At 39.3% G+C, this 57,671-nt stretch carries 59 protein-coding genes, 1 other RNA gene and 3 other annotated features (2 of these 63 only partly in view); of the genes, 6 read left to right on the top strand and 54 right to left on the bottom strand.

The window, feature by feature from the left end; all coding sequences use genetic code 11:
* Positions 1-91 carry the 5' portion of a cysteine metabolism transcriptional regulator CymR gene (gene cymR, locus FC748_RS01925; RefSeq protein WP_024363129.1) on the bottom strand. It extends 329 nt beyond the left edge of the window, so only the first 91 of its 420 coding nucleotides appear in the window; its start codon is at positions 89-91; its stop codon lies off the left edge, out of view.
* A gap of 135 nt (positions 92-226) precedes the next feature.
* On the opposite strand from cymR, the gene FC748_RS01920 reads away from it, so the two are divergent.
* Positions 227-1,507 (top strand): replication-associated recombination protein A, encoded by a 1,281-nt coding sequence (locus FC748_RS01920; RefSeq protein WP_108029837.1) that lies wholly within the window; start codon positions 227-229, stop codon positions 1,505-1,507.
* A 221-nt stretch (positions 1,508-1,728) separates the two neighbouring features.
* On the opposite strand, the gene FC748_RS01915 is transcribed toward FC748_RS01920, so the two are convergent.
* The 17 genes from FC748_RS01915 to hisS form a co-directional block, all read right to left on the bottom strand.
* Positions 1,729-2,286 (bottom strand): hypothetical protein, encoded by a 558-nt coding sequence (locus FC748_RS01915; RefSeq protein ID WP_227665366.1) that lies wholly within the window; start codon positions 2,284-2,286, stop codon positions 1,729-1,731.
* Positions 2,287-2,464: 178 nt separating this feature from the next.
* Positions 2,465-2,851, bottom strand: a complete 387-nt coding sequence (locus FC748_RS01910) for a hypothetical protein (RefSeq protein ID WP_024363132.1) — start codon at positions 2,849-2,851, stop codon at positions 2,465-2,467.
* Positions 2,852-3,147: 296 nt separating this feature from the next.
* Positions 3,148-3,909, bottom strand: coding sequence for a tRNA threonylcarbamoyladenosine dehydratase (locus FC748_RS01905; protein ID WP_024363133.1), 762 nt, complete (start codon positions 3,907-3,909; stop codon positions 3,148-3,150).
* A gap of 178 nt (positions 3,910-4,087) precedes the next feature.
* Positions 4,088-5,071 (bottom strand): N-acetylglucosamine kinase, encoded by a 984-nt coding sequence (locus FC748_RS01900; RefSeq protein ID WP_108029838.1) that lies wholly within the window; start codon positions 5,069-5,071, stop codon positions 4,088-4,090.
* A 72-nt stretch (positions 5,072-5,143) separates the two neighbouring features.
* Positions 5,144-6,226, bottom strand: a complete 1,083-nt coding sequence (locus tag FC748_RS01895) for a DUF871 domain-containing protein (RefSeq protein ID WP_108029839.1) — start codon at positions 6,224-6,226, stop codon at positions 5,144-5,146.
* Between the two features lie 26 nt (positions 6,227-6,252).
* On the bottom strand, positions 6,253-7,581 hold the full coding sequence (locus tag FC748_RS01890) for a PTS sugar transporter subunit IIC (RefSeq protein WP_024363136.1): 1,329 nt from the start codon (positions 7,579-7,581) through the stop codon (positions 6,253-6,255).
* A gap of 46 nt (positions 7,582-7,627) precedes the next feature.
* A complete protein-coding gene (locus FC748_RS01885) occupies positions 7,628-7,948 on the bottom strand; it encodes a PTS lactose/cellobiose transporter subunit IIA (protein ID WP_024363137.1) in 321 nt (106 codons plus the stop codon).
* A 13-nt stretch (positions 7,949-7,961) separates the two neighbouring features.
* The gene (locus FC748_RS01880) at positions 7,962-8,273 is read right to left on the bottom strand and encodes a PTS sugar transporter subunit IIB (RefSeq protein WP_038509826.1); all 312 of its coding nucleotides are present in this window, start codon (positions 8,271-8,273) and stop codon (positions 7,962-7,964) included.
* Positions 8,274-8,573: 300 nt separating this feature from the next.
* The gene (locus FC748_RS01875; RefSeq protein WP_108029840.1) at positions 8,574-9,749 is read right to left on the bottom strand and encodes a GNAT family N-acetyltransferase; all 1,176 of its coding nucleotides are present in this window, start codon (positions 9,747-9,749) and stop codon (positions 8,574-8,576) included.
* 40 nt (positions 9,750-9,789) lie between these two features.
* A complete protein-coding gene (gene ptsP / locus FC748_RS01870; RefSeq protein WP_108029841.1) occupies positions 9,790-11,502 on the bottom strand; it encodes a phosphoenolpyruvate--protein phosphotransferase in 1,713 nt (570 codons plus the stop codon).
* Entirely contained in the window at positions 11,496-11,765 is a 270-nt protein-coding gene (locus FC748_RS01865) for an HPr family phosphocarrier protein (RefSeq protein WP_108029842.1), read from the bottom strand. The genes ptsP and FC748_RS01865 overlap by 7 nt, the downstream gene beginning before the upstream one ends.
* A 17-nt stretch (positions 11,766-11,782) precedes the next feature.
* Complete coding sequence (locus tag FC748_RS01860; protein WP_024363142.1) at positions 11,783-12,502, bottom strand: sugar isomerase domain-containing protein; 720 nt, start codon at positions 12,500-12,502, stop codon at positions 11,783-11,785.
* A 4-nt stretch (positions 12,503-12,506) separates the two neighbouring features.
* Positions 12,507-13,229 carry a GntR family transcriptional regulator gene (locus tag FC748_RS01855; protein ID WP_024363143.1) on the bottom strand — a complete coding sequence of 241 codons (723 nt, stop codon included), beginning with the start codon at positions 13,227-13,229 and terminating at the stop codon, positions 12,507-12,509.
* Between the two features lie 26 nt (positions 13,230-13,255).
* Positions 13,256-14,416, bottom strand: a complete 1,161-nt coding sequence (nagA, locus tag FC748_RS01850) for an N-acetylglucosamine-6-phosphate deacetylase (protein WP_024363144.1) — start codon at positions 14,414-14,416, stop codon at positions 13,256-13,258.
* Positions 14,417-14,763: 347 nt separating this feature from the next.
* Positions 14,764-14,966, bottom strand: a non-coding RNA gene (gene ssrS, locus FC748_RS01845) — 6S RNA.
* A gap of 137 nt (positions 14,967-15,103) precedes the next feature.
* Positions 15,104-16,873: an aspartate--tRNA ligase gene (gene aspS, locus FC748_RS01840; protein ID WP_024363145.1), complete on the bottom strand. Its 1,770-nt coding sequence runs from the start codon at positions 16,871-16,873 to the stop codon at positions 15,104-15,106.
* Between the two features lie 28 nt (positions 16,874-16,901).
* Positions 16,902-18,164 carry a histidine--tRNA ligase gene (gene hisS / locus FC748_RS01835; protein WP_024363146.1) on the bottom strand — a complete coding sequence of 421 codons (1,263 nt, stop codon included), beginning with the start codon at positions 18,162-18,164 and terminating at the stop codon, positions 16,902-16,904.
* Between the two features lie 125 nt (positions 18,165-18,289).
* Positions 18,290-18,532, bottom strand: a binding site (T-box leader).
* Between the two features lie 163 nt (positions 18,533-18,695).
* Between hisS and FC748_RS01830 the strand changes: the two genes are divergently transcribed.
* Entirely contained in the window at positions 18,696-20,276 is a 1,581-nt protein-coding gene (locus FC748_RS01830; protein ID WP_025220096.1) for an N-acetylmuramoyl-L-alanine amidase family protein, read from the top strand.
* Between the two features lie 54 nt (positions 20,277-20,330).
* On the opposite strand, the gene FC748_RS01825 is transcribed toward FC748_RS01830, so the two are convergent.
* The 6 genes from FC748_RS01825 to FC748_RS01800 form a co-directional block, all read right to left on the bottom strand.
* Entirely contained in the window at positions 20,331-20,540 is a 210-nt protein-coding gene (locus FC748_RS01825; protein WP_108029843.1) for a DUF2642 domain-containing protein, read from the bottom strand.
* A gap of 70 nt (positions 20,541-20,610) precedes the next feature.
* Complete coding sequence (gene dtd / locus FC748_RS01820; RefSeq protein ID WP_108029844.1) at positions 20,611-21,051, bottom strand: D-aminoacyl-tRNA deacylase; 441 nt, start codon at positions 21,049-21,051, stop codon at positions 20,611-20,613.
* 52 nt (positions 21,052-21,103) lie between these two features.
* Complete coding sequence (locus FC748_RS01815; protein ID WP_024363150.1) at positions 21,104-23,299, bottom strand: RelA/SpoT family protein; 2,196 nt, start codon at positions 23,297-23,299, stop codon at positions 21,104-21,106.
* A gap of 206 nt (positions 23,300-23,505) precedes the next feature.
* Positions 23,506-24,420 (bottom strand): pseudouridine-5'-phosphate glycosidase, encoded by a 915-nt coding sequence (locus FC748_RS01810; RefSeq protein ID WP_108029845.1) that lies wholly within the window; start codon positions 24,418-24,420, stop codon positions 23,506-23,508.
* A 4-nt stretch (positions 24,421-24,424) separates the two neighbouring features.
* Complete coding sequence (locus FC748_RS01805; protein WP_036205294.1) at positions 24,425-25,516, bottom strand: carbohydrate kinase; 1,092 nt, start codon at positions 25,514-25,516, stop codon at positions 24,425-24,427.
* A gap of 195 nt (positions 25,517-25,711) precedes the next feature.
* Complete coding sequence (locus tag FC748_RS01800; protein ID WP_108029846.1) at positions 25,712-26,980, bottom strand: MFS transporter; 1,269 nt, start codon at positions 26,978-26,980, stop codon at positions 25,712-25,714.
* Positions 26,981-27,153: 173 nt separating this feature from the next.
* On the opposite strand from FC748_RS01800, the gene FC748_RS01795 reads away from it, so the two are divergent.
* Complete coding sequence (locus tag FC748_RS01795) at positions 27,154-27,612, top strand: MarR family winged helix-turn-helix transcriptional regulator (protein ID WP_024363154.1); 459 nt, start codon at positions 27,154-27,156, stop codon at positions 27,610-27,612.
* 76 nt (positions 27,613-27,688) lie between these two features.
* On the opposite strand, the gene FC748_RS01790 is transcribed toward FC748_RS01795, so the two are convergent.
* From FC748_RS01790 to FC748_RS01750, 9 genes are all read right to left on the bottom strand, one after another.
* Positions 27,689-28,201 (bottom strand): adenine phosphoribosyltransferase, encoded by a 513-nt coding sequence (locus tag FC748_RS01790; protein ID WP_024363155.1) that lies wholly within the window; start codon positions 28,199-28,201, stop codon positions 27,689-27,691.
* A 14-nt stretch (positions 28,202-28,215) separates the two neighbouring features.
* Positions 28,216-30,555: a single-stranded-DNA-specific exonuclease RecJ gene (gene recJ / locus FC748_RS01785; RefSeq protein WP_029747278.1), complete on the bottom strand. Its 2,340-nt coding sequence runs from the start codon at positions 30,553-30,555 to the stop codon at positions 28,216-28,218.
* 186 nt (positions 30,556-30,741) lie between these two features.
* The gene (trpA, locus tag FC748_RS01780; protein ID WP_108029847.1) at positions 30,742-31,536 is read right to left on the bottom strand and encodes a tryptophan synthase subunit alpha; all 795 of its coding nucleotides are present in this window, start codon (positions 31,534-31,536) and stop codon (positions 30,742-30,744) included.
* Entirely contained in the window at positions 31,533-32,741 is a 1,209-nt protein-coding gene (gene trpB / locus FC748_RS01775) for a tryptophan synthase subunit beta (protein ID WP_108029848.1), read from the bottom strand. Before trpB ends, trpA begins: the two co-directional genes overlap by 4 nt.
* Positions 32,741-33,355: a phosphoribosylanthranilate isomerase gene (locus FC748_RS01770; RefSeq protein WP_108029849.1), complete on the bottom strand. Its 615-nt coding sequence runs from the start codon at positions 33,353-33,355 to the stop codon at positions 32,741-32,743. Before FC748_RS01770 ends, trpB begins: the two co-directional genes overlap by 1 nt.
* Positions 33,352-34,143 carry an indole-3-glycerol phosphate synthase TrpC gene (trpC, locus tag FC748_RS01765; protein WP_024363159.1) on the bottom strand — a complete coding sequence of 264 codons (792 nt, stop codon included), beginning with the start codon at positions 34,141-34,143 and terminating at the stop codon, positions 33,352-33,354. The genes FC748_RS01770 and trpC overlap by 4 nt, the downstream gene beginning before the upstream one ends.
* Positions 34,140-35,171 (bottom strand): anthranilate phosphoribosyltransferase, encoded by a 1,032-nt coding sequence (trpD, locus tag FC748_RS01760; protein WP_108030023.1) that lies wholly within the window; start codon positions 35,169-35,171, stop codon positions 34,140-34,142. Before trpD ends, trpC begins: the two co-directional genes overlap by 4 nt.
* Entirely contained in the window at positions 35,171-36,535 is a 1,365-nt protein-coding gene (locus FC748_RS01755) for a chorismate-binding protein (protein ID WP_108029850.1), read from the bottom strand. Before FC748_RS01755 ends, trpD begins: the two co-directional genes overlap by 1 nt.
* A 101-nt stretch (positions 36,536-36,636) precedes the next feature.
* Positions 36,637-36,951, bottom strand: a binding site (T-box leader).
* A 149-nt stretch (positions 36,952-37,100) separates the two neighbouring features.
* Entirely contained in the window at positions 37,101-37,289 is a 189-nt protein-coding gene (locus FC748_RS01750) for a hypothetical protein (RefSeq protein ID WP_108029851.1), read from the bottom strand.
* A gap of 107 nt (positions 37,290-37,396) precedes the next feature.
* Here FC748_RS01750 and FC748_RS01745 point away from each other — a divergent pair, with 107 nt between their 5' ends.
* Positions 37,397-38,098, top strand: coding sequence for a hypothetical protein (locus tag FC748_RS01745; RefSeq protein WP_108029852.1), 702 nt, complete (start codon positions 37,397-37,399; stop codon positions 38,096-38,098).
* Between the two features lie 130 nt (positions 38,099-38,228).
* Here FC748_RS01745 and secDF read toward each other — a convergent pair whose 3' ends face one another.
* Together secDF and FC748_RS01735 are read right to left on the bottom strand one after the other, a co-directional pair.
* Positions 38,229-40,496 (bottom strand): protein translocase subunit SecDF, encoded by a 2,268-nt coding sequence (gene secDF / locus FC748_RS01740; protein ID WP_108029853.1) that lies wholly within the window; start codon positions 40,494-40,496, stop codon positions 38,229-38,231.
* 356 nt (positions 40,497-40,852) lie between these two features.
* The gene (locus FC748_RS01735) at positions 40,853-41,191 is read right to left on the bottom strand and encodes a post-transcriptional regulator (protein ID WP_024363165.1); all 339 of its coding nucleotides are present in this window, start codon (positions 41,189-41,191) and stop codon (positions 40,853-40,855) included.
* Between the two features lie 93 nt (positions 41,192-41,284).
* On the opposite strand from FC748_RS01735, the gene FC748_RS01730 reads away from it, so the two are divergent.
* Complete coding sequence (locus tag FC748_RS01730; protein WP_024363166.1) at positions 41,285-42,802, top strand: putative polysaccharide biosynthesis protein; 1,518 nt, start codon at positions 41,285-41,287, stop codon at positions 42,800-42,802.
* Here FC748_RS01730 and FC748_RS01725 read toward each other — a convergent pair.
* The 8 genes from FC748_RS01725 to FC748_RS01690 form a co-directional block, all read right to left on the bottom strand.
* Complete coding sequence (locus FC748_RS01725; protein WP_024363167.1) at positions 42,799-43,434, bottom strand: DUF421 domain-containing protein; 636 nt, start codon at positions 43,432-43,434, stop codon at positions 42,799-42,801. The two genes, FC748_RS01730 and FC748_RS01725, sit on opposite strands and share 4 nt — an antisense overlap.
* A 142-nt stretch (positions 43,435-43,576) precedes the next feature.
* A complete protein-coding gene (gene yajC / locus FC748_RS01720; protein WP_024363168.1) occupies positions 43,577-43,843 on the bottom strand; it encodes a preprotein translocase subunit YajC in 267 nt (88 codons plus the stop codon).
* A gap of 147 nt (positions 43,844-43,990) precedes the next feature.
* Positions 43,991-45,136: a tRNA guanosine(34) transglycosylase Tgt gene (gene tgt / locus FC748_RS01715; RefSeq protein ID WP_024363169.1), complete on the bottom strand. Its 1,146-nt coding sequence runs from the start codon at positions 45,134-45,136 to the stop codon at positions 43,991-43,993.
* A gap of 118 nt (positions 45,137-45,254) precedes the next feature.
* Positions 45,255-46,298 carry a tRNA preQ1(34) S-adenosylmethionine ribosyltransferase-isomerase QueA gene (gene queA, locus FC748_RS01710; protein ID WP_024363170.1) on the bottom strand — a complete coding sequence of 348 codons (1,044 nt, stop codon included), beginning with the start codon at positions 46,296-46,298 and terminating at the stop codon, positions 45,255-45,257.
* An 18-nt stretch (positions 46,299-46,316) separates the two neighbouring features.
* Positions 46,317-47,321: a Holliday junction branch migration DNA helicase RuvB gene (gene ruvB / locus FC748_RS01705; RefSeq protein WP_024363171.1), complete on the bottom strand. Its 1,005-nt coding sequence runs from the start codon at positions 47,319-47,321 to the stop codon at positions 46,317-46,319.
* An 18-nt stretch (positions 47,322-47,339) separates the two neighbouring features.
* Positions 47,340-47,960, bottom strand: coding sequence for a Holliday junction branch migration protein RuvA (gene ruvA, locus FC748_RS01700; protein ID WP_108029854.1), 621 nt, complete (start codon positions 47,958-47,960; stop codon positions 47,340-47,342).
* 113 nt (positions 47,961-48,073) lie between these two features.
* On the bottom strand, positions 48,074-48,907 hold the full coding sequence (locus FC748_RS01695; RefSeq protein WP_051147745.1) for a phosphotransferase: 834 nt from the start codon (positions 48,905-48,907) through the stop codon (positions 48,074-48,076).
* Positions 48,908-48,941: 34 nt separating this feature from the next.
* On the bottom strand, positions 48,942-49,985 hold the full coding sequence (locus tag FC748_RS01690; RefSeq protein WP_024363174.1) for a LysM peptidoglycan-binding domain-containing protein: 1,044 nt from the start codon (positions 49,983-49,985) through the stop codon (positions 48,942-48,944).
* A 143-nt stretch (positions 49,986-50,128) separates the two neighbouring features.
* Between FC748_RS01690 and FC748_RS01685 the strand changes: the two genes are divergently transcribed.
* Positions 50,129-50,662, top strand: coding sequence for a transcription repressor NadR (locus tag FC748_RS01685; RefSeq protein ID WP_024363175.1), 534 nt, complete (start codon positions 50,129-50,131; stop codon positions 50,660-50,662).
* Between the two features lie 148 nt (positions 50,663-50,810).
* Here the strand turns inward: FC748_RS01685 and FC748_RS01680 are convergent, their stop codons facing one another.
* The 11 genes from FC748_RS01680 to minD form a co-directional block, all read right to left on the bottom strand.
* On the bottom strand, positions 50,811-51,209 hold the full coding sequence (locus FC748_RS01680) for a thiol-disulfide oxidoreductase DCC family protein (RefSeq protein ID WP_024363176.1): 399 nt from the start codon (positions 51,207-51,209) through the stop codon (positions 50,811-50,813).
* Positions 51,210-51,231: 22 nt separating this feature from the next.
* The gene (pheA, locus tag FC748_RS01675; protein ID WP_108029855.1) at positions 51,232-52,113 is read right to left on the bottom strand and encodes a prephenate dehydratase; all 882 of its coding nucleotides are present in this window, start codon (positions 52,111-52,113) and stop codon (positions 51,232-51,234) included.
* Between the two features lie 341 nt (positions 52,114-52,454).
* Positions 52,455-52,910, bottom strand: coding sequence for a transcriptional regulator ThrR (locus FC748_RS01670; RefSeq protein WP_024363178.1), 456 nt, complete (start codon positions 52,908-52,910; stop codon positions 52,455-52,457).
* Between the two features lie 24 nt (positions 52,911-52,934).
* Positions 52,935-54,224, bottom strand: coding sequence for a GTPase ObgE (gene obgE, locus FC748_RS01665; RefSeq protein ID WP_024363179.1), 1,290 nt, complete (start codon positions 54,222-54,224; stop codon positions 52,935-52,937).
* A 5-nt stretch (positions 54,225-54,229) separates the two neighbouring features.
* Entirely contained in the window at positions 54,230-54,757 is a 528-nt protein-coding gene (locus FC748_RS01660; RefSeq protein WP_025220117.1) for a Spo0B domain-containing protein, read from the bottom strand.
* Positions 54,758-54,894: 137 nt separating this feature from the next.
* Complete coding sequence (rpmA, locus tag FC748_RS01655; protein WP_024363181.1) at positions 54,895-55,194, bottom strand: 50S ribosomal protein L27; 300 nt, start codon at positions 55,192-55,194, stop codon at positions 54,895-54,897.
* The gene (locus tag FC748_RS01650; protein ID WP_024363182.1) at positions 55,191-55,547 is read right to left on the bottom strand and encodes a ribosomal-processing cysteine protease Prp; all 357 of its coding nucleotides are present in this window, start codon (positions 55,545-55,547) and stop codon (positions 55,191-55,193) included. The genes rpmA and FC748_RS01650 overlap by 4 nt, the downstream gene beginning before the upstream one ends.
* Positions 55,548-55,561: 14 nt before the next feature.
* Positions 55,562-55,870 carry a 50S ribosomal protein L21 gene (gene rplU / locus FC748_RS01645; RefSeq protein ID WP_010860053.1) on the bottom strand — a complete coding sequence of 103 codons (309 nt, stop codon included), beginning with the start codon at positions 55,868-55,870 and terminating at the stop codon, positions 55,562-55,564.
* Positions 55,871-55,884: 14 nt separating this feature from the next.
* Positions 55,885-55,960: a sequence feature (ribosomal protein L21 leader region), on the bottom strand.
* Positions 55,961-56,005: 45 nt separating this feature from the next.
* On the bottom strand, positions 56,006-56,617 hold the full coding sequence (locus FC748_RS01640) for a site-2 protease family protein (protein WP_024363183.1): 612 nt from the start codon (positions 56,615-56,617) through the stop codon (positions 56,006-56,008).
* Positions 56,607-57,161, bottom strand: coding sequence for a M23 family metallopeptidase (locus tag FC748_RS01635; protein WP_024363184.1), 555 nt, complete (start codon positions 57,159-57,161; stop codon positions 56,607-56,609). Before FC748_RS01635 ends, FC748_RS01640 begins: the two co-directional genes overlap by 11 nt.
* Before the next feature lie 127 nt (positions 57,162-57,288).
* A protein-coding gene (minD, locus tag FC748_RS01630; RefSeq protein ID WP_024363185.1) for a septum site-determining protein MinD crosses the window boundary here: on the bottom strand, positions 57,289-57,671 show its 3' portion. The gene runs 415 nt beyond the window's last position; only the last 383 of its 798 coding nucleotides appear in the window; the start codon falls outside the window, past its right edge — the gene reads right to left on this strand; it ends in the stop codon at positions 57,289-57,291.

The raw sequence follows: 57,671 nt of genomic DNA, 5'->3' as shown, positions 1-57,671 counted from the left end.
TTTTACGAAGCGGAATTGGACCTTCTCCATAATGTTTTGCCAATTCAATCATAATCGTGAGACCATAACGGCCTTTTGTAGAAATTTTCATTTTATCACCCTCAATTAGTCTAGTCAAAATACTACCAACAGTATATCATAATCTCCTCTTGAAGAACTCGGAAATACTCTTGGAAGGTTATGATATACTATAATTTAGAACAAACGTACGAAAGGGGATAATGTTTTGCATAATGAACCACTCGCTTATCGGATGCGTCCATTAACGCTTGATGAAATCGTTGGTCAACAAGATTTTGTCGGTCCTGATACGGCTTTATATAAAATGATTCAAAATGGACATGTTCCTTCTATGCTACTGTACGGTGAGCCAGGTATAGGGAAGACATCGATAGCCAATGCCATCGCAGGTAGCTCAAAACTCCCTTTTTTTGCACTAAATGCAACACGTGCTGGCAAAAAGGATGTTGAAGATATTGTACAAGAAGCGAGAATTTCAGGAAAAGTCTTATTGTTTTTGGATGAGATTCATCGCTTCAATAAATTACAGCAGGATACTTTATTACCACATGTAGAAAATGGCTCTATCGTTTTAATCGGGGCTACAACAGAAAACCCCTATCATGATGTTAACCCAGCCATTCGTTCGCGTTGCGGTGAAATTCATCAGTTAAAAAAATTAACTACAGCTAACTTAGTAGAACTTATTCAAAAAGCACTTGCTGATGACAAACGGGGACTAGGGAAATATCATTTTGTACTAACAGCAACTCAAATCGAGCAAATCGCCACTGCAGCTCACGGAGATGCACGCAAGGCATTAACTTTGCTAGAGTCGCTTTATTATGCAAGTGATGAAGTGAACGGACAAACGATTGCTTCTGACCATATTTTAGAACATTTGATTGGTCGAATTGGTGTCTACGGAGATAAGAATGGTTCACATTTCTATAACTTGCTTTCGGCTTTGCAAAAATCCGTCCGTGGCAGTGATACGAATGCAGCGTTGTATTATTTAGCACATTTACTTGAAACAGGTGATTTAGTTGCCGTAAGTCGCCGACTCCTTGTTATGGCGTACGAAGATATTGGTCTTGCTAACCCTCAAGTTGGTGCACATATGCTTGCAGCTGTTCAGGCAGCAGAGCGTCTAGGGTTACCTGAAGCACGGATTCCACTTGCTAGCGCTGTTATTGAAATGTGCCTTGCATCAAAATCAAATTCAGCCATTTCCGCAATAGATGCTGCAATTGCAAGCATCCATGCAGGTAAAACAGGAGAGATTCCGCTACATTTACGCGATACACATTATGAAGGTGCCAAAGATTTAGGGCATGTGGGCTACCAATATCCTCATAACAACCCTATTGGGACATTTGGTGGCTGGGTAGACCAACAATATTTACCAGATGAACTTGTAGGGACAGAGTTTTATAAGCCCGTTATTGCAGGAGAGGAAAAACGGATGGCAAGTATATACAACAAGCTTAAATCATTCCATAATTAGTGCCAGGCACTGAAACAATTATGATAATTTGTTGAAGCCATGCCTGCAAGGCTTCAAAGCAGTCATCGGCTTCTCTCAAAAGAAAAACTGTAGACAACAGGACATTCTTTGTTTGTCTACAGTTTGCCTGTCAGGCTTCTTCCTAAACATCTCCACAATATTAAAAACCATTGTCGTTTTAAAGTTCGACAATGGTAGATAGTTATTTCTTAATATATTTTTTAAGCTATTTCTTTCTCTACAAACAATTTAAAGCGTTGTAAACACTGTTTAGCGTCACCTTGTTGAGCAAGCACTTCATCTCTTAAAGCAGATACTTTCTCATGATTTTCTACGACATCCCCGTACAACGCAAAAATGGCCGTTAAAAATTCCTCATTCTCTTCCTGTTCAATACTCGGTAAAGAATAGGCCGCAATCGTTAATAAACTTTCTACTTTTTCTGGTGTTTTTTGTAGCTCATTGGACGCATAAAAAATGGATGCAGCTAAGAAATAACATAACTTTGCACTGCAATCTATAAACAAATGCCAATATGTATTGGCTTTCGGAAGTTCTCCTGCTCTTGCCCCTAAGTATTCCTTATAAAACGTAGTAACCTGTGTATATAAAGGCGTTAAAGATCGCATAGCCTTTGTGTAATTATTAGACGTATCCAAATAGTCAAATACAATACTATTCATTTTTTCTTGAAGCTTTACTATATCTAAGTGATCACGAATTACTTGTATTTCCATTTTCCACTCTCCCATGTTCTCATTTGTTTTGGCAAACGCCATTTCTACTCCCCTTAAGCAGATTTGAACATTCCAAACAAAGCGACCTTTTGTATATATATATTGGAATTATTCAAATTATAGCAATAAACCAAAAGAAGAAGTGAGCTCATGAAAAAAATAAGGCAATTTCGTGAATTGTTAGCATTTTGTGTACGTAAGATTAATTATTTTGGTAAAATTAAACTCTTTGTAAATAGTAGTCAAACAAAAATTGTTCTTTGTCTCGATCAATTATTTCAATAATGCAACCGTTGGCATATTTTTTTATTCTTTGTTTCGGACTATAAAAATACACATTATTTGTAATTAACCATTGGCTTAACGTCAGCTCCGTTGCTGGTTGCTGTTCTGTTAAAATCCTTTTGTGGCGAAGTATATCCGCCATTTTGTAAAAACCATCTGATAATTCATAAGCAGATACATCAAAATTAAAAACAGGTGTCACAACCTGTCCAACATCATAAATATGTATCGTCTTGTTCGCCTCATCAATCGCTAATTCCACTGTGCTAATTTCATCGAATAGATTTAAGCCTCTATATTCCATTTGATAAATTTGCTCCATTATTAATGAATGCCCCCTCTTTTTTAACAGCCCTATTGTATCATAGAAAAAGTGAGCATCAGCCGCATAAATAACATAAGGGAGCATTTTACGTCATTTCTCCTACTGATAGTCATGCCGTAAAAGAAAAGAATCTGCAAGCCATTTTAGGAAAAAGCCAGCCAAACTCGTATTCACAGACACGCTGTGCCCATGTAAGCTCACTGTTCCTAATGGAAAACTTTACAGATTCCTCTTCTAATTAGCATTTTTAAATTGCTAAATTATAGATAAACTACATGTTGCTTGAACGGGGTTTATCCTTGCACGCGGGTAATTTTCACGTCTTCCACAATTTTATTGACTACCCAACTTGCCGCTATTAAACCTGCAACAGAGGGTACAAACGCGTTAGAAGATGGTGGCATTTTCGCTTTGCGGATAGCTGCATCTGGTTTTCCCACATGCTCTACGACATCTGGACGTACAACAATTGGGCTTTCATCCGAGAATACAACGGTTACGCCTTTATGAATACCATCTTTTCGTAATTTTGTACGAATCACTTTTGCTAATGGGTCTGTATGTGTTTTGGAAATATCAGCAATTTTAAAGCGTGTAGGGTCCATTTTATTGGCGGCGCCCATACTTGAAATAATAGGAATGTTACGCTTTAAGCATTCTTTCATAATGTGAATTTTATAAATTACCGTATCGCTCGCGTCGATAACATAATCGATTCCTTGTGCAAAAAATTGCTCATACGTTTCTTCTGTGTAAAACATATGCATATCAATCACTTCACATTCTGGATTAATATCTGCAATTCGCTCTTTCATCACACCAGATTTGGATTTTCCTACTGTTGAAAGATACGCTACTAATTGACGGTTAACATTTGTAATATCTACATTATCCTTATCAACTAAAATAATGCGTCCAATACCACTTCTAGCACATGCCTCGGCAGCAAATGAGCCGACGCCACCTACACCTAAAATGGCTACGGTTGTATTTTTTAATTTTTCGAGTCCTTCAGTACCTATCGCGAGCTCGTTACGAGAAAATTGATGTAACATCCTTACACTCTCCATCTATCGAATTTTTATTAGTAAACCTAGTTATATACTAAGATAAAATCAAACCTATATTACATTTTATCATGATATTGTTCAAGTGGAAATTCTCAAAAGTATTATGCTACCGTATAAGTAAAAATTCGCATAGACATCTAAAGAGCATCGTAAAATCGTTGATTTAGTCAACACCCCATGTTGCATAGTTAGCCTGAAACGATTCAATAAATGATCTATCCAATGGAACGCGGGCCATTTTAAACGCTCCTATACCAGCTCCTCCAATCGGCTCTAAAACAGGTAAAATAAAGTGCAGTGGCATCTGCTCGTCTAACGCTAATTGTTCAAGCTGTAACACGAGCATCGGGTTATTTGCAAATACGCCACCCGCTAAAACTACCGGTACATGCTCTTGCCTCCATGCCATATTCACATAGCAAGTTTTGATTGCCTTGTAATACTTCACACAAGCCTCTCGCATAATGTGATTGGCTACAGTATCTCCTTTTGCTGCCACTTGAAAGACATATTTGCTAAGTGGAGCAATCACTGTTCTTGGATGTGCCACTCCATAAATACACTCTATTAATTGTGGAACATGGTCAACAGTGAAATGTTGTAACACGACATCCGTTAAGGCTGTTGGTGTGGCTCGCTGATCATAGCTTTGAAAAACGGCCTTTAGCGTTTCAACCCCTAAATCATAACCGCTACCCTCATCATCAAAAAGATATCCCCAACCACCGACACGATTGCTCGTGCCCTGATAGTTAAACCCCATCGTAATTGCACCTGTCCCAGCAATTTGCACAATGCCTTCTTGTCCTAACGTCCCAGCATAGAGCGCAATTAAGGCATCGTTTTCAATGATAACTGTCGTATTCTTATGAACATATTGCCGAATAATTCGTTCTACTACGCCTTCTACTTGCTGTTCCTTCACTCCAGCCATACCAACAAAGCAACTATGTATTGCTGAAAATATTTGTGGCGCTTGTTGTTGCAGTTGCTGCAATAGTCCATGCAGCGTCGACTCAAAATGTTGCCTATCCAACGCAGTCGGATTACTACGTGACGTCACTACTTTGCCATACAAATTGCCATGCTCATCACAAATAACGGCACAGGTTTTTGTACCGCCTCCATCTATCGCTAGTACGTACATTCTATTTACTCCTTTCAATATAAAAAAGGATTAAGCACAGTCTACTGTCGGCTTAATCCCCTCCTGTTTCAATTATTTTGTAAAGCCGAACGACGCCCAAGGTTGAATTTGAGATAATAAGAAGCGTTCTTCTTCCACGACCTTTGCCACTATATTTGTAGAGCCTGCATTGGGCATTGCTTTTAACACTACTTGTAGTTCACCTTTATAGCGCACATCTAAATTATTATCGATTGTCACATCACCTAACTGTAATGGGTGTGTATCATGAGCTGGAAAATCACCATTTTTATATTTCACGCGCGATTGGGTACTTCGAATAACATAGTCCGATACATCACCCCGATTAAAATGGGGCTCTTTAAATAACACCGCTTGTTCTAAAATAGTTGTTTCGGAAGATGGGACAATCTTTAGCTCTAGCTTATTGCGATTTAATTGGCCTAATGCGCTAAGTTCTTCCTTTGAAGCATACATATTACCAATAATACAATCATCAATTAAGCCTGTATGCCATAAATCTTTCGCCTGCACAGTTATTGGTAGATCGCGATGCTCTTCTAATGTTGGTAAACCATGCTCTGTTTTTTCCCAAGGACCATACACTGCATGTTGAGAAGAAATCATCGCCGCTGTTCGTATATGGTTTGCTTTAAAATTTTTGGATGTTGCTAAAAAATGTTGTCGTGATAGTCCCGTATAGCGTCGTGGATAAAAGTTATGACAGCCTATAATATGATTACGGTTCGGTTGATAGGATAAAATATTATCCACATATTTCGTACCATTACTAATATTGAGCTCAATGTTTAACTCACTATTATCCCATGACATCAATGCTTCCTCATGACCTGAAAATCCCATATCTAGGCGCAATGTCGCTAGATGGTAGTGTTCTTTAAAATAAGCAATATTTTTATACGTTAAGCCTAAATCTTCAAAAACTGCTGGTGCAATATCCGCTGAAATAGCAAAGCCTAGCTGTTTTGCAAAATAATTGATTTGCTGTAACTTACGTTTCTCTTTGTCATCCTTTAAAGACAAAAGACATGTAAATATACGGTCAAAACCATTATCATGCGCTAGCTGCACATACTGTTGCATTTCTTCTAGCGTGCTATGCTGTGGGTATAGTGAAATTCCTAACCTTCTCAAATGACAATACCTCCAATATTAAGCTATTACACTTCAACTTTCGGAATCTCTGTTGCTTTTTCAGGCTGTAGTGCTTGTGTTTCTTCCTTTAGTTCATGCTTTTGTTCTTGTCTAGCAATACGGTTAGCCATCGCTATAAATGGTAGGTAAATACAAACTGACACGATTATGAGCACAAGACTTAAAACAGCTCCAGTCCACGATTGCGTTACTAAAAGTCCGTTAATAATCGGCGGTGTTGTCCAAGGTGCTACAACCGTTGCCGCTGGAACCCAACCCCATTTTGTTACAAAAAATGCAATGGTTACGTTAACCATTGGCGTTAAAATAAACGGGATAAACAAAATAGGATTCAACACAATTGGAAGACCAAATAGTAATGGCTCATTAATATTGAATAGGCCTGGTGCGGCTGATAATTTGCCTACGGTATTATATTGCTTATTCTTTCTTGCAAAAATAAAGATGGCGATAATCAGTGCAATGGTCGTACCCGATCCTCCCATATTGACAAACGCATCAAAGAATGGCTTATTAACGATATAAGGTGCAACATTTCCAGCCGAAATGGCATTGACATTTTCCTGAATCGCAGCTGAATTAATCGTTTGCATAAATGGCTCGATAATATTAGCACCATGGACACCTAACGTCCATAAGAATGCTGGGATAAAGGCTAAAATTAATGCCGCTCCCCATGTATTTGTTAAGCCCATAAATGGCTCCTGAATTGTTGAATAAAACGACCCCACAATATCCGGAATACCAAAACCTGCCGTAATAATGGTACGCACAAATGCGAAAATCCCAATCGTTATAATGGCTGGCAGCAATGCTGCAAATGATTTCGAAACAGCTGGTGGTACTCCATCAGGCATTTTAATTAGCAGCTTACGATTGCCTGCTAATCTACAAAATAGTTCGGTAGATAACAAGGCCACAAGAATGGCGATAAATATTCCGCCCGTACCTGTTGTTAATCCTGTTAAACCACCTTCACCAAACGTTCCAAATGTTAAATAACTAGATAGACTAATTACGCCAGCTGAAAGACCATCCTTGTTATAACCCTTCGCCAAGTTGTAAGCAATTGTAAAGGCAAGTAACAGCGACAAAATATTAAATGTAGCATTCCAAATGTTACCACCAAATTGTGTCCATGTTTCATGCTTCCAAATAGAATCAAGTGCATTTTGATAAAAATCAATTGGTAAGTTATTAATTAGTACAGCCAACGAACCTACAATTGTCAATGGCATAATCGTAATAAAACCGTCACGAATGGCAACTAAATGACGCTGGCTCCCAACTCTAGCAGCTACCGGCACAAATTTTTCTTCTAAAAATCGGAACATTCCACACACTCCCTTTGCTTTTTATTGTGACATCAAATACATGATGCTACTCCCCTTTGAGTTGTTCATACAGTTCAATCATTTCTTGCGCTAAATCTCGAAATGTTATAGCATTCATTAAGTGATCTTGCGCATGAATTAATAGCATCGATACTTCAACTTTCTCTCCCCTTGCTTCCTGGGTTAACAATGCTGTTTGCGCATGATGAGCCTCGATTAACGCCTCATTTGCCAGCTTTATTTTGTCCTTTGCTTGATTGATTTGCCCCTTTTTTGCTAACTGAAGCGCTTCCATACATTCACTTTTCGTATTTCCACTATGGACGATTAACCCCATAATGGACTGCATCATCGCTGTTTCTTCCATCGGGCTTGCCTCCTCATCCAATTAGTTTCAATGCCTGTTTCAATACATTGTCACCATTCATCATGCCGTAATCAGCCATATTAATAACATCAATTGGAAAATTTAATTCCTTGAATTTTGCTTCAAAAGTCGATTTTAAGTAGCGAACTTGCGGACCAAGTAAAAGGACATCCGCCTTTTTATTTGTTAACACTTTATCTACCTCACTTTCAGCTATGGCAAAAATATCAGCCTCAATATTTTGTTCCTGCGCAGCTTTCTGCATTTTGGAAACTAATAAACTCGTACTCATTCCCGCTACACACACTAACATAATATTTTTCATTGTCAGCACTCTCCTTTTTGTCTTTTTCGTTCTTCATATCCTTGTGACGACTTTCATGAAATCGCTTACTTATACTGAGAATAGCATCTATTGGTATATACCACAATATAGATTTTTCTCCATTTTATACCTCTGTTGCATACTGAAATAATTGGGCTATCGCCTCATTACTTGCGAATAAATGCATTTGCGCAACTGGTATAGTCCAGAAAAAACTTCAAAAATTTTTGCGTTTACCTTTAAACGCCTCTCGTATTACGTTTAGTTATTTTCCTTTTCTCATCTGCAACAGAAATCAAGTTAAAAGTATTCGTAAAATGCAGGCTTATTTGACGGAATCGCCTGCTGCCAATGTTGTATTTCTTCCTCTGCTAGTTCTTTTTGGCTAAAAACAACTGCATCTTTAACACGAAGATAGCCGACCATCATTGCTGAAAATAAGTTGATTGGTAATGTTAACATATGCTGTTCAGACACTGAATTTGCCTCCAATATCGAAACATGACCATCTTTATTTATCCTGTATATTTGTTCATTCCAAGGACAAAATGGATCCTTAAGACGCACGTATAACGTGTGCTGTAAATTATTCCAAGGGTAACGTTTCATAAAAGCGAAAGCATCCACTATTCGAACCATGACATCTTGTGTTACTTTTTTTTCAATTTGTGGATCTTGAAAATTAAAGCCAAAATAGCGATCATTTGCTGTTATTCCCTCAATCGTGTGTACACTTGCAGCATGGGATGAGACAAAACGCCATAGTGCTTGTTCAGCCAGATGATGTGGCGCAATAAAATCATGGATAGTAAAAATACCATCTTGAATCGTATAACGCATATAGCCAGCTATGCTACTTGCAAAAAAACACGCGGCAAAGTGACTGTCCGGCGATCTTCTTGCAATCCGTTTCCACCAAGCAGCGTCTCGAAGCATGCTACCATTCGTCAGGTGTGCCTGTGCATTATGAAACTGCTGAATTGCTTCAAATAATGTTGTATCTGGCCATTCAAAGCTCATACGTTTCACATCATCGTATTGTTTACCGAAATCAGGAAACTTCGACTGTGAAATGGTATATTGAAGCTTATCAAAAAATAGTTCCCAGCCAAAGTAGCGATAAAAAGAGACAGAAAATGGTGCCAGTACTGAAATGGTTTGCCCGTTTTGTCGCATTTCCTTCAGCGAAGCTATTATCAACTTCTTCATAATCCCTTGCTGACGATACTCTGGATAGGTTGCCACAAATCCAATTCCCCCCATTTCATAATTTTCACCATGTATCGTCATATTCAGTGGCAGTATTAAGAGCTGACCCACGACTTTATCCCCATCATAAGCTCCCAGTGTTGTACTATGTTCAATCCAATAATGAAAATCGTCACGACGTGCACCAGTATATTTATTTGGAAAGCAATAGTCCCTTAGTCGATGAATTTGTAGGTAATCCGTTGATGGAACGCATTTAATATCCATGACACCCTCCTTTTTTCACAAAATATTCTGAATTAAATAATTACATTATTAGCTGTTGTTTTATATATGCTTCAACATCAGAAGCGGTTGCTAACATTAAAATAGCCTCAATATGTTGGCCTAATTGCTCTTTTGAAAGCTTTGCAATCTGTGCCCTTGCTTTGAGAATAGAAGCAGCATTCATAGAAAATTCATCTAAACCGAGAGCCAGTAAAATTGGTATCGCCATTTCATCCGCTGCCATTTCACCGCACATTCCTACCCATTTCCCGTGTTGATGTGCCGCATCAATAATATGTTTAATAAGTCTTAGTACAGCCGGATGATATGGTTGATATAAATAAGAAACCTTTTCATTCATACGATCTGTAGCTAACATATATTGTATTAAATCATTTGTCCCTATGGAGAAAAAATCGACTTCTTGTGCAAATAAATCAGCAATCATCGCGGCTGCAGGTATTTCCACCATTATGCCCACTTCTATTGCATCGGCTATTACAACCCCTTGTGCTTGCAATTGAGCTTTTTCTTCTACTAACATTTGCTTCGCTATGCGCCATTCCTCTAACGTTGCAATCATTGGAAACATAATTTTCAAATTACCATAGGCACTTGCTCTTAGTAAGGCACGCAGTTGTGTACGAAACATGGTTTGTTGATTTATGCAAATTCGAATCGCTCGGTAGCCTAAAAACGGATTGATTTCAGATGGTAGCTTTAAGTAAGGAAGGTGCTTATCACCACCAATATCTAGTGTACGAACAACTGTAGGCTTCCCTTGCATTTTTTCAAGAACGGTACGATAGGCTTGAAACTGTTCTTCTTCATTCGGGAGTTCCTGCCGCTCCATATACAAAAACTCCGTTCGAAATAGCCCGATACCGTCCCCCGCTGCAAGCAGTACCTTCTCTACATCTTCCAGCTTGCCAATGTTCCCAGCAATCTCTACACTGTGCCCGTCAGCACTTATGCTCGACAACGTACGATATTGTGAGAGCTCACTTCGTTGTTGCTGTTGCAGTTGTTGCTGTTGCATATAAAAAGTAGTCACTTCTGGTGTTACATTCATAAGTATGTTGCCATTTGTGCCATCCATAATAAGGGGCGTGCCGTGTTTAATTTCCTTTGTAGCCGTTTTTGTTCCCACGATGGCTGGAATATCTAGAGAACGTGCGAGAATAGCAGAATGCGATGTTTTCCCACCAATATCTGTAATAAAACCTTTGACATATTTGGTATCTAATTGTGCTGTCATCGATGGAGTTAAATCTTCAGCAACAATTATGACATCTGATGCTAAACGACGAATATCAGGTAATTCCACATGCAATAAATGTGCTAATAATCGCTTCGTTACATCACGAATATCCGCTGCTCGCTCCTGCATATAAGCATTGTCCATTCCTTCAAACATCGATATAAACATTTTTGAAACTTCATGTAGTGCATACTCTGCATTACTGCCTAGTTTCATTTTTTCTTCAATAGCAGCTAACATTTCAGGGTCTTCTAATAAGAGTAAATGGGCAACAAATATCGCCGCTTTTTCTTCACCAAATTTGTCCTGCGCGCTTGTTACGATTTCTTGTAATTCCACTTTCGATTGCGCTAGCGCTTGTTTAAAACGTTCTATTTCAGCCTGAACATCGGTAATCGTCTCTTTTTCAAATGATAAATCTGGTTCCACTAAACAATAAGCATCAGCAAAGGCAATGCCTTCAGAAACGGCAATACCTTTTATCTCTAACATTCTTCACCAATTCCTTTCGTTACGATCACCTCTGTCACCGTTTGCATCAGCTGATCTGCATCTGTCCCCTGTGCCGAAATCGTCACAATACTTCCTGTTACGATTCCTTGTGCCATAACACCCATAATTGATTTTAAATTGACAGACTTGTCATTGTGAGTTAACTGAACATCACAAGCAAATGGTGTTACAGCAGTTACTAATAATGCTGTTGGTCGAGCATGTAAGCCTTCTGGTGTTGTAATCTTAAATGTTTTTTTCATCGATACCCCTCCAAATTTCATTCAAAATTAATCCGAGTTTGATAGTTCGCAATCATAACATCATTATGATGCAAATTCGACTCTACATTGTTACTCTCAAAAACAGGTACTATGTCCTGACAATCCGCCATTATTTCAATAACTTGGCTAAATAACGCATGAAGAATAGCAGAACCAATAACCGTTGACGCTGGAGCATATTGCATCTGCTGTAATTGTAATAAGCCATCTCCTACAGGGATATGTGTATCAATAACAACATCAACGACATCCTCTAATCGCTTACCACTATGATGACGAGTTGGTTGTTGGCGATACGCAAGTGATTGCATAGACATAACGAGGACACCCGATTGTTTGGCTAACAATGCGGCATCGATTGGGGCATCATTGCGTCCAGATGTTGAAATAACAATACATACATCGTGCTCATGAAAATGAAAATGCTCTTTATGGCGCGCTATAATTGTTGGGTCTTTTTCATTTTTCGAAGATGTCAAAGCACCTGCATGTAAAGTTAATGGCTCTATTGTTATAGGACGTACAGGCACAAGCCCCCCGGCACGATAAAAAGCATCTTGTGCTAATAGATGTGAATGCCCACACCCAAACAATTGCACGACCCCTCCACTTTGGAGACGCAAAACAATCTGTTGTGCCGCTTCAGCTATCAGTGCATTTTCCTGCTCTAGCACAATATCTAATAGTTTTTGAAGTTCATGAAAATAAGCACGCATCGCATCACCTTTTAATTTCGCTTATAAATTTGTATCGATCTGCACGATAAGTACTTCGTACAAGTTCGAATGGCACACCGTCTGCTAAATAACTTGTTCGTTTAATAATTAACACTGGTGCTGTACTATTAATTTGCAAATATTTACTGTCCTCCTTCGCCACAATAGCTGCTTCCATTTGTTGTATAGCATTGCCAATCTTCTGATGAAATTTCGCTTCAATCAGTGCATACAATGAGCCCATAATTTTTTTCTCATCTAATTCAGGATAAACTTTCACTGGAATATACGTTCTTTCTATTGCCATCGGTTTAGAATCGGCATTTCGTATCCGTGCAACAAAAAATACTTCCTCCCCAGGTTCTAACAATAAGTCACCGGCTATGTCTAGAGGTGGCACAATTTTTTCAAAGCGCAAAACTTTACTGCTCGGTTCCATTCCTCTTGCACGCATATCTTCTGTAAAACTTGTTAATCCCATTAATGGTTGTTCCAATTTCGGATTGGCTACATACGTTCCTCTTCCTTTTTCACGATAGAGCAACCCACTGTTTACTAAATTGGTAATAGATTGGCGTACCGTCATTCTACTCACATCAAATTGCACTGATAGCTCACGCTCTGATGGAATATTTTCTCCTATTTTGTATTCCTCTAAATAAATTCTTTGCTTTAATATTTCCTCTATTTGTATATAGATTGGTATATGAGAATTTTTATCTAACAAGTTTGACACCTTCCTAACGCGTTCTACTATGATTTCTCAAATACAACTTTTCCCCGACAAATAGTTTTTTCTACATTTAGCTGTTGATCTAATAAAATCACATCCGCATCAAAGCCTTTTGCGATACGACCTTTTGTACATAGCTGTAATTGCTGTGCTGCATTTGCAGAAGACATGGCAACAAGTTCTGACAATGAACAGTTTGTGACCGCTTTCATATTTTTCACTGCTTGTTCCATCGTTAAAATGCTACCAGCTAATGCTCCATTGGGTAAATGCGCTCCGCTTGCTGTAACATGGACCGTTTGACCAGCTAAATCATAATTGCCATATTGCAATCCTTTCGCACGCATTGCATCCGTAATTAAGATAATTCCCGCTGCCCCCTTTAGTCGGTAAGCAAGTTGTATTGACATAGGATGACAATGAACAAAATCCGCGATAATTTCAACTTTCACCGTATTTTCAAGAAGTACGCCACCGACTACCCCTGGATTGCGATGATGGAATGGTCTCATTTGATTGTATAAATGCGTTGCCTGTCTCACACCAACCGCCACTGCTCTATCGACCTCTTCAAACGTTGCATCTGAATGACCAATTGAAACAATTACGCCTTGCTTATGTAGCGCTTCGATAAACGCTATGCCACCTTCCAGCTCTGGAGCGACAGTTATTTGTTTAATACGGTTGTGACTTAATTTCTGCCAATAAGCAAATTGCTCGATTGATGGTAAAATCATATAGTCTACTGGTTGGGCACCAGCTCGCTTCGGTGACACATATGGACCTTCAACGTGCACGCCTAACAACGTGGCTTCATCTTCATCATTTTCAAATTGTGCTATCGTCTTTAATGCTTGCTCAATGCTTGCTTGTGCCTGTGTCATGGTCGTAGCAAGATAGCCTGTGACACCTTCTTGTACTAAGGAACGGGATATTTGATGCAGCGCTTGCTCTGTGGCATCCATCGCATCACTTCCGGCAGAACCATGAATATGCATATCAATATAACCAGGGAATAGCAACCAGTCTTTTCCCTTACCATCAATATATTGTTCTGCCTGTTCGATTAATTCATTGCCTACTTTCATAATTCGACCATTCGCGATGAAAACATCACCTTTGAACGGCAAATCGGTATCGTTGACGATCGTGACATTGGAAATTAATAATCTGTTGCTCAATTCAACACCTCCACTGCCTTTGCTTTTAACAACTTTGCTGTTCAAGAAAAAGACATCTATTTGCATAATGGTCTAGTTGTCTATACCAATTATAGTATGTTCATTTGAAAATAAAAAGTAATTTTTACAATTTTTCTTATTTTTCTTTCAATTTAACAAAAAAGTCCTGACTTAAAATAAGCTAATCCCAATAGAAAAAGTGTTAGATTGACCTAATGTCGACCTAACACTTTTTAAATGTCGCTATTCGCTTCTATCAACGAATGCACTCTTGTAAATTGGGTAAATGTAAATAATACAAGCACAATACTACTTTGCTCTAGCATCCTCTAGCACTCTATGTATGGACGAATCCCGATAGTGCCGTAATGCCAATGAAACATTCGTTTTGAACCCGCAATTTGCAGGTGGGTGCCCGCTTCATAGCTTTAAACGTCCCTCTCCATATGGGGCTTGTTTGCCACTACAAAATTAGATGGCTCCCGACGATATAGTGTTCGGTCAAAACTGTTAAATAGAGTTAGCAGTTAGACAAACACATCAGGATTCGTATTACAGATATCATAACACCATATTTCAGATAATTCAAACGATTTATAGCAAAAAAACAAATTCTTTCGAAATAAACAAAAAATACCTAGATTCCCAACATTTTTTGTTAGAGAATCTAGGTATTCCGCATTATTTTTATCTTTTAAAAGATTTAATCGCGAGGCTTAATTCGCTTAATTGCTCAGGAGATACTTCGCTTGGCGCATCCGTTAATAAGCAGCTTGCACTTGCCGTTTTCGGGAATGCAATTGTATCACGTAAATTCGTACGTCCTGCAAGTAGCATAACGAAACGGTCAAGACCAAATGCAAGACCTGCATGTGGAGGAACGCCGTATTCAAACGCTTCTAACAGGAAGCCGAATTGCGCTTGTGCTTCTTCTTCCGTGAAACCAAGTAGTTTAAACATTTTTTCTTGTAAATCACGCTCATAAATACGTAGTGAACCACCGCCAAGCTCATAACCGTTTAACACGATATCGTAAGCTTGTGCACGTACTGCAGCAGGATTTGTATCCATTAACTCGATATCTTCGTCAAATGGACGTGTGAATGGATGGTGGGCTGCTTTGAAGCGACCATCTTCTTCTGAGTACTCGAATAACGGCCAGTCTGTAATCCATAAGAAGGCAAATTGTGATTCATCGATTAAGCCTAAATCTTGACCTAATTTTGTACGAAGAGCACCTAGAGATGCCGCCACTATAGGAGCTTTGTCAGCTACGAATACTAAAATATCACCAATTTCAGCACCCATGCGCTCAATTAAAGCAGCTGCTAACGCTTCATCGAAGAATTTAGCGATAGGTCCATTTAAACCTTCTTCTGTTACTTTCAACCAAGCAAGACCTTTTGCCCCGTAAATACCAACGAATTTTGTCAGCTCGTCCATATCTTTACGTGAATATTTATCAGCCGCACCTTTGATGTTAATACTTTTCACTTGCTTGCCTTGCGCTACTGTATCAGCAAACACCTTGAAATCACAGCCATCAAAAATATCATTTAATGCTACTAGCTCTAAACCGAAGCGAACATCTGGTTTATCTGAGCCATAGCGATCCATCGCTTCTTGGTATTTCATACGTTGGAACGGTGCAGGAATGTCGATGCCTTTTACATCTTTCATAACAGCTTGAATTAAACGTTCATTCATTTCCAAAATTTCTTCTTGTGTTAAGAAGCTTGTTTCAATGTCCACTTGAGTAAATTCAGGTTGACGGTCAGCACGTAGATCTTCGTCACGGAAACAACGAGCAATTTGGAAATACTTCTCAAAACCTGCTACCATTAATAATTGTTTAAATAGTTGTGGAGATTGCGGTAATGCATAAAACTCTCCCTCATGTACACGTGATGGTACTAGATAGTCACGAGCACCTTCTGGCGTTGATTTTGTTAAAATTGGCGTTTCTACTTCTAAGAAACCTTCATTTTGTAAAAAGTTACGAATTGTACGTGTTACGTCTGAGCGCATTTTGAACGTATCAAACATCACTGGACGACGTAAATCTAGATAACGATATTTTAATCGTAAATCTTCTGAAACGTCAGTGCGATCTTCAATTTGGAAAGGCGGCGTCTTTGCTGTATTAATAACGATTAGGCTTGTTGCTTCAACCTCGATTTTTCCGTTTGGCACATTTGGGTTGATTTGATCTTCTGCACGAAGAATAACTTTCCCTTCAACTTCGATTACGTATTCGCTACGCACTTTATCAGCTAAAGCATGTGCTTCTGCTACATCTGGGCTAAATACTACTTGTGTAATACCTGTACGGTCACGTAGGTCGATAAAAATTAGACCACCTAAATCGCGACGGCGTTGCACCCAACCTTTTAATACAACGTGTTCGCCTTGTAACGTTTCAGAAAGTTCGTTACTAGCATGAGTTCTTTTTGCCATTTTGTATTTCCTCCAACATCTATTTCATTTATTTAAGTAAGTAGTTCACTAATTCTGAGAAAGCGACTTTTTGTTGCTCCCCAGTTGCCATATGTTTGACTGTCGCTGCTTGTTCTTCCATTTCTGTTTCACCTAAGACGATTGTATATTGAGCACCTAATCGGTCTGCAGATTTCATTTGGGCTTTCATTTTGCGATCTAGGTAATCCATGTCGGTTGCAATGCCTTTTGCACGGAATGAACTTGTTAGCTCTACTGCCTTTAGCTTCGCTTCAGCACCCATGGCAATCATGTAAACATCTAGAGCAGATTCTGTATCTAACTCCACTGCTTCAGCTTCAAGCGCTAATAGTAAACGCTCAATACTTAACGCAAAGCCTATACCTGGTACATTAGGACCGCCTATTTCCTCTACTAACCCATTGTAACGACCGCCACCACAAAGTGTTGTGATAGCACCAAAGCCATCAGCAGTAGACATAATTTCAAATGTTGTATGGTTATAGTAGTCAAGGCCACGTACTAAGTTTGGATCTACTTCATACGTAATTCCAAGTGTATCTAAATACGATTTAACTTGAGCAAAATATGCCGCTGAATCGTCTGTTAAAAAATCAGTTAATGCCGGTGCAGAAGCCATTAATGGATGCTCGCGGTCTACTTTACAATCTAAAATACGTAACGGATTTTTTTGCAAACGATTTTGGCAATCTGCACAAAACTCGTGAATATGTGGCTCGAAATGATTAATCAACGCTGTACGATGGGCATCACGTGTTTCTTTATCCCCAAGAGAGTTGATTACTAATTTTAAATCCTTTAAGCCTGTTGATTCATAGATGTCCATAGCTAGCGCAATGACTTCAGCATCAATTGCAGGATCCGCTGAGCCAATTGCTTCAACACCGAATTGCACAAATTGACGGTAACGACCAGCCTGTTGGCGTTCATATCGGAACATTGGTCCAATATAAGATAGCTTGACAGGCTGATCAGGTGCACCAAACATTTTATGTTCTACATAGGCACGTACAACGCCGGCTGTATTTTCAGGGCGCAATGTTAATGAACGACCCCCGCGGTCTTCAAATGTATACATTTCCTTTTGGACAACATCCGTTGTTTCACCAACACCGCGTGCAAATAAATCTGTTTGTTCAAAAATCGGTGTACGAATTTCGTTATATCGATAGACACGACATATATCACGAATAATCGATTCGACCTTTTGCCATTTTTCTGATTGACCTGGCAATATGTCTTGTGTTCCTCGTGGCACTTTAAAAGTCATGAAAATACCTCCTTTTCAATTGCTTATGAGCTAGCCTTCGTATGTAAAATACGAACATACTGTAGATAGACCGACCTTGTACAGAAGAAATCCAACAAAAAAAGCCCTCGTCACCTTGCATAATTGCAAGGGACGAGAGCTGTATATGCTTCCGCGGTTCCACCCTAGTTGACGCATAACGTATATTGCGTCCTCCTCATAATCGGGTAACGGCCGATTCCGTTTTTTCCTACTAAGTATTCCTTTTCAGAAAAAAGCCTCTCAAGTGTTATTCGCCTTATACATTTTTGTAGGAAAGATTGCAGCCTAAGTCTTTCCCTCTCTTTTCCAATAGAGGTATACGCTACTTGCTTGGTCATAAGCGGTTAATCATTTTTTGATTACCCTTTATGTTAGTCACAACATAAGGTAATGTCAACTGTTTTCTTGTTTTTCATCATACAGTTGTTAAAAAAACGATTTCTGTTACCTTTTTCCCTCGAATTTTAGCATAAAAACATGGTAAAATAGCACAAGAAAAGGAGGGGTTCGATGACGACAAAACTTATACATAAAACCATTATCTTTGTCTTATTATTAGCATTTATGATACCACATATCAGCGACAAAGAACTAGCGCTTGCCGATACAAGTGATTTAAAAGTAACTGGAACCATACTTCATTTACGCGAAGGACCTGGGCTCTCTTACCCCATTATTACCACATTAGAAGAAGGCGATTCATTAACATCTATCGGTCGCGAGGGAGACTGGATTCAAGTAAAAACAGGCGATTACGAAGGATGGGTAGCTTCATGGCTAACAGCATCCATAAATGAGCAACAAACAATAGATAAAACTGTTATTTCCCAAGTTGATCGTCTAAACATTCGTACGGAACCAGATATTGCGTCCCCTGTTCTTGGACAACTGTCAACAGGTAATCAAGCCACATTAATAACAGAACATGGTGAATGGGCGAAGATTAATTGGAATGGACTAATTGGTTGGGTATCTTCAGACTATGTGACGATTAATGAAAAAACGGAAAAAACAACAACTGAACCAGTAGTTGAAGTGTCTACAACAACCGAATCAAAAGGGACTACTTTTACGATTTTAGTCGATACGTTAAATGTCCGAAAAAAAGCTGATTTAACATCCAAAATTTTAGGGACTGTTTCCAAAGGACAATCTTTTAAGGTGCTTGCTCAAGAGCACAATTGGGTGCAAATTCAGTATAGTAATAAAAAAGCCGGTTGGGTTTATAGTTTCTATGGGACATTTTCAAATGCGGTAAAAACGACTTCGAAAACAACAACATCATCTTCTTCATCAACGCTTGAATCTGTCACAATTATTTATAATGGCACCAACTTACGCACAGATGCGACAACCACTGCGGAGGTTGTGCAACGTGTAGATGCAGGTGAAACTTTTCCCATTGTAGGTGCTAAAGATGATTTTTATGAAATTCAATTAGGCGATAAAACCGCTTTCGTTGCCAATTGGGTTGTGACCACTTCACAAAATAATGCAGCGACAAAAACAACTAACAAAACAAAGTCTGAGCCTCGAAAAAACGGGACTTTAAATGGACTAACAATTGTTGTAGACCCTGGGCATGGTGGTAATGACCATGGGACGACTGGACAGCGCGGTACTGATGAAAAAGACATTACTTTGAAAACGGCATCCCTGCTTGCTTCCAAGTTAAGTGCAGCAGGTGCAAATGTTGTCATGACACGTGAATCAGATGAATATGTTGCACTTCGCAAACGTGTGTCTATTGCTCACCAGCATGATGCAGACGCTTTTATCAGTATTCACTATGATGCGACTGACAATAGCTCAATTTCTGGCTTTACCTCCTATTATTTAAACAACAATCAAAAAGGGCTTGCTGAAGCCATACACAATGGGCTAGCTAGCAAAATCAACTTAAAAGATCGTGGTACACAACAAGGAAATTATTTAGTACTACGTGAAAATCGACAAAAAGCAGTGCTGATCGAACTCGGTTTTTTAAGTAATGCCAATGAAGAAAGAGTTATTACAACAGCTAAATTCCGAGAACAAGCCTCACTTGGCATTTATCAAGGCATTTTAGATTATTTTGATGCAAACGAATAAAAAAAACCTTCATTTTCTAATTAAAGAAAATGAAGGTTTTTATATGTGATTTACTTATGTTATCGCTAATGTGACCCATACAATTTCCTCCATGCGAATAAAGAAGGGTGTGCGATTAATTTCGATAACGATATGGTCTGGTAATATGGAGGTCAACTTACCTTGCTGAATATTCTTCTTCGTTTGAACAACGATCATTTGGCCAATCATCAGTTTCAGTGTTTCATATAAATAAGGATTCGACATCCTTCCTATTTGCGTCATCGAAATTACACTTCCTTCCCACATTTAGCCATTCTTTTTAGTATATGAAGGAATGCTAGACAATGTACCTCTATTTTGACTCAAGTAGAATTGTAACAGGTCCATCATTTGTCAATGCCACATCCATCATAGCACCAAAAATTCCTGTCTCCACCTGTAGACCATAGCCTCGTAATGCATCATTAAATGCCTCCCACAAAGGGGCCGCCATTTCTGGTCTTGCCGCACTTATAAAGCTTGGACGATTGCCCTTTTTCGTATCTCCATACAATGTAAATTGAGACACTGATAGGATTGCCCCACCATGCTCCAAAATAGAGTGATTCATTTTCCCTTCACTATCTTCCCACAAGCGTAGATTAGCGACTTTTTTTGCTAGATAGGCCACGTCTTCGGTTGTATCGTCATGTGTAATGCCTACAAGAAGCACATAGCCGCTATCAATAGCACCTGTTACTTCTCCTTGTACCGTAACAGATGCAGCCTTACTCCGCTGTAAAACTACTTTCATAATGTTAAACCCCTCAATCTATAAAAAATCTACACTATTCTTTTCTCAGCCTTTAGTTAATTACACGCTGCACAGAATATATATCAGGTGTTTGTTTTATACGTTCAACAACCTTATGCAAATGAGAAATATTTGAAATTGAAATCGTTAGGTGAATAGTGGCGATTTTATCACGATCAGCACGGCCGCTCACAGCTAAAATGTTCGTTTTCGTCTCGCTGACGATTTGCATAATTTCATTTAAAATACCAGGTCTATCAAAGGCAGATACCTCAATATCGACAGGATACTCTTTTTTCTCAGGTGTAAGCCCATTCTCCCATTCAACTTCAATAATACGTTCCTGCTCATCCTCAATTTGGATGTTTGGACAATCTGCACGGTGTACAGAAACACCTCGTCCTTTCGTAATAAAACCGACAATGTCATCACCCGGCACTGGTGTACAGCAACGAGACAATCGAATGAGCATATTGTCAATTCCTTTTACAATAACGCCAGACTCTGTGCGCTTTTGCGGAATTGGATTTTTCATTTTTTGCTCAATTTTTTCAAGTGCTTCTTCTTGTTCACGCTCTTTACGACGTTTTTCAGCTAAACGATTAACAACTTGTTGCGCTGTAATACCATTTACACCAACTGCGGCATATAAATCTTCTTCATTCGTGTAATTAAATTTATCGCAGACACGTTTTAAGTTTTCCGCTGACATTGTTTCTTTCATGTCGAAATCTTGCGCGCGTATTTCTTTTTCAATCATCTCTTTGCCTTTGATGATATTTTCTTCACGAAGATGACGCTTGAAAAATTGCTTAATTTTGTTTTTTGCTTGGGATGATTGAGCAATTTTTAGCCAGTCACGACTCGGGCCGAAAGATTGTTTTGATGTTAATATTTCAATAATATCACCCGTTTTTAATGGTGTATCGAGCGGCACCATCTTGCCATTAATTTTTGCACCGATTGTACGATTACCGACTTCTGAATGCACACGGTATGCGAAATCGATAGGTACAGAACCAGCTGGCAATTCTATTACATCCCCTTCTGGTGTAAACACGTACACCATATCAGAGAATAAATCGAATTTTAAAGATTCCATGAACTCCTCGGCATTTGAAGACTCGTTTTGGAATTCTAATATTTCCCTAAACCAAGTTAATTTTTGATCGACATTTTGTTTTTCAATATCAATCTTTTTACCTTCTTTATAAGCCCAGTGAGCTGCAATCCCGTATTCGGCAATTTTATGCATTTCTTTTGTACGGATTTGTACTTCTAGTGGATCACCGTATGGACCAATGACCGTTGTATGCAATGATTGATATAAGTTTTGCTTTGGCATTGCAATATAATCTTTAAAACGCCCAGGCATCGGCTTCCATAATGTATGCACAATACCTAACACTGCATAGCAATCTTTTATGCTATCAACTAAAACGCGAATGGCTAACAAATCATAAATTTCGTTAAATTGCTTTTTTTGAAGCACCATTTTACGATAGATACTGTATATATGTTTCGGACGACCATAAATATCCGCATCGATTTCCACTTCAGAAAGTTGGGATTTCATTTCTCCCATAACATTGTCTAAATAAGCCTCACGTTCATCTCGCTTCTTCTTCATTAGACTGACAATACGGTAATATTGCTGTGGATTTAAATAACGTAGTGCAGTATCCTCCAGCTCCCATTTTACTGTCGAAATTCCTAGACGATGTGCAAGGGGAGCAAAAATTTCAAGCGTTTCTTTTGAAATACGGCGTTGTTTTTCAGCAGGTAAATGCTTTAAGGTACGCATATTATGCAAACGATCCGCAAGCTTAATTAAGATAACACGAATATCCTGTGCCATAGCGACAAACATTTTACGGTGATTTTCCGCCTGCTGTGCTTCTTTCGATAAATATTTTATTTTCCCCAGCTTCGTCACACCATCAACGAGCATTGCTACTTCCTCGCCAAATTCACGGACTAGGTCATCACGTGTAAATTCCGTATCTTCGACAACATCGTGTAAAAAGCCTGCTGCCACAGTTTCTGGATCCATTTGTAATTCAGCTAAAATACCGGCAACTTGCACTGGGTGAATAATATACGGTTCACCAGAGCTACGGAATTGCTCAATATGCGCATCTCTTGCCAATTCATATGCTTTTTTCACGAATGCGACATTTTCCTCATTCATGTAGGATTTGACTAACTCAAAAACGTCCTCAGGAGTCAAAATTTGCTCTTTCGCCATAACATGTCCACCTTGCTCGTCAAATTTTTCAGATTAGATATAAACTTAATTGTATAAAAAATAGAGGGCGATTGTAAAGGGACTGTGTCATATAGTTTAGATAATATCGTGAACAAGTTTTATAAATGGAAAAAATATTCATTATTATAAATAAAAAGACCCTTTGCTAGGCTGATTTGCTTCGCAAAGAGTCTTTCATTTACTTGTTAGTTTGCTTTGTTGTAAGCCACTGCAATTTTCGCACCAACTACTGCATTGTTTTTCACTAATGCGATATTGGCATCAAGGCTCTTACCTGCTGTTAACTCTTTTACTTTACCAAGTAAGAATGGTGTTACGTTTTTACCTTGGATACCATTTTCTTCAGCTTCTTGTAAAGCCTTTTCAATAATGCTTGTGATAAATTTATGCTCTAGTGCATCCGCTTCAGGGATAGGGTTTGCAATAACTGCGCCACCTTGTAAGCCTAAATCCCACTTAGCACGCAACATTGCTGCAACTTCTTCTGGTGTATCTAGTTTAAAGTTGACATCAAATCCGCTTTGGCGAGTGTAGAATGCTGGAAGCTCAGACGTGCCATATCCGACTACTGGTACACCTTTTGTTTCAAGATATTCTAATGTTAAACCGATATCTAAAATAGATTTCGCACCTGCACAAATAACAGCTACATTTGTTTGTGCTAATTCTTCTAAGTCTGCTGAAATATCCATTGTTGTTTCAGCACCACGGTGTACGCCTCCGATACCACCTGTAACGAAAATGTCAATACCTGCAAGCTCAGCGCAAATCATTGTTGCAGCAACTGTTGTCGCACCTAATTTTTTCGTAGCCAATAAATAGCCTAAATCGCGACGAGAAGTTTTTGCAACACCTTGTGCATTCCCAAACATTTCAAGTTCTTCGTCAGATAAACCGATTTTAATTTTCCCATCAATCAGCGCGATTGTTGCAGGCACCGCACCGTTATCACGAATAATTTGCTCTACTTCACGTGCCGTTTGTACGTTTTGAGGATATGGCATACCATGTGAAATGATTGTTGACTCTAATGCAACAATTGGTAGTCCTTGTGCTTGTCCAGCTTTTACTTCTTCTGATAATACGATGAATTCTTTCATGATGTTATTCCTCCATTTCACTTTTCAACAATTCTTCTGATAGTTCAGGTCTTACTGTATATGGGGATGCCAGTGTATTTTTGGCATTCGTTAAGCCTGCGTCTATGCAAACTTCAAACGATTGCCCCCTTAACCAACTATGAATGACAGCACTTACAAAAGCGTCACCCGCGCCCGTTACATCTTCAATTTTCTTTATTGCTTTCGCAGTAAAATGACGTGGTGGACTAGTGGTAGAGGCAGCATAGACTCCTTTGCTACCTGCCGTAATAATGACATGCTCTGCTCCTAATTGTAGAAGCTTTTGAATCGCTTTGTCATAGTTTGCCTCGGTATTGATTGTATGACCTACAATCGTCTCTGCTTCGTCCGTATTACATATAAACCACGTCACACCTTGCAATGTATCCGGTAATCGATTCATTTTGGGAGAAGATACAGGAACGATAACAAATGGAATAGCGCGCGCAATCGCGACTTGTTGGATATACACTACCGTTTCTTTCGGGCAATTTAAATCCATAATAAAGCAGCCAGCATTCATAAGCATTGCCTCGTATTTCTTTAACAAACTCGGCAACAATAAATCATAAACTTCCATATTTGCCACAGCTAATGCAAGCTCACCTTGCTCGTCCATAATCGCCGTATAAGAACCAGTTGAAGCATCTGGTAACTGCTCGACATAGCGCAAATTCATAAATGATTCTGATGCTTCTTGGATTACTTGCCAATCCGCATCTTTCCCTGCTGTCGTTAATAACGTCACCTGATGATTAAGTCGGCCTAAATTTTCCGCAATATTGCGTCCAACTCCACCTACACTGAATGAGGAACTAGCAGGATTCGAAGTACCTAATTGAACAGTCCCTTTTACATGAAATTTGCGATCGAGATTGGCGCCACCGATACAAATAATTTCATTTTCCTCAGGTAAAATATAAGCACGGCCAACAATTTTCCCTTGCTTCGTTAAGCTCGACACTAAGTTCGCAAGTACTGGACGGGACAGATTCATCTTATCTGCCATCTCTTGCTGAGACATAAACGGATTTTTGCGAATTAAAGCCAGTACCGCTTGTTCTCTTTCATTCATAGCATCACCTTTTATTATATTTGTTTGTATTATAAACTTTTGTTTGAGCGAAGTCAAAACATTTCATACGATTTGTTTAAAGCTTCCCACTTCTATATTTTCCCTTCAAATAAAATGCAAATATTTTCAATAAAAAATAGCACACTAGATTAATTTTCTAGCGTACTATTTGTCCGTTCCATATTGTTTATACTATTATGCTGTATCAGCATTATGCATGACATTCGGTACTTGTTTTTTTACAATGATGACAAACAAACCAGCGAAAACACAAAAAACGCCAGCCAAGAAAAATGCCCAAGTATAAGAATTGAAAAGTTTATAGATAAGACCTCCCCCATATGCTGCTACTGCTGCACCTGCCTGATGGGAAGCGAATATCCAGCCATAAATAACTCCGCTTTTTTGGGTACCAAAAATTTGCCTTGAGATACTAACAGTTGGCGGTACAGTTGCAATCCAATCTAGTCCATAAAAGACAGTAAACATGATGAGCAATGGTAAAGAGCCTTGCACTAATGCATACGGCAGTAAAACTAAGGAAGCCCCCCGTAAAAGATAATACCAAAATAGTAACCAACGATTATCGAAGCGATCCGATAACCAGCCTGATAATGTTGTTCCTACTAGATTAAAAATTCCCATGAAGGATAGAAAAGATGCTGCTGTTACTAACGGAATACCGAAACTAATACAATACGATACAAAATGTGTACCTATTAAGCCACTAGTCGATAATCCACAAATAAAGAAACTACCAGCCAAAAGCCAAAATGCTTTCACTTTCACAGCCTCAAATAAACCATTAAAGGCAATAACGATTGGATTTTTCTTATTTTCTACTACATCTACCAATCGTTCTTCGTCAAGACCATATGCAAGAAGCCCCACATCCATCGGTTTATTTTTCATAAACAATGCAATAATCATTAACATGATCGAACTTAACACAATGATTAATGCAATTGCCCAACGCCATGAGTAATTTTCAATCATCATCGCTAAAATTGGTAGCAGTACTAATTGGCCTGTTGCAGTACTAGCTGTTAGTATTCCTAATGCAAGCCCTCTTCTTTTCTCAAACCAATGATTCGCCACAAAAGGACTTAATACTGTTAAAAAGAGACTAGCTCCTAAACCAATAATAAAGCCCCAAATTATCATTAATTGCCATGCTTGTTGCATCAACAATGTGAGCGAGATCCCTATGACTAATATTATCATCGCAGCTAACATCATTTTCTTTAATCCAATCACTTCAAGTAGTGCTGCCATAAATGGGCCTGAAATGCCATATAAAAAAAGGCTGATGGCAAAAGCCATTGCAATGATTGAACGATCCCAGCCAAACTCCTGTTCAAACGGACCAATAAAAACACCGGATGAAGATAAAGTAATACCCGCTACAATAATGGAGAAAAAAGTAATCGCTAAAACAAACCAGCTGTAATGAATACGTTTCATAAAGCCACCTACATTCTCAGATAATGTAACACTTTAAGGATATTTTCATATAAAATAAAAATACATGTATATACATATATAATAATAACTTGTTATTTTTTATGTCAAGAAATATTTTCCATTTAAGTGCTATAATATAAACAATTAAAAAACATAAAAGGAGAGCTTATTTGATGGAGAAAGTATACACAGACATTGACTATACTCAAATTTGCGTATGTACAAATCTTAGAAAGAAGACTAGAGTTGTAACGCAGTTATACGATAAAATTCTTGAACCTACTAATTTAAAAGTTACGCAATACGCTCTGTTAGCCAATATAGCAAAGCATCAAGCCGTTTCAGTTAGTCAACTAGGCATTATTCTTTCACTTGACCAGACGACAATAACCCGCAATGTCAATCTTTTGAAAAAAAATGGCTATGTGGCTATTACCCAAGATTCCCAAGATGGCCGAACAAAAATTATCTCCCTAACTACTACCGGCCTGGAAAAACTAAATGAAGCAACACCTATTTGGAAAGACTTACAGGAAAAAATCATCCATGATATTGGATTCGAACAATATATAAATTTTTATAACACGCTCCAAAAAATACAAAAAGTAGTGAAATCCTATGAAAAAAGGTAGACTCGAATTGTGTTCAAATTGTTTGCGTGCCTGACACCAAAAAAGGCTGCCCACTTTGGGACAGCCTTTTTGGTTATTAATATTGAATTAAAGTTTTTACACTTAAATCGCCAAGTTTTGCACGGCCATTTAGTTCTTTTAGCTCGATTAGGAATGCACAGCCAACAACTTCTCCACCTAATTGTTGAATTAAGCGTACTGTTGCCTCGACTGTACCACCAGTAGCTAGTAAATCATCACAGATAAGTACTTTCTGACCTGGTTTGATGGCATCTTTATGCATTGTTAAAGTATCTTTACCATACTCTAAACCGTAATCTGCACTAATGACTTCACGTGGCAATTTTCCTGGTTTACGAACTGGCGCAAAGCCAATTTCAAGCGCATAGGCAACTGGGCAACCGATAATGAAACCACGTGCTTCAGGACCTACAATAATTTCTGCGCCTACTTCCTTAGCATAAGCTACGATTTGATCTGTTGCATATTTGTAAGCTGGACCGTTATCCATAATTGTTGTAATATCCTTGAAGCTGATGCCTTCTTTTGGCCAGTTCTCAACTGTTGTCACGTATTGCTTTAAATCCATAGTTCTTGCTCCTCCTACGAAACTGTATTCGCATATAAATTTAATCGTTCATCAAACCATTGCTTTAACTCTATATATGGCGCATAGACAAGTTTTTGCTCTATTTCAATCTGTTCAGAACGTTGTTTGTAAGACGGTGCCTCAGTTAATGCCGTTTTTGGCGCATTCACGTTGACAGTCGTCAGTCCACTCTCCATTCTAACAAAATTAAGCTCAAAAAACACCTGTGTCATAAATTTTAATGCTTCTAATGGCCAACCAGTATGTTTGGCTAAATCCGGTAAATGCATGTCTAGTGGGAATGCAGGACGTTGCTTTAAAAATTTATAGTACCACGCAAACTGCTCACGTGTAGGTATGCCATTAAAGTACTGGGAATCTGGCATGTAGAAATGGGCATAAATACGTGTAGGTGCTGTTTTGCTTAACACATTTTCTAATAATTGAACATTGTGCGGTAAATCTAGCAACACAATATAATCTGTTTGCTCTACATTGGACAGCTCAGCATCTACTAACTGAATTGACACACCAAGCAATGAATGATAATAGCTGATTGTCTCAGGACGAAACGCCAAAAAGACCGCTTCCTCTTTTGGTACCGTGTGTAACCATCGAGATGTTTGGCGTATGCCACGAATATCGAATAATTGCCACTCTGTCGTTTGAACATCTTCAATCATAAACTGTGGCTTTTTACGTCCTTGCCATTCATTAATTTGAAGATCGCCAGTAAACGACACTTTAATACCGTAAGTCAGCTCATGGTATAAATGACCTTTGTTAAATCCTACACTATCCAATTTTTCAAGACCGTCAGTTAATTCCATTTTAATGTGATTTTCTGCAGCACCAATTTTTCGCATCGATGCGATTTCCACATCCTCAAGTACATATACTGGCTTTGGAAAATCAGTGCCAAAGGGACCGAGCATGGCAATTTCTTCAATAGCATCTGCGGAAATCTCATCAATTTTAAGTGGTATATCAATAGAAAGAACTGGCGTTAATTGCTCTTCGGTTAAACAAGCTCTTGCTTGCGCATCCAAGCGTGCGCGCAGTTCATCAACGTGCTCTAATGGCAATGTCATCCCCGCTGCCATCGGATGCCCGCCAAAATGCGGTAAAATATCTCTATTTTTCGCCAATTCATTGTATAAATGGAACCCTTCAATACTACGGGCTGACCCCTTTGCTGTCCCTTTCTCAAAATCTAGTGACAGTACAATTGTTGGACGATAATAAAGTTCAACAAGTCTAGATGCGACAATCCCTACAACACCAGCATTCCAGCCTTCCCCTGCAACAACTAACACAAGAGAATCACCAATTTTCTTATCTGCTTCAATGAAGGCAATCGCTTCATCGGTAATACTTTTCACAATATCTTTACGTTCTGCATTACATCCATTTAGTTGTTTGGCTAATGCTGTCGCCTTTGCTGTATCCTCTGCCATGAGCAACTCAACAGCTGGCGATGCTTCACCTAGACGCCCAACTGCATTTAAGCGCGGCCCAAAGTAAAAGCCGATTGTTTCCTCATTAATTGTAGCTTGTTCCGCACTTGCCACCTCACATAACGCTTGAATCCATGGACTAAGTGAACGACGCATTTCCTCAATACCACGCTTTACAAGATAACGATTTTCATCCACTAACGGAACTAAATCTGCAACCGTACCAATTGCTACAAATTCAAATAAATGGGTTGGCAGCTCACCATAAAGGGCATGTGCTAATTTAAACGCCACGCCAACACCTGCTAACTCACCAAATGGATAATGTCCTTCAGGTACACGCGGATGTAAAATGATATCTGCTTGCGGTAACTCCTCCCCTGGCTCATGGTGATCTGTCACGATGACATCCATTCCAAGTTCTTTGGCCACTCGGATTGGCTCAATCCCAGAGATACCGTTATCAACCGTTAGTATTAATTGAACGCCCTCTTCATGGGCTTCACGAAATAATGCTTCACTCGGACCATAGCCATGTAAAAAGCGATTCGGTATTTTAAAGGACACATCTGCGCCAAGGTCTAGTAAGACATGGAGCATTACCGTCGTACTTGTTACACCATCCGCGTCATAGTCTCCGTACACTAATATTTTCTCGTTATTTTCAAGCGCTTGTTGAATGCGCGCTACCGCTTCTGCCATACCATGCATTAAAAATGGGTCGTGAATATTTGCTTCTGTCATATTTAATAAGCTTTCTGCATCAGCTGATGTTGTACAGCCTCGTGCTGCTAAAATTTTTGCCGCAATAGCAGAAAGTTGTAAGTCATTTTGTAATGTTTGGACAAGTTGTGCGTCTGGACGCTCGACCTGCCATCTTTTTTTCGATAAAATCATTTTCTCACTTCCTCACGAAGGCTATTATACCGAAAATCGCGCCTATACGCACTATTCACTAGCTTACTAGTTTATCCAAATTGCATCAATGTTCTAAGATAACGTTTTTTGCATCCATAATAAAAAGCCTACTCTAAAAAAGAGTAGACTCGGTGCCAGGCACGCAAACAATTCTCACACAATTTGCTATAAAGGCGTTGACGTCTCAATCGTTCCTTTTGAGGCAGCGACTAATGCTTCGACCTTCGCAACGTTGCCTTTATGCAAGGCCTCTACTATTGTACTGCCTACAATGACGCCGTCCCCAAGTGCTCCCATGCTCACAACTTGTTGTGGTGTTGAAATACCAAAGCCAGCTAATACCGGTATGTGACACATCTCTCGCAGACGTTGAAAATGCCCTTCTAAATCATCCGCAAAACTTGCACGTGCTCCCGTAATGCCGTTCACCGTTACAGCATAGACAAAGCCTTGACTAGCCGCTGCAATACGAGCAATTCGCTCTGGTGGACTTGTTAATGATACAAGCTGCACAATATCCACACCATGGGGATTTAACGTTTGACGCAGTATGGCACTTTCTTCAAGTGGTACGTCAGGGACGATTAATCCTTTGACACCCCCTGCCACACAAGCACTAGCAAATTGCTCTAAGCCATAAGCTAAAACAGGGTTAAAATAGGTCATCACGACTAATGGCACAGTAATTTCTTGACGGAATGATGCAAGTGTCTCTAAAACATTACGCAATGTTACACCTTCTGCTAATGCGCGTTCACCAGCCTGCTCAATAGTAGGACCGTCTGCAACAGGATCGGTAAAAGGAATTCCGATCTCAATAGCTGTTACCCCCATTTTTTGTAGCGACAAGATTGTGGGCTTTACTGTACTAAGTCCTCCATCCCCCGCCATAATATAGGGCACAAAAGCTTTATTCCCTGCATTTTTTACTTGTTCAATTGCCTGTTGTAAATTGGTCATGATTGCTCACCTCCAAGTACTGCACGTACCGTATGGACATCCTTATCCCCGCGACCCGATAAACAAACAACAATAATATCATCTGCATCCATTTCTTGTGCAATCTTCGCAGTATAGGCAATGGCGTGAGCACTTTCTAATGCAGGTAATATTCCTTCCGTCCGACTTAGTAATTGTAAACCTTCAAGCGCCTCAGTATCTGTGATCGAATCAAACTTTGCTCGACCAATATCATGCAAATAACAATGTTCAGGCCCCTTACCAGGATAATCAAGGCCAGCCGAAATGGAATGAGCCTCCTGCACAAAACCATTGTCATCTTGCAGTAAATACATATACGCTCCGTGTAGAACGCCTAACTGCCCACCAGCAATAGCTGCTGCATGCTTTCCAGTGTCAATACCACTGCCAGCTGCTTCTACACCATATAATGCGACCGCTTCATCATCTACAAATGGATGGAACATGCCAATCGCATTGCTACCACCGCCTATACATGCGACTATTGCATCGGGTAAACGCCCTTCTTTTTCCAGTATTTGCGTTCTTGTCTCCACACCAATGATCCGTTGGAAATCACGTACAATTTTTGGAAATGGATGTGGCCCTAGAGCGGAACCTAAAATATAATGTGTATCTTCAACATTCGTCACCCAATAACGTAGGGCAGCATTGACAGCATCTTTTAATGTTTTTGACCCTGTCTCTACAGACTCTACCTTTGTGCCAAGTAACTCCATACGGAAAACATTTAATTGCTGTCGTTTAATATCTTCTGCACCCATAAATACGACACATTCCAAATTCAATAAAGCACAAGCAGTCGCTGTCGCTACACCATGTTGCCCTGCACCTGTTTCCGCGACGATTTTCTTTTTTCCCATACGCTTAGCAAGAAGTGCTTGGCCAATCGCATTATTAATCTTATGTGCGCCTGTATGGTTTAAATCTTCACGTTTTAAATAAATTTTGGCACCACCAAGCTCATTCGTTAAATTTTCAGCAAAGTACAGTGGTGTCTCACGTCCTACATATTCCTTTAAATAATAAGCTAACTCGTTCGTAAATGCCTGATCTGCCATCGCTTCATCAAATGCTGCTTCTAATTCAATTAATGCTGTCATTAAAGTTTCTGGGACATACTGCCCACCAAATTTTCCGTAGCGACCTTCCTTTGTTGGTACGCTATTTGCCAATGAATGCATTATACTCTCCCCCTCTTTACTGCTTGTAGAAATGCTGCTATTTTTGCTGTATCCTTACTACCCTCTGTTTCCACGCCACTTGAAACATCTACCATACAAGGTGATACGAGTGACAGTGCCTCTTGAATATTGTCTAATTTTAAACCACCAGCTAAAATTAGCTTATGTTGTGGAATACCAGCAGCTTCAAGTAATGTCCAATCAAATGTATGCCCACTACCACCTTTATAATCTGTGCCAGGTGCATCAAATAAGTAATAATCCACATCGTAGTTAGTAGCTGCCTGCACATCTTCAACGCAATGCACAGACAAAGCCTTAATGGATGGATAGCCTTGTTGGATAATAAACGCTGGAGATTCCTCCCCATGATACTGTACATAATCCAATGGCACAGTTAATACTGCCGAACGTAATTCTTCAGGCGTTGGATTGACAAAGACACCAATTTTCTTTATTCCATCGGGTACATGTTTGGCCAATTGTTGCGCTTGTTCAATGGTTACTTGACGTTTGCTTGGCGCAAAGACAAAACCGATGGCATCTGCACCTGCCTGCACTGCGGCTTGCACATGCTGGACTTCTTTCAAACCACAAATTTTCACTTTCGTCATAGTGATGCACCTGCTTTATTTACTTGTAATTGTTGAAGTGCTACACCTGCATCTCCACTGCGCATTAATGACTCTCCTACAAGAACAGCACTTGCTCCCATCGCTGCAACCTTTTTGGCATCATCACTATGCCAAATTCCGCTCTCGCTAATAAGCATACGTTGCTCCCCAAATGGAAAGACTTTTGCAATTTCTCTTGTTCGCTCTAAATCCACTTCAAATGTACGCAAATCTCGGTTATTGACCCCAATTAGCTTTGCCCCAACAGCGAGTGCTCGTTCAAGCTCTTCAATATCGTGCACTTCGACTAATACTTCAAGACCTAAACTTGTGGCGAAGCGATATAAATCTTGTAACATTACATCGTCAAGTGCTGCAACGATAAGTAAAATGATTGATGCTCCAGCAGCCTTCGCAAAGCGAATTTGCACACGGTCAATCATAAAGTCTTTACACAGAAGTGGCGTTTGAACCGCCTTCGCAACGGCTGCTAAATCTTCAAACGAGCCTTGAAAAAACATTTTATCTGTTAAAACCGAAATGGCGGCTGCACCAGCTTGTGCATAAATTTTTGCCTGTTTTACTGGATTAGCGCCCTCTGCAATAAGACCTTTGGATGGAGATGCGCGTTTCATTTCGGCGATAACTTGTAACGTATCAGCAGACTTTAACGTTGCAAAAAGAGCGTTACGTTTTATCTCGTTGCAATTGGCTAATGGATCTGGCTGTGTAAGCAATGCGTCTACTTCTATTTTCTTCTGTTCAATTATTTTTGTTAATATATTCATAGCCCAATCTCCACTTCTTTTATTTTTTCACTAAAGGCAACAACTGCCTCTAATTTCTGCAATGCACGGCCGCTGAAAATACTATCTTTTGCCATTTCAACACCTTCTTGAACGGTTTGTGCTGTTCCTTGGCTGAACAAACCTATTGCGGCATTTAACAATACCGTATCGAAATAGGCACTTTGTTCACCAGCGAGTAATTTACGCATAATAGTTGCATTTTCATCAGCTTTGCCACCGCGTATCGCTTCTAGGGGTGCATAGTGTAGCCCGACATCTTCTGCTGTTAAGGCAAATGGAATTAAGTCACCTTTATCTACTAAGATGGCTGTATTTTGACCGGCAAGTGATGCTTCATCTAACCCTTTCGGACCAGAAACGACAATCGCCCGCTCCCGTCCAAGCATTTGTAAAACAGAGGCATATTCCATTACAAAGTTGGGACGATTAATGCCCGTAAATTGTGTGGCTAAAGGGACGGGATTTGTCAGTGGGCCGACAAGATTAAAAATAGTAGGCTTTCCTAAGGCACGTCGTACTTCCCCAATACGTTTTAATTTCGGATGGACATTTGGAGCATATAAAAAGGCAATTCCTTCTGTTTCTAAAAGTGTCAGTGTTTGTTCAATCGATATATTCGTATGAATACCTAAAGCCTCTAACACATCTGCACTACCTGATGCAGAAGAAATTTTGCGATTCCCGTGCTTCGCCATTTTAACGCCTGCTCCTGCCAAGACAAAGGCTGATGCAGTACTAATATTAAATGTATTTAAGCCGTCTCCGCCTGTACCACAGTTATCCATATAAACCCCAGCTTCTGCTGGCACTTGGAGCGCAAACGAACGCATTACTGTTGCTAATGCTGCAACTTCATGTGCCGTTTCACCCTTTGCAGATAAGGCTATTAAAAATTGGGCGATAGCATCTTTTGGCGTCTCCTGTTGGAACATCCATTGAGCTGCTTCAATCATTTCTTCATACATTAAATGCTGTCGTTGCTGTACCTTTTGTTGTATACTGTCCATCATTTAGCCCCACCTTCATATTCTAAATGTTGTAAAAACAACTGTTGTTCTGCTGTTACATGTGTCAATACACTGCCGACATTTGAATATTTAGTTACCATAACAGTGGATTGTGTATGCATCTTTTCGTTTTCCACTACAATGGATTTGCCTGTTAATGAAAAATCTAAATGCCCATTAAACCCTATAAATCCAATAGCTCCACCAAAAACACCTGCTGTTTGAGCTGTTTTTTCTACTGTTTGCTCGTTTGCGATATTAATAGATGCGAATGTTGGCATCATAGCAGCCAATACATCTACTGCATGAAGCATCGGTAAGCGCTGCCCCTCCAGACGTGATGTCATATGCATGGCTTGCTTTGACCGCTCAATTTTCATCGTTTCAACTAGCTTGATAGAATCAGGGAAACAAACAGTGGCTAGTTTTTGTTGTACAGCCGAAACAAGACTTGCATGCGATTTCCTTACCTCAGCATTTTCATATAGCTGACGTTCATTATCTAAATCTTCTACGTTTGTTGCACCTCGTGCACAAGAGCCTTCCGTTGGCGTCGCAATGACATGTTCATCTTGTACTCGAACTAAACTTTCAGGTGATGTTCCCAGCACAATATGATCATCGAAAGTGACAAAATACATGTACGGCGCAGGCGTTTTTTTACGTAATTGGCGATAGAGCGCCAATGCATCTCCTTGTATATTGGCAATAAAGCGTTTGGACAGAACAACACGTGTATGCTCTTCGCTTAACGTCTTAGTTAACGATGTCACAGTGGATTCAAGTTCTTGATTTGATAGCGTTGTTAGTCCATCATAACTCCATGTAGTATCCTCCCCTTCATTGCCCGTTAACAACTGGTGAGCTAGCTCCTCTAAATTTGGCTCTTTTTTTTCTGCATCGATGTTCGTATGAATGCAAGTCACCTCATCCGTTAGATGGTCAAACACAATAATGGTTTCATAGACATGGAAATGAACATCTGGTAGTTCTAACATTCCTTGATGATTTAAAACGATGTTCGTTGCATTACTACCAATATAACCAACGGCACCACCTGAAAAAGGAAATTCGGTTGTATTAGAAATACGTGGCATCAAGCGCTTCAACAGTACAAAAAGATCACCTTTATGTGTATACGTTTTTCCTGTTTTATAGGAATATTCCTCTATCTCATCGCCCACACCTTTATAGGTTTTTCGTGGATTAGCGCCGATAAAAGAATAACGTCCTGCGCCTTCATGCTGTGCTGAACTCTCCAGTAAAAATTTATGGGTGCCTTGCAAGCGTCTAAAAATTAAGATTGGTGTTAATGAATCCCCATTGATTGTTTTCATCTTTGTTCTTGAACTGGTTGTTTGCATATCGACAAAACCCCTTTATTAAAATAAATTTGCATATACGAGTTGGGAAAAGCATCAAAACAAAACAAAAAAGCCCTCTGCAAAAAGGAAAATTCCTAATTACAGAGGACGATCATGACCGCGTTGCCACCTCATATTAGAGCTAAAAAGCTCTCACTTATGTGCTTCAACCATTTTATCGTAAATTAAATCAATCGCTGTGGTTTCAGGCGAAGGATTTTCAGGCATGCGCCGAATCAACAGCTGTGTAAGACACAACCGTCATGATGGAAGCACCCCCGATAACGTGGGGAATCCGTTTGCTATTATATAGCAACTCTCATAAGTCCATTCACATAAGCTACAAATCAGTTTACACCGACCACTGACTCTCTACATTGCACACTTATGCTACTACTCTTATTCAACAATTTCTCAGCTATTCTCATCTATGCTCTGCTCATCTGTTCTAAGGTCGATCTCGCTCCCGAGACCTTCTACCATATACCGAACGAAAAGTTAGCCTTATTCTATGCCAACCTACAATAATTGTCAACCAATTCTGATAAAAAGATTAAAAAGCTGCTTATTTCTTGTTGTATTTGTGAGGCACTTTCATTGTTTTTACGAGATAAAACAGACCGACAAACAAAAACATAACCCCAAAAATATCCAATACAATATTTTTAAACAATTCATCTTTTACTGTTGTATTTAAAAAGAAAGAGCCCACCAGTACAATCAATAAACTTAATACGATTTTCAGCAATTTCATCGAAAATTCCTCCTATAAAATCACTTTTTGGTTTATTTTATCGTATTTATTATATATAATTTTTATATCATATTTATAGTCTTTTTAATTAAGAAAGGAGTATAATCATGAAAAAATTGTTAAATTCCACATTGTTAATTCTACTAGTATTTTTTAATTTCTCTCCCCCATTAGCAATAGCAGAAGTAACAACCAACAATAAAAACTTTATCTTAACCGACACTGCAAATAATGAAACTTTCAATGTCACAATAAATATTAATAACGCTATAAAAACGGTGATTGTAGATGACGGATACATAACTGAAAACATTGTTTACGACACAATAAAAAATGAAATGCTTTTAAACGGTGAAAAAATACCTGATGAAATAGTAAATTCTTTAAAACAATTTGCAGAAATTGAAAAAGAAGATACTATAATCAATTACTCTCAATCTCCACTCTTACAAAACCATAGACCAATTCCTTTATCAATTGACCAAGGAGCTGGAATTGGTTCAACATGGGTCTATGAATTTACAAACTATGGACAGATTAATGTAACTGGCTTAACTAAAGCTGCACTAATAGGAGCACTGGCCGCAATACTTACAAAAAATGTAATAGTAGGTGTTCTAGCTTCTATAGCAACAGCAATTTTTTCCTCAGTTTCTTCTGAAAGAGGTAGTGTATATTACAAACACATTAGATATACCAAACCTCACGAACAGTTTCCTTTACTATACAAAAGATATAAAGAAGAAGTATATTTTTATAAATATTCACAGTACACGGGACTAATTAGGCACGAAATAATCTATCATTGACACTATAAAGTACCATAATTAAATACATTGATATTTTCAACAAAAGTTTCAATAATTAGTAAAACTACTAATCCTAACATTAAAAAAGAGCCATCTCAACTGATGTTGAGATGGCTCTTTTAAGTATTTATTAAACAGTCGGCTCGTCTGTTCCCCATTGTTTTTTCTCTTTTTTACGCAGTTGACCATCTGATTTTTTCATCTCACGTACTTTTAATGAGTACCAGATTTGGGCTGCGATACAGATAGAAGAATACATACCTGTAATTAAACCGATTAACAATGCGATAGAGAACGTTTCAATAGATGGTGCACCGAAAATAAGGAGTGACACGACTACGATAATTACAGTTAACACCGTATTCACCGAACGTCCCATCGTTTGACGCAACGATTTATTAACAATGTTCGCTAATACTTCACGGTCTTTAATTGTATCATATTGCGCTAAGTTTTCACGCATCCGGTCAAATGTAACAATTGTATCGTTAATGGAGTAACCAACAATTGTCAGTACGGCAGCAATAAACGTAATATCCACTTCTAAGCGCATAAAGCTAAAGACAGCGATAATTAAGAATACATCATGTAGCAGTGACATAATCGCACCTACACCCATACGCCATTCAAATCGAATGGCTACATAAATGATGATGCCAAGTGCAGCAAGTGATAATGCTTTAATCGCATTTTTCACTAGCTCTTTACCGATAGTTGGAGAAACTGTACTTACTCCAGGCTCATGGCCATATTTCTCACCAACTACCTTTTTGAATTTTAAAATGTCGCTTTGTGATAAGTCATCTTTATAACGGATAACCGCCATGTTATTTTTCTCACCTGAAAGCACGATATCATCAGATGGGAAACCGATGCTAGTCACATATTTTGAAACTTCTTCTTTCGTTAAAGTTTGATCTGCTTCAATTTGCGCTCGTGTACCACTTGAGAAGTCAATACCAAGATTTAAACGGAAAATCCCTAGTACAACAATCCCTGCTACAAAAATAGCTAACGAGAACGTATAGAACTTTTTACGGTTGTGTACAAAGTCGAAACGATCAAATTTAGTTGATAAATTTAATGTACCGATATTTTCATCTAAGCTATGTTGTTTCGATTTTGGGATACCAAACCATGCTGGGTTATTGAAATAACCACTATTTACAAGTAACCCTAGTAGTACACGTGAACCCCACACAGCCGTTAGGAAGCTTAGTAAAATACTAATGATTAATGTTGTAGCAAATCCTTTAACAGAGCTTGTCCCGAAGTAGAATAATACGGCTGCAGCTAATAATGTTGTTAACTGTGCATCGACAATCGCTGATAAAGATTGTTTTGAACCAAGCTGGAATGCTTGTTTAACCGAATAACCAACACGCAGCTCTTCTCGAATACGTTCTGCCGCTAGAATATTCGCATCCACAGCCATCCCTATTCCGAGCACAATCGCTGCAATACCTGGCAATGTCAATACGGCATTAATCCAGTCGAACACAACAAGAACTAAGAATGTAAAAATAGCAAGTGTAATGATTGAGATAAAGCCCGGTAAACGGTAGTAGAATAGCATAAATAGGAAAATAACAATTACGCCTACAATACCTGCAAACACTGTACTTTTCAATGCTTGGTCACCGAATTGTGCGCCCACTGATGTAGAATAAATCTCATCAAGCTTCACAGGAAGTGCACCAGCATTTAAAATGCCTGCTAAATTTTTAGTTTCTTCAACTGTAAAATTACCGCTGATCATAACATCCGTTGTATTTAATGTTTGGCTCACTGTTGCTGCAGAAGCATAGCGAGGCTTCGCTTTTTGTGATTCCGCTTTATAAGAATCGACACCCTCTTCAAAGTCTAGCCATACAACAAGTAAATTTTGACCTTGTGGTTTGGCAGCAATTTTACTTGTAATATCTGCAAATTTTTTCGCATCTTTTAACGTTAGCGAAACAATTGGACGGTTTTGTTGGTCAAAGGAATCCTTTGCACCATCAGCTTTTAAATCATCACCATCTAATAATAAATTATCATCGACATCACGGAATGTTAAATTCGCAGATGTAGATAACATTTTACGAGCAGATTCTTGGTCTTCAACCCCCGCTAATTGCACACGAATACGGTTTTTGTCTTCAACCTGAATGCTTGGTTCACTTACCCCAATTGCATTGACACGGTTACCAAGAGCAGTTGCCGTTGCAGTTACAACTTCTGGTGTGATTTTTTGTCCTTCTTTTAATTCATTGACCTCATAAAGTACCTCAAACCCGCCTTGTAAATCAAGACCAAGCTTAATGTCCTTTAAGACGCCATCTACAGTCGTACCCATGGAAGCTGCAAATAGCACCAAAAGTAGCACGAATGCAACAATTCGACTTCTTAATTTCATCTATAAATCCTCCTCGAATTGGTGCAAGGGCATCCCTTACACTGCAAACAAGTATACTAGCAATACCTTTTGAAGCGTGTATTCCTCCTTTTCCTTTAGAATTATGTAGCTCGTGCTTCAAAAGGTTTGCTTTACTTATTTCAATCGTTCAATAACGCGCAAATTCCGTACCAATAGAAGATGCGTCTTCCATTTCATTATGAATAGTAAGCGGAACAATTATGTAGGGAAAGCAAAGTCCCTTACAATCTTTTACAGCCTATTTTTCGACATGGCTTGTACAAAGTAAAAAAGCGCAACACACTCATTATGAAACACGTTGCGCTTGGTGTCAATTCAACACTGTAGTATTCTTATTAATCTTTTACAGAAACGACATATTCTTCTTGTGTTTTTAATGGCCCAAGCAATGATTTTAATTCCTCGGTGTTTATTTCTGCAAACCAATTATCACTTTGTAAAAACTCTACTTGATTGAATGATACAATATCAGACGGCGATACTGCAAATATAGTTGCGATAATTTCATATAATCGTAATTGCTCAACATTTTTTTTGCGCCATTTTTTTTCTACACAATAACGCCATAATTCTTCTGCGGAAATCGCATCATATTTATAATACTTAAACTCTGCAATCTTACTATCAATTGCCGGACGAATTTTTTCAAATAGTTGTGCATGTTGCATACTCATTTTGAATCATCTCCAATCAAAGTTGTATCGTAAGAAGTGTTTGCATACAAATAGTGTAAATGAATTTTTGCGGCTTGAGAAGGGACGGATGGCATGAGTTCTTTTGTACGAGGTACACTATTTTTAATGTTTGTTATTTTTTTATCTAAACTTTTTGGCTTCTTTTATAGAATGCAGTTTATGCGCATTGCTGGTGAAGAAGCAGTCGGTATTTATATGACCGCCTATCCTGCATTTATTTTCTTCATCTCACTCATTCAACTTGGACTACCTATCGCTGTAGCAAAAATTGTGGCAGAATTACTAGCAAAAAATAAACGTGAAAGCATTTTTGGCGTGATGCGTACGGCAATCATTTGGTCATTTATTGGCATGATTGTTTTTATGCCACTTTTAGCACTAACAATACCTTATATTTCTACTACTCTGTTACATAATGAACAAACAACATTTACACTTTGGATTGCACTGTTTGCCGTGCCTGTTTCGGTCGGTTCAGGATTGCTCCGCGCTTATTTACAGGGCGTTGCTAAAATTACACCAACTGCATGGGCACAAATGCTTGAACAAGTTGTCCGCATCGGCTTTATTACCTTTATGCTACCATTGGTTGCAGCTTATAATAATGCTTCCATAACGGCGGCTTCTGCTATGGGTATCACACTTTTAGCTGAAGTTGTTGCGTTCCTGTATTTATGGCTACATTACGCCGTTTCAAAGAGGAGATTATTACCAAAGAAAAGCAAAGTGGAGTCTTATCCGGCTTCACCAATGCTTCGGGTAGCCATCCCATCTGCAGGAAGCAAACTATTTGGCTCCTTCACTTGGTTTTTAGAACCGATTATTTTTTTAAAAGCATTAACGATGGCAGGATTAACGGCCTCTGCCGCTACTATTTTATATGGGGTCATTTCAGGTGTTTTAGTGCCCTTGCTACTATTCCCAGCCTTTGTTTCTACAGCACTTTCTATTGTCCTTATTCCTGCTGTTAGTGATGCTGTTGCACGCCAACACAATGCGCTTTTACAGGAACGTATTTCCGTTTCGTTGCGCTTATCTTCTTTAGTAGGCTGCATTGCCGCCACATATTTTTTCGTTCACGGTGACGAGCTAGCCATGAAATTATTTCATCTAGAAGAAAACCGAGGCTATGTGAAAATTTTAGCACCTATATTTTATTTTTATTATATTCAAAGTCCATTACATTCCATTTTGCAGGCCGTTGGTGAGGCGCGCGCTGCCATGATGAACTCCATTTATGGTGGACTCGGTAAACTATTCGTTATGTTTGTACTGGCCTCTCAACCTGGCATCCAAGAAAAAGGAGCTGTTGTAGCCATTGGCTTCGGCGTTTTACTTACATCATTCTTGCATATTGCTACGGTCAGACAGCGCAAAAATTTACGCGCCGGCTTCCGTATGTTTGTTGTCCCTTATAGTTGCTTCATTGCCGTTTGTATTGCCCAATATTTCTTTATGCAAATACTGCCACTACCTTTTATTTTAAGTAGTTGTGTCACGTTATTTTTACTATTTACGTTATTATTAATGTCCAATCAATTGCGTTTTACAGATTTCCACTATATTCGGAAATTAGCGAAGAAGGTCTAATGTTCCTTCAATTGAATATGAAGTCGATTGTCCTCCCATATACAAAAGAACACGGTACTACTATCATGAATATTACTTTTAGCTAACTCATCCATTAACCATTTTTCATCTTTATGGATAAGCATTAAATGTCGGTCTTGGATATCACCATCGATAATAAGCGGATAGACAAAAGCCTTTTCATCTTTTTTATAAACGGAAAGATTACCAGAAGGCTCTAAATAGGCATAAGCTATTTCCGTAACAGAGGAGATGCCATTTTCACGTAGTTGCTGGCAAAGGTCATCTAAATTATAGCGCTGTTTTCGCATCTCGCTTTCTTGGATAATTCCATCTTTGACAAGCAGAGCTGGATCGCCATCAACTAAATCACGTATTTTCTTATTCTTCAACGATAAATAAGCACTCAATATTTGAATAAAGAGCAAAATAATAATCGGTAAAATAGCATTAAATAATGGGTTTTCATAATCATCTAGCGCAAAGGCAGCTACTTCTGCAATCAAGACGAAAACAACTAAATCGATAACAGATAGTTCACCGACTTCTCGCTTGCCCATTAATCGAAAAACAATAAGTATAAAAACATATAAAAAGCATGTCCTAAAAATAATTGCTAAATATTCTTCCATACGAACACCCCCACTCTATCAAGGTGACCGTATCTGTTGCTTTTTATACAAAAAAGTGTGGCAAAATTATACGCATTTCGACATAGCTTTTAAAATGGCAAAGGCGTTGTCCAAAGGTTATTTGGGACAACGCCTAATCATATTAAACTTGATCATTTACGACACGTCCAATTGCTTGACGGTCAAATTTAACGCGCACATTATCAGCGATTACTAAAGTGACAGCTGTGTCCTCAATTGAGTCGATAACACCATGTAAGCCACCGATTGTAATAACTTTATCTCCACGCTGTAAGCTACTTTGCATATTTTGCGTTTCCTGCTGTCTTTTTTTTGCAGGACGGATTAAAATGAACCACATCGCCACGAACATCAATATGATCGGTGCAAATCCTAATATTGATTCCATATTCAAAATGCTAGCCCCCTTTCCAAATCTCACTTTTTTAGTATAGACTATTTCACCCTAAAAAAGCGATGAACAAGCCCAAAATTTTTCTATATTATCAATAGTTTTTCTATAACAGGTAAATTTTCGCTAAGTGCTATTCCAATTTTAGAAGTTTTTTGCATTCGGTCCATTAAAACCGTATTTTTCGAAAAATTCTTCTCGGAAATCACCTAGACGATCCTCACGAATGGCCTCACGCACTTGCTCCATTAACTTCAGTAAAAAATGTAAATTATGATAAGAAGTTAAACGAATACCAAATGTTTCTTCCGTGCGAATTAAATGACGCACATATGCACGTGAATAGTTTTTACAAGTATAGCAATCACAATTCGGATCGATTGGACCAAAATCACGGGCATATTTAGCGTTTTTAACAACTAAACGACCTTCAGACGTCATTAATGTACCATTACGGGCAATTCTTGTCGGTAATACACAGTCAAACATATCAATGCCTCGAATAGCGCCGTCAATGAGAGAATCTGGAGAACCTACACCCATTAAATAGCGCGGCTTATTTGTCGGCATTAATGGTGTTGTAAACTCTAGCACTCGATTCATCACATCTTTCGGTTCGCCTACTGATAGGCCCCCTATTGCATAGCCTGGAAAATCGAGTTCTACTAACGCTTCCGCAGAACGACGTCGTAATTCTTCGTATTCTCCACCTTGAATAATACCAAATAATCCTTGCTCTTCTGGACGTGCATGTGCTTCTTTGCATCGCTTTGCCCAACGAGTCGTTCTATCAACGGATTTGAGCATATAGTCATATGTTGCAGGGTAAGGCGGACATTCATCGAACGCCATCATAATATCCGAGCCTAAATCATTTTGAATTTCCATCGCCTTTTCTGGACTTAAAAACAGCTTATCCCCATTTAAATGATTACGGAAGTGCACACCTTCCTCTTCAATTTTACGGAATTGACTTAACGAGAATACTTGGAAGCCACCTGAATCCGTTAAAATTGGGCGATCCCAATTCATAAACTTATGCAGGCCACCTGCTTCCTTCACAATATCATTACCTGGACGCAGCCATAAATGGTACGTATTTGAAAGAATAATGCCTGCATTCATTTCTTTTAATTCTTCTGGAGACATTGTTTTAACAGTTGCTTGTGTCCCTACAGGCATAAATGCTGGTGTTTCAAAAGAGCCATGTGGTGTATGGACAATGCCAAGACGTGCTCCTGTTTGCTTACATGTATGAAGTAGTTCATAACGAATTGCTGGTTGTGTCATAAAATGTTAAATCCTCTCTTATCTAAAGTAAAAACAGTACTCCGATTTCTTGCTTGATTATGCTATTGAACAAATCAAAATCCTGTTGCATCTCTTATGATGATGCAACAGAAGTGAATTATTTTTGTAAACTAGGACGTATAAACATAGCATCACCAAAGCTAAAGAAGCGATATTTTTCTTCTACTGCTTGATGGTAGGCGCTTAAAATCGTATCTTTCGTCGCAAGTGTACTGACAAGCATTACTAATGTTGACTTTGGTAAATGGAAGTTTGTAATTAAACCATCCACCACTGTAAATTGATAGCCTGGATAAATAAAAATAGATGTCCATCCTTGCTCTGCGCGGACTTCTCCATATTTAGAACCAATTGTTTCAAGTGTTCGAGTAGATGTTGTACCAACAGCAATGACATGTCCGCCATTTGCTTTTACACGGTTAATCGTAGCCGCAGCTTCTTCTGTCACACTATAAAATTCAGCGTGCATTTCATGGTTTTCGATCGAATCTACACTTACTGGACGGAAAGTTCCAAGTCCAACATGTAGTGTAATAAAAACAATCTCGACACCTTTTGCTCGTACTTGCTCTAATAATTCTTGTGTAAAATGAAGACCAGCTGTAGGTGCCGCTGCCGAGCCACGTTCTTTCGCATAGACAGTCTGATAACGCTCACTATCATCTAATTTTTCGCGAATATATGGAGGTAATGGCATTTCGCCAAGTTGCTCTAAAATTTCATAGAAAATACCTTCATATTTGAATTCAAACATACGACCACCATGGTCTAACTCTGCTGTACAAGTTGCTGTTAGTAAACCGTCTCCAAATGTGACAACGGTACCTACTTTAACACGTTTCGCTGGTTTTACAAGTGTTTCCCATTCATCCGTTCCAGCCGTTTGCTTTAAGAGCAATACTTCAATATGGGCACCCGTTTCTTCTTTTACACCCATTAAACGAGCAGGTAATACTCTTGTATCATTCAGTACTAGACAGTCACCAGCATGTAACTCCTCTAAAATATGAGCAAAATGATGATGCTCGACTTTCTCTGAGCCCGGTGTCACAACCATTAACCGACTTGCCGTACGATCGACAAGGGGCGTTTGTGCGATAAGCTCCTCTGGTAATTCAAAATCAAAATCTTCTACACGCATGAAAAAAACTTCCTTCTTTTATGTTTGTTGTGGATAATCATATCCAAAATGTTCGTAAGCCAGATGCGTTGCGACACGTCCACGCGGTGTACGTTGAATAAAGCCAATCTGCATTAAATATGGCTCGTACACATCTTCTATCGTCACACGTTCTTCACCAATGGAAGCAGCAAGTGTATCTAAGCCTACTGGGCCACCACTGAAGCGCTCAATCATATTGGTCACAAGCTTATGGTCAATATGGTCAAGCCCTCTAGGATCCACTTGTAAAAGCTCTAGCGCTTGCTTAGCAAGGTCCTCCGTTATCATACCATCTCCAAGCACTTGTGCATAATCTCGCACTCGTTTCAGTAAACGGTTAGCAATACGTGGTGTACCACGAGAACGTCTCGCCATTTCGCCTGCCGCTATTTGCTCAATATCCACATCAAATAAATGGGCACTTCTAACGACAATTTCAGCAAGTGACGTATTATCGTAATACTCTAAACGTAGCAGTACACCAAATCGATCTCGTAGCGGGGCTGATAACGCACCGGCTCTTGTCGTTGCACCAACAAGCGTAAAAGGTGGCAATTCAAGACGAACCGAACGCGCTTCCGGTCCCTTTCCAACAACAATATCTAAGCAAAAATCCTCCATAGCTGGATATAGCACTTCTTCAATTGCACGTGGAAGACGATGAATCTCATCAATAAACAATACATCCCCAGGCTCCAACGAGCTTAAAATCGCGGCTAAATCTCCTGGACGCTCAATGGCAGGACCACTCGTCATACGAACATTAACATTCATTTCATTTGCAATAACCGCGGCTAATGTCGTCTTTCCCAATCCAGGAGGACCATATAATAGTACATGATCTAAACTTTCCTGCCGAAGCTTTGCCGCTTCAATGAAAATTTGTAAATTTTCTTTCACCTTTTGCTGCCCAATATATTGTGCTAATCTTTGAGGTCTAAGAGATAATTCAAATTGTTCATCATAACGGCCAGCTTCACTCGCTATCATACGTTCCGACATGTACCTGCCTCCCTTCTATTATTTCAGCTTTAATAACAACTGCAATGCTTGCTTCATATACGCATCTGTTGTTTCCAGCTTGTCATTATCTTCTAGTTGTGGTCGGATTTTATCGAGTTCTTTTTCCGAGTATCCGAGAGCCATTAATGCTAGAATGGCTTCTTCTAGTTCATGTTTATATGGATTAACGCCGAATAAAGGCAGCTCATCTTCCGAACTAGGTAGTTCCATTGTGTCTAGTAAAGATCCAAGTTTACCTTTTAAATCTAGAATCATTTGACGCGCCGTCTTTTTGCCAACACCTGGAAATTTCACTAAAAACGTTTCATCTTCTCGTTCAATGGCACCGATAACTTGTTGCGGGTTACCGGTCGCTAAGATTGCTAGTGCACCTTTAGGTCCAATGCCTGACACTAAAATTAATTTTCGGAATAACTCTCGTTGGTCTAAATTCGGAAAACCATACAGCACTTGTGCATCTTCCCGAACATGCAAGTGTACGTAAATTTGTTGTTCAGCTGCCGACGCACGAAATGCAAATGGGTTCGGTGTATTCAATTGCCAACCTATCCCTTGTTGCTCAAGCACGACATATTCTGGCGTAATACGCACTACTTGACCTTTTAAATAATCATACATAGTATATCCCTCACATTCATCGTCTTCGATTATAGCATATAGCGAACGAATGCTCGACTATATGCAATAGCAATAGTGCCGATTCCATGCAAAAATGACCGCCTCGGGGACGGTCATCTCTTCATCACTCTATCAATATCGTACCACAGTTTCGGCCAGTATGTTAGCGCTCGCTTAGTAAATGGTATCAAATAATCTAAAAATACTAGCTGTTGTTCTAAAGGTAAATCTATAGCAAATAACCATTCTCGCAACAGCTCATTTGGAAACTTTAAACGATGGAACTTCCTTTTATCTAACCGTTCAAGCGCTGGCAATTCTCTTAAAATACTAGCAAGATCATAATCTACTGCGGGCAACACGCGATGCAGCCATAATATATACTCATCATCCGCTTCTCCGAGATGGGCTAAGTCAAAATCGATTAAACGTAATTCACCATCTGTACACCATAAAAAGTTATGGTGCACAACATCACCATGCAATAGCGTGATGTCTTTTTCCGGCACATCTTCTAGTTCCATTAACTGCAAAGCCTTTTCGCTAAAATGAATAATTTGCTCCACTTCTTCTCTCGTTAAAAATGCTCGCAAGTCATTTCGCCTACTTTTAAAACGCATATGACGCATCTGCCATTTTAAAAGCTGAGAAAAGGTATGCAAACCTGGTACTCGTTGCCACGCAATTTTTTGGTTCGTGTCATGCAAATCGATTAATAGCTTTAAAGATTGTTCCCTATCTTTTTTATAAGCAAAATTCGCACTATGACTTCCCTCTTGCCACATTTGAACAATGAGTTGATCATCATCACTTTTTACTAACGGCAGGACGAGTGAGGGTTCTAGTCGTCCCAAATGGCGATGAATTGCCCTCACTTTATCCGCTATTTGTAACTGCTTTGCTCGTTTTACAAAATAATGTTTAGATTGATATTTATACTTCCAAATATTAGGCTTTACTTCCTCGACAATATAGGCTTTTTTACCATCGATAAGGCGTCATCCCGCCTGGGAAAAAGTGCGGTGACATCCATGGTCCAGCTGAACATGGTGGCGGACAATGGCATGGGTCAAATTGCCAATTCGGCATCATTACCGGCTGAGAGCCACATCCACAAGATTGCCCCATTCCGTGCTGTGCGCCGCATCCACAAGATTGATTCATTGGCATCATTGGCATCATTGGCATTTGCTCAAATTGAGGTTGCATTTGTCCGGCATTCGGATTAAAGAATGGTGATGTGCTCGATTCTAGGAAATTTTCTCCTCCAACCGCATTAGCTGGCATTGCACAATGCATCGGTTGTTGTTGGGGCATTGCACATGGCATCGGTTGCTGTTGAGGCATTACACATGGCATCGGTTGCTGCGGCATTGTGTAAGCCTCTATTTGTGGTTGCATTGGCATATGCCACCACATTTGATGATGCACTGGCTGATGGCAACTAGAACAATGAGGCACCATCGGCATATGCGGTACATGTTGAACTGGTGGCGCTGGTGCTGGTGCTGGCGGCGGCGGTGGTGGTGGCGGTGGCGGTGCTGGTTGTGCTACTGGTGGTGCTGGTATAGGTGCCGGTTGCTGCGGCATTACTAATTGTTGATTCCAGCTAAGTTCTACTGGCTGTGGCACCCACATCGGTTGCTGTGGTTGCGGCATCGGCATTGGCATCGGCATCGGGAATGGTATTGGTATCATTTGCGGCTCTGGCATCGGCATCGGTGCTGGTGGTTGAACCACAATCGGAGGTGGTGCCGGCATCGGCTTTTGCACCTCTTTTTTTACACTTTCCTTACTTGGCCTTGTTTGAGTAGTAGGCATCTCTTTATGGACTTGTGTTTCCTTATGTGTTTCTTTATGAGTTTCCTTATTTATTTTTTCAGGCAAAATAATTTCCATGCCCGGAACAATATAATCAGGGTTGGCAAGATGGGCATTGAGTCGTTTTAAATCCTCAAATGAAATACCGTACTCCTTCGCAATCTTCCACAATGTATCTCCCTTTTGAACAATATGAATACGCAATTTTTTCCTCCCTTCCTCTCTACGTATCATATGTTCAATGTTTCATTTGGATACAAAAAATTCACGCATGGTGGAAATGCTTCATGGTACACTAATGCATAAGGAATACTACTTCCTTTATTACACGGCAGAGGTGATCTTTTATGAAAAAAATGTTAGGCGAGGAACGCCGACTGCAACTTCTAGAACTGCTAAAAAAAAGCAACACACCTATTACTGGGACAGACTTCGCTAAATTTGCAAATGTTTCTAGACAAGTTATTGTGAATGATATGACATTATTAAAGGCTAGAAACGAACCAATCATTGCAACAAGCCAAGGCTATATTTATATGCACCAAGAGCAACTCAATCAAACTGTTGAACGCACGATCCCTTGTTTTCACACACCTGAAGACGCCAAAGACGAATTGTTAACAATCGTGGACTGCGGTGGTACGGTTAAAAATGTGATTGTTGAGCACCCCATCTACGGAGAAATTACCGCTTCTTTAATGGTCTCCAACCGTCATGATGTCGATAAATTTGTACAACGTGTAGACGACACACAAGCCAATTACTTATCTGCACTTACAGGCGGCACACACCTTCATGTTATTTCCGCTCCATCCATGGAAATTTTAGACTTAATAGAGCAGTCCCTACAAAAAAAAGGCTATCTAATCACAGATCAATAATTGGCGTGCCAGACACGCAAACAATTCTGAAAATTTAAACGCAAAAATCCACTCCGATTTCCATACAGCACAACGTAAGCAGCCAGCTAGCACATAGCTTGTAGCGACTTACGTTCCTGTAGAATTCGCAGTGGATTTTTTGTGCTGATTATCGTTGTTCCAGAAAACGCTCGCGTTGTGATGGTGAAGGTAATAAACAAGCTTGCTTTTGACCAAAAAGACGATAGCGATTTTTAGCAAAAAGTTGATAGGCAGTGTTTCGTATACAAGGTGGTATAGCAATCAACACATAAAACACAGGCCATAAGCCATCTAAGTGTCTAGTAATGTTAAGTGCTGCTGTCGATTCAACGTATACTTTTCCTTGCTCAATGTAAATCACACTATTTATATTTGCTGGTACCTTGTATTGTTCAAGAAGTGCTTGACCAACTTCACTTTGAATCGAAGCAAACTTAAAAAACGCCGCTCGGTCACGTTTAATAATAAATTGCACACTACTATTACAAAAATTACAAATGCCATCAAATAATATAATGCCACCCACATCAATCACCCCTAAGTTGCTGTTATTCTTCGTCAGACGTTGTTAAATACGTAAAGTATGTACCAAGTGACTTCACCTTGCAACCAAGCGCCGCCAGTTCCTCCATAGCTCCACGCATCATCGGGTCTTTTTCATCTGCTAAAACATCAATCATGAAGAAATAATCTCCAAGACCTGTTTTTAATGGGCGTGATTCAATTTTACTTAAATTTAATTGTCGCCATGCAAATACCGATAAAACTTGGTGCAAAGCCCCTGATCGATCTGTCGGTAATGTAATCATGAAAGTTGTCTTTGCTTGCCCTTCTGATAATTCCTGTGGTAACCGCTTATTTTGCTTTGATAATACAAAGAAACGAGTATGATTAAAATGAAAGTCATGAATATTGTCTTGCACGATAGTTAAACCGTATTTTGCTGCGGCTGCTGCATTACCAACCGCAGCAATACATTTATCAGGATTTTCGGATACAAATTTTGCAGCGGCTGCTGTTGATGTTGTTTGATGTAACGGCACATCACTAAAACGATAAAATAAATATTTGTGGCATTGAGCTAATGCATGCGGATGCGAATAAACACCTTCAATCGATTCCCAATTGTTCTTCTGCGCTTTATTGACCATTAAATGTTGTTGAATTTTCAGCTGTAGTTCACCTGTTACATAAAGCGTTGCCTCGTGGAATAAATAATCCAGCGTCAGCGGAACTGAGCCCTCTAGTGCATTTTCTAATGGTACAACTGCTAAATCAACTTTCCCCTCTGCCACTGCCTCAATGCATTCTGGAATTGTTGCACATGGGACAAGCCAGTCAGTTGGAAAAATAGATTTTGTTGCTAAATATGTAAATGAAGCTTCTGGTCCTAAATATGCAATACGCTTTTCCCACTGTTGCTCTGTCATCAAAATGACCTCCTCCGCTACAATGCGTAGTATATTAAACATTTATAATGTTTGGAAAACTCTTGCTAAAAAAGAAGAGGCTATGTAAAACAGCCTTCTCTAAAAAGTATTGTGAAAATACGTACTGCTTTTGCTAGCTGTTTGAAATGGAATTGTACATTTCTATAGCAGCTTTTACAAATTCCGCAGTATTTCTGCAGGATAGCGAGTTAAGCGAAACCCCACTGAGGTTTTTACTTCGGCGAGGCTTGCTTATCGCATGCGGAAAGGAAGCGAAATTTTGTATCAACATCTACCAGCATGAACTACTAAAAGACAAAGGGGCTTTACAAACTGCCCCTTTACAACGCACCAGAACTAATGACCTCAGCTGACTCTACAAAATCTAACCTTTTTAACTGCTGTATTAAGTCATCAAGTTCAGAAGTCATGCTCGTCACATCCAATGATAATGTAACATTTGCACGTCCTTGAATTGGAATTGTTTGATGAATTGTCAGTACATTACAATGCGAATTTGTCACAGTTTCTAATAGCTTTGCCAATGTTCCTTTTCGGTCTTGAAGCTGTAAAAAGACTGTTAAAATGCGCTCCTGTACAATGGAGTGAAAAGGAAATACAGCATCACGATATTTGTAAAACGCACTGCGCGATAAATCCACTTGCTTGACCGCATCCCAAATGGAGGATACTGAACCACTCGAAAGTAAGTGCTTCGCCTCCAACGTTTTTTGCATAGCATCCGTTAATACATCTTCACGAACTAAATAATATCGCTGATTCGCAACATTCTTCATACGCTTCCCCCTAAAACACCTGTCTTAATCTACAAATTCAAACTCAAACTCTTGCAGACGAACTGTATCACCATTTTGTGCACCACGTTCACGCAATGCCTCATCCACACCCATACCTCGTAATTGGCGAGCAAAACGGCGAATACCATCTTCACGACTAAAGTCAGTCATTTTAAATAAACGTTCAATCGAGTAACCACTAATGATAAATGTGCCGTCATCATCACGTGTAATCTCGAAATCTTCACCTTGTGATTCATGCTTGTACATTACTGTTGCGTCCGATTGTTCCTCTAATTCATCAAATAGAGGGAACTCAGGCGTTACTTCAAGTAAATCGGCAATTGCAAATAACAATTCTTTTAAGCCTTGGCGTGAAATCGCTGAGATTGGGAAGATTTGCACATCTTCGCCCACCTTTTTGCGGAATTCCACTAAGTTTTCTTCTGCTTCTGGCATATCCATTTTATTTGCTACAATAATTTGAGGACGTTCCGTTAAACGAAGGTTATATTGTTTTAACTCCTCGTTAATTGTTAAATAATCTTCGTAAGGGTCACGACCTTCCATACCTGACATATCGATTACATGCACAATGACACGTGTACGCTCAATATGACGTAAAAATTGATGCCCTAATCCTACCCCTTCATGCGCTCCTTCAATAAGCCCAGGTAAATCTGCCATGGCAAAGCTTCGGTGATCTTCTGTTTCAATCATGCCTAAATTCGGTACGATTGTTGTAAAATGATAAGCACCAATTTTTGGTTTTGCAGCAGACACAACTGATAATAGCGTTGATTTACCAACACTTGGGAAACCTACTAACCCAACATCTGCTAGCACTTTTAACTCTAATATAACATTTAATTCTTGTCCTGGCTCACCTTTTTCAGAAAGTTCAGGAGCAGGGTTCGCCGGTGTTGCAAAGCGAGAATTCCCACGTCCACCACGACCTGCTTTTGCTATAATGGCTTGTTGACCATGCTCAACTAAATCCGCGATAACAGCCCCTGTTTCTTCATTCATTACAACTGTACCTGGTGGCACCTTAACAATTAAATCTTCAGCGCGTTTTCCGTGCATCCCTTTACTCATCCCGTGCTCTCCACGATCAGCTTTGAAATGACGTTTATAACGGAAATCCATTAACGTACGTAGACCTTCTTCTACTTCAAATACTACGTTCCCTCCGTGACCACCATCGCCTCCAGCTGGACCACCATTGGGTACATATTTTTCACGGCGGAAGGCAACCATTCCATCACCGCCATCGCCACCTTTTACATATATCTTTACGTGATCGACAAACATTTAATTCACTCCCTATTTGCACTCAACACATATTGCCAGCACGTATTTGTCTGCACAATTGTTTGAATGTCGAATTGTTTCAAACCTTTTTCGGTGAATGCGTCTGCACTCCACAGTCCATTTAGCGTAAATGCCAAAACAAATGTATGATCGTCAACACGTACATCAATCGCTAAGCTCTGCTCCGTAAATGGATCTAATGTATCATAAACATGCATAACTGTTTTGTTTAAGTACTCTACAACATCCTTGTCAATATTATTTGTGACTGGTTTTTTGATCTCACCATTAAGCTCCAGCGGTAACGCCGGATAGCGCCATCCTGCTGTTTGTAGCCACTCCATTGTTTGTGGTAATTGTAGACGATTCATGATAGACAATACTCGTAGCTGTTCCGAATAATGTTGAATAAGTTCTTTCGATTCATCAATTCTACCTAAATCTAAATTCATGCGAATCAGTTGAAGTTGATTCACATAATCATGATTTGCAAAACGTAGTACCTCACTAATGGTTAGTGATTGATTGTTCATCCCATTCACTCCAATAAAGTTATCTTAACTAGTATAACAAGTTTTGATGTATTTTTCCCTTAATTCTTCATTGAAATTTAGCCAAAAAAAGGACTGCAATAAATGCAGTCCTCCGCTTTATGTCTACTTTATTAAAATTAAGCTTCTTGTGTAGCTGGGTATACTGATACTTGTTTGCGATCGCGACCTAAGCGTTCGAATTTAACAACGCCGTCCACTTTAGCAAATAGTGTATCATCACCACCACGACCTACGTTTGTACCTGGGTAAATTTTTGTACCGCGTTGACGGTAAAGAATAGAACCACCAGTTACGAATTGGCCATCAGCACGTTTAGCGCCAAGACGTTTAGACTCAGAGTCACGTCCGTTTTTAGTAGAACCTACCCCTTTTTTCGATGCGAAAAGTTGAAGGTCTAATGCTAATAACAATTTCATTCTGTTCCACCTCCTACTTGGTTGTAGTTGATTTGGATATATTGTCCGTAATTTTGCACCATAGAATACACTTGAGCAGTCATTACTTGGACAATTAATTGTAGTTTTGTATCAATTTCAGGCTCTAAATCTGTTGGTAAATCTACCTTTAGGTAGCCTCCACCTTCAGCTGCTTGTTCAACTTCTGGTTGTAATTGTAGTAGCGCATAAATTGCATTTACCGTGCCAATCGCAATGGTAGATGCACCTGCACATACTAAATCTTTACCTGATTCGTCGTACTCAGCATGTCCTGAAAATTCAAATGCAGACACATGTCTATTTTCATCATGATGTATCGTAACTTTTATCATGTTACACCTCACAATTAAGCATTGATTGATTCAACAACTAATTTTGTATAAGGTTGACGGTGACCTTGTTTACGACGGTAGTTCTTTTTAGCTTTCAATTTGAAAACAACGATTTTCTTTTGACGGCCTTCTTTCACAGCTTTAGCTGTTACTGTAGCGCCTTCTACGAATGGAGCTCCAACTTTTACGTTTTCGCCACCTACGAATAGAACTTTATCGAAAGTTACAACCTCGTCAGCTTCTACGCCTAATTTCTCAACATAGATTTCTTGACCAGCTTCTACTTTGATTTGTTTACCACCAGTTTCAATAATTGCGTACATTTTACTGCACCTCCTCTTAGACTCAGACTCGCCTGTATATGAAGGTGATCCAAAGATACTTAAACCTTCCCAGAGCGGTTGTAGTAGCACGGGTGCTACAAACAATAACATTAAAATACTACCACACGAATTCTATCAAGTCAACCTGTTCATTACATATTTCTCAAAGGCTACACGATACTTGCGATATTTCCATTCTTTTAGTACTTGTAGCCATATAAATAGGCAAAGAACAGCTAAAAAAATGGATTGTGGTAAATTTATTAAAGTTATTATGAATAGTATAGAGGCAAAAATAAGAGAAAGCGAATAATAATATTCAACTAATCGCACGCTTGGATAAAATAAAAATAACCATGCTAACACTATTCTGCCACCGTCGAGTGGAATGATTGGTAAGAGATTGATTGCTAGCAACACCAATTGTACATTAATTAATCGTGTTGCAATTAACTCTGGCATGAAAAAAGCAAGGCCAATCCCCAGTATTGTGGCGATTGGTCCTCCTAGTGCAATCCAAAGTAGTGAAGATGTCTGCACAGCTGCTGGATTTTCAAATTCAATTTCCCCTCCATAAGGTGAAATAACACATGATTTTATCTTAACACCGCAAAGCATTGCGACCAATAAATGGCCCGCTTCATGCCAGAGCAACGAAGTTAAAATAATTGCATAGTAAGCAATTTGGCCACTCAAAATCATGAAAAAGATCAGAGGGATACAGAGTAAGTGCAATTTAACTTTCATCGGTCTCCGTCGATTCAATCCACTGTACAATTTGTTCTAGATTATAATGAGTTTTTTCCTTTTCAATCGAAATATAGAGTTGTCCAGTCTGCTTCATGCCAATTAAATCATTTGCCTGTACAGTCGTATATGGAAGCTGTGCTAAACTATCAAGCATGCCATAAGTCACCGTTGTACCATCCTCATAGCTAATCGTCATCGTTTTACCTGTATATTTTGTATGACCTGTAAAAACAACGAGTCCACTTTGCCCCGCATAAACAGGGAGACCCACTTCATATTGCAACAAAAAACCTTCTTTAAAAACTTGCGCATTGGCGAATGTTAATAGCTCAGTTTGTCCCACATCACTTGAAACCATTATCGTTTCATCCTCTTTTTTAAGCAAACTTTTTCCGAGCTCGCTTAAATATGTCATATCTGCTGATGTTGTTACAAGCTTTCGCACCGGTGTTGCTATTACACCTTGGTCTTCTAATCGAATTACTAGTATGATTGTAGCCACAAGCAAGATCATAACAACCCATTTCCATTTTTTAAACAAGCTCTCATCCTTTTTTCACACTATATGAGGCAGCATGTCCATTCATGCACAAAAAACGTGCCAGTCACTCACACAATTCAACGGAACATAAAAAACCTTTCCGCGCAAACGCACGAAAAGGTTTAAATTATCTTGAAAACAACGCTTTAATTTTTGAGAACATGCCTCTTTGCTCATCCTCAATAGCCATGAGCGGCACAGATTCACCTAAAATACGGCGCGCAATATTACGGTATCCTAAAGATGCTTTATTCGCTGGATCCATTACGATTGGCTCACCTTTATTTGAGGAAGAGATAACCCCTTCACTATCAACGATAATCCCCAACAGGTCAATTGACAAGTGTGTTGTAATTTCATTGACATCTAGCGTATCGCCATTTTTCATCATATGCTGACGAATACGGTTAATGATCAGTTTCGGCGCAGTAATTTCTTCCTGCTCAAGCAGTCCGATAATTCGGTCCGCATCACGAACAGCAGAAATTTCTGGTGTCGTCACGACAATAG

This window comes from Lysinibacillus sphaericus, from assembly GCF_005217585.1.
GTDB classification, from domain to species: domain Bacteria; phylum Bacillota; class Bacilli; order Bacillales_A; family Planococcaceae; genus Lysinibacillus; species Lysinibacillus sphaericus.
Note: the sequence above shows the minus strand (reverse complement) of the source record. Positions and strands in the feature narration are given on the sequence as shown.

What these genes read in the sequence shown, in the direction of transcription:
- FC748_RS01915 (WP_227665366.1), bottom strand. Translation starts at nt 2,286, where the DNA reads ATGGCGTTTGCCAAAACAAATGAGAACATGGGAGAGTGGAAAATGGAA.
- FC748_RS01910 (WP_024363132.1), bottom strand. Translation starts at nt 2,851, where the DNA reads ATGGAGCAAATTTATCAAATGGAATATAGAGGCTTAAATCTATTCGAT.
- FC748_RS01905 (WP_024363133.1), bottom strand. Translation starts at nt 3,909, where the DNA reads ATGTTACATCAATTTTCTCGTAACGAGCTCGCGATAGGTACTGAAGGA.
- FC748_RS01900 (WP_108029838.1), bottom strand. Translation starts at nt 5,071, where the DNA reads ATGTACGTACTAGCGATAGATGGAGGCGGTACAAAAACCTGTGCCGTT.
- FC748_RS01890 (WP_024363136.1), bottom strand. Translation starts at nt 7,581, where the DNA reads ATGTTCCGATTTTTAGAAGAAAAATTTGTGCCGGTAGCTGCTAGAGTT.
- FC748_RS01885 (WP_024363137.1), bottom strand. Translation starts at nt 7,948, where the DNA reads ATGGAAGAAACAGCGATGATGCAGTCCATTATGGGGTTAATCGTCCAT.
- FC748_RS01880 (WP_038509826.1), bottom strand. Translation starts at nt 8,273, where the DNA reads ATGAAAAATATTATGTTAGTGTGTGTAGCGGGAATGAGTACGAGTTTA.
- FC748_RS01875 (WP_108029840.1), bottom strand. Translation starts at nt 9,749, where the DNA reads ATGGATATTAAATGCGTTCCATCAACGGATTACCTACAAATTCATCGA.
- ptsP (WP_108029841.1), bottom strand. Translation starts at nt 11,502, where the DNA reads ATGTTAGAGATAAAAGGTATTGCCGTTTCTGAAGGCATTGCCTTTGCT.
- FC748_RS01865 (WP_108029842.1), bottom strand. Translation starts at nt 11,765, where the DNA reads ATGAAAAAAACATTTAAGATTACAACACCAGAAGGCTTACATGCTCGA.
- FC748_RS01860 (WP_024363142.1), bottom strand. Translation starts at nt 12,502, where the DNA reads ATGCGTGCTTATTTTCATGAACTTCAAAAACTATTAGATATTGTGCTA.
- aspS (WP_024363145.1), bottom strand. Translation starts at nt 16,873, where the DNA reads ATGGCAAAAAGAACTCATGCTAGTAACGAACTTTCTGAAACGTTACAA.
- hisS (WP_024363146.1), bottom strand. Translation starts at nt 18,164, where the DNA reads ATGACTTTTAAAGTGCCACGAGGAACACAAGACATATTGCCAGGTCAA.
- FC748_RS01830 (WP_025220096.1), top strand. Translation starts at nt 18,696, where the DNA reads ATGACGACAAAACTTATACATAAAACCATTATCTTTGTCTTATTATTA.
- FC748_RS01825 (WP_108029843.1), bottom strand. Translation starts at nt 20,540, where the DNA reads ATGACGCAAATAGGAAGGATGTCGAATCCTTATTTATATGAAACACTG.
- dtd (WP_108029844.1), bottom strand. Translation starts at nt 21,051, where the DNA reads ATGAAAGTAGTTTTACAGCGGAGTAAGGCTGCATCTGTTACGGTACAA.
- FC748_RS01815 (WP_024363150.1), bottom strand. Translation starts at nt 23,299, where the DNA reads ATGGCGAAAGAGCAAATTTTGACTCCTGAGGACGTTTTTGAGTTAGTC.
- FC748_RS01810 (WP_108029845.1), bottom strand. Translation starts at nt 24,420, where the DNA reads ATGAAAGAATTCATCGTATTATCAGAAGAAGTAAAAGCTGGACAAGCA.
- FC748_RS01805 (WP_036205294.1), bottom strand. Translation starts at nt 25,516, where the DNA reads ATGAATGAAAGAGAACAAGCGGTACTGGCTTTAATTCGCAAAAATCCG.
- FC748_RS01800 (WP_108029846.1), bottom strand. Translation starts at nt 26,980, where the DNA reads ATGAAACGTATTCATTACAGCTGGTTTGTTTTAGCGATTACTTTTTTC.
- FC748_RS01795 (WP_024363154.1), top strand. Translation starts at nt 27,154, where the DNA reads ATGGAGAAAGTATACACAGACATTGACTATACTCAAATTTGCGTATGT.
- FC748_RS01790 (WP_024363155.1), bottom strand. Translation starts at nt 28,201, where the DNA reads ATGGATTTAAAGCAATACGTGACAACAGTTGAGAACTGGCCAAAAGAA.
- recJ (WP_029747278.1), bottom strand. Translation starts at nt 30,555, where the DNA reads ATGATTTTATCGAAAAAAAGATGGCAGGTCGAGCGTCCAGACGCACAA.
- trpA (WP_108029847.1), bottom strand. Translation starts at nt 31,536, where the DNA reads ATGACCAATTTACAACAGGCAATTGAACAAGTAAAAAATGCAGGGAAT.
- trpB (WP_108029848.1), bottom strand. Translation starts at nt 32,741, where the DNA reads ATGCATTCATTGGCAAATAGCGTACCAACAAAGGAAGGTCGCTACGGA.
- FC748_RS01770 (WP_108029849.1), bottom strand. Translation starts at nt 33,355, where the DNA reads ATGACGAAAGTGAAAATTTGTGGTTTGAAAGAAGTCCAGCATGTGCAA.
- trpC (WP_024363159.1), bottom strand. Translation starts at nt 34,143, where the DNA reads ATGAATATATTAACAAAAATAATTGAACAGAAGAAAATAGAAGTAGAC.
- trpD (WP_108030023.1), bottom strand. Translation starts at nt 35,171, where the DNA reads ATGGACAGTATACAACAAAAGGTACAGCAACGACAGCATTTAATGTAT.
- FC748_RS01755 (WP_108029850.1), bottom strand. Translation starts at nt 36,535, where the DNA reads ATGCAAACAACCAGTTCAAGAACAAAGATGAAAACAATCAATGGGGAT.
- FC748_RS01750 (WP_108029851.1), bottom strand. Translation starts at nt 37,289, where the DNA reads ATGAAATTGCTGAAAATCGTATTAAGTTTATTGATTGTACTGGTGGGC.
- FC748_RS01745 (WP_108029852.1), top strand. Translation starts at nt 37,397, where the DNA reads ATGAAAAAATTGTTAAATTCCACATTGTTAATTCTACTAGTATTTTTT.
- secDF (WP_108029853.1), bottom strand. Translation starts at nt 40,496, where the DNA reads ATGAAATTAAGAAGTCGAATTGTTGCATTCGTGCTACTTTTGGTGCTA.
- FC748_RS01735 (WP_024363165.1), bottom strand. Translation starts at nt 41,191, where the DNA reads ATGAGTATGCAACATGCACAACTATTTGAAAAAATTCGTCCGGCAATT.
- FC748_RS01730 (WP_024363166.1), top strand. Translation starts at nt 41,285, where the DNA reads ATGAGTTCTTTTGTACGAGGTACACTATTTTTAATGTTTGTTATTTTT.
- FC748_RS01725 (WP_024363167.1), bottom strand. Translation starts at nt 43,434, where the DNA reads ATGGAAGAATATTTAGCAATTATTTTTAGGACATGCTTTTTATATGTT.
- yajC (WP_024363168.1), bottom strand. Translation starts at nt 43,843, where the DNA reads ATGGAATCAATATTAGGATTTGCACCGATCATATTGATGTTCGTGGCG.
- tgt (WP_024363169.1), bottom strand. Translation starts at nt 45,136, where the DNA reads ATGACACAACCAGCAATTCGTTATGAACTACTTCATACATGTAAGCAA.
- queA (WP_024363170.1), bottom strand. Translation starts at nt 46,298, where the DNA reads ATGCGTGTAGAAGATTTTGATTTTGAATTACCAGAGGAGCTTATCGCA.
- ruvB (WP_024363171.1), bottom strand. Translation starts at nt 47,321, where the DNA reads ATGTCGGAACGTATGATAGCGAGTGAAGCTGGCCGTTATGATGAACAA.
- ruvA (WP_108029854.1), bottom strand. Translation starts at nt 47,960, where the DNA reads ATGTATGATTATTTAAAAGGTCAAGTAGTGCGTATTACGCCAGAATAT.
- FC748_RS01685 (WP_024363175.1), top strand. Translation starts at nt 50,129, where the DNA reads ATGAAAAAAATGTTAGGCGAGGAACGCCGACTGCAACTTCTAGAACTG.
- pheA (WP_108029855.1), bottom strand. Translation starts at nt 52,113, where the DNA reads ATGACAGAGCAACAGTGGGAAAAGCGTATTGCATATTTAGGACCAGAA.
- FC748_RS01670 (WP_024363178.1), bottom strand. Translation starts at nt 52,910, where the DNA reads ATGAAGAATGTTGCGAATCAGCGATATTATTTAGTTCGTGAAGATGTA.
- obgE (WP_024363179.1), bottom strand. Translation starts at nt 54,224, where the DNA reads ATGTTTGTCGATCACGTAAAGATATATGTAAAAGGTGGCGATGGCGGT.
- FC748_RS01660 (WP_025220117.1), bottom strand. Translation starts at nt 54,757, where the DNA reads ATGAACAATCAATCACTAACCATTAGTGAGGTACTACGTTTTGCAAAT.
- rpmA (WP_024363181.1), bottom strand. Translation starts at nt 55,194, where the DNA reads ATGAAATTGTTATTAGCATTAGACCTTCAACTTTTCGCATCGAAAAAA.
- FC748_RS01650 (WP_024363182.1), bottom strand. Translation starts at nt 55,547, where the DNA reads ATGATAAAAGTTACGATACATCATGATGAAAATAGACATGTGTCTGCA.
- rplU (WP_010860053.1), bottom strand. Translation starts at nt 55,870, where the DNA reads ATGTACGCAATTATTGAAACTGGTGGTAAACAAATCAAAGTAGAAGCT.
- FC748_RS01640 (WP_024363183.1), bottom strand. Translation starts at nt 56,617, where the DNA reads ATGAAAGTTAAATTGCACTTACTCTGTATCCCTCTGATCTTTTTCATG.